Source organism: Lederbergia ruris (assembly GCF_018332955.1).
Classification (GTDB): Bacteria; Bacillota; Bacilli; order Bacillales; family Bacillaceae_C; genus Lederbergia; species Lederbergia ruris.
This window is the reverse complement of record NZ_BORB01000012.1, coordinates 57,672-115,342: the sequence shown is the minus strand read 5'-3', so window position 1 is coordinate 115,342 and position 57,671 is coordinate 57,672. Positions and strand designations below refer to the sequence as shown.

Annotated in this window: 58 protein-coding genes and 1 tRNA gene (2 of these 59 cut by a window edge); 18 read left to right on the top strand and 41 right to left on the bottom strand. The window is 37.2% G+C overall.

The genetic code is table 11. The features are described 5' to 3' along the window. Positions 1-554: the 5' end (the start) of a translational GTPase TypA gene (typA, locus tag KI363_RS09045; RefSeq protein WP_158320489.1), read on the bottom strand. 1,282 nt of this gene lie to the left of the window's left edge; the window shows 554 of its 1,836 coding nt (coding positions 1-554); its start codon is at positions 552-554; its stop codon lies off the left edge, out of view. Positions 555-890: 336 nt separating this feature from the next. Between typA and KI363_RS09040 the strand changes: the two genes are divergently transcribed. Beyond that, positions 891-1,076, top strand: coding sequence for a YlaF family protein (locus KI363_RS09040; protein WP_158320490.1), 186 nt, complete (start codon positions 891-893; stop codon positions 1,074-1,076). 320 nt (positions 1,077-1,396) lie between these two features. On the opposite strand, the gene KI363_RS09035 is transcribed toward KI363_RS09040, so the two are convergent. The 12 genes from KI363_RS09035 to KI363_RS08980 all read right to left on the bottom strand — a co-directional run bounded on the left by KI363_RS09035 (position 1,397) and on the right by KI363_RS08980 (position 12,341). After that, entirely contained in the window at positions 1,397-1,900 is a 504-nt protein-coding gene (locus tag KI363_RS09035) for a hypothetical protein (RefSeq protein ID WP_212966150.1), read from the bottom strand. Positions 1,901-2,068: 168 nt separating this feature from the next. Beyond that, complete coding sequence (locus tag KI363_RS09030; protein WP_212966149.1) at positions 2,069-2,512, bottom strand: hypothetical protein; 444 nt, start codon at positions 2,510-2,512, stop codon at positions 2,069-2,071. A gap of 40 nt (positions 2,513-2,552) precedes the next feature. Then, positions 2,553-2,999 carry a hypothetical protein gene (locus KI363_RS09025; protein ID WP_212966148.1) on the bottom strand — a complete coding sequence of 149 codons (447 nt, stop codon included), beginning with the start codon at positions 2,997-2,999 and terminating at the stop codon, positions 2,553-2,555. Between the two features lie 97 nt (positions 3,000-3,096). After that, on the bottom strand, positions 3,097-3,879 hold the full coding sequence (locus KI363_RS09020) for an inositol monophosphatase family protein (RefSeq protein ID WP_212966147.1): 783 nt from the start codon (positions 3,877-3,879) through the stop codon (positions 3,097-3,099). A 158-nt stretch (positions 3,880-4,037) separates the two neighbouring features. Continuing rightward, positions 4,038-4,232, bottom strand: coding sequence for a YkzI domain-containing protein (locus KI363_RS09015; protein WP_158320494.1), 195 nt, complete (start codon positions 4,230-4,232; stop codon positions 4,038-4,040). A 272-nt stretch (positions 4,233-4,504) separates the two neighbouring features. Then, positions 4,505-4,774: a UPF0223 family protein gene (locus KI363_RS09010; RefSeq protein WP_158320495.1), complete on the bottom strand. Its 270-nt coding sequence runs from the start codon at positions 4,772-4,774 to the stop codon at positions 4,505-4,507. A 171-nt stretch (positions 4,775-4,945) separates the two neighbouring features. Further along, entirely contained in the window at positions 4,946-5,800 is an 855-nt protein-coding gene (locus KI363_RS09005; RefSeq protein WP_212966146.1) for a polysaccharide deacetylase family protein, read from the bottom strand. Positions 5,801-6,320: 520 nt separating this feature from the next. Then, the gene (lpdA, locus tag KI363_RS09000; protein ID WP_158320498.1) at positions 6,321-7,727 is read right to left on the bottom strand and encodes a dihydrolipoyl dehydrogenase; all 1,407 of its coding nucleotides are present in this window, start codon (positions 7,725-7,727) and stop codon (positions 6,321-6,323) included. A gap of 3 nt (positions 7,728-7,730) precedes the next feature. Beyond that, positions 7,731-9,053: a dihydrolipoamide acetyltransferase family protein gene (locus tag KI363_RS08995; RefSeq protein ID WP_212966145.1), complete on the bottom strand. Its 1,323-nt coding sequence runs from the start codon at positions 9,051-9,053 to the stop codon at positions 7,731-7,733. A 128-nt stretch (positions 9,054-9,181) separates the two neighbouring features. Next, the gene (locus tag KI363_RS08990; RefSeq protein WP_158320500.1) at positions 9,182-10,159 is read right to left on the bottom strand and encodes an alpha-ketoacid dehydrogenase subunit beta; all 978 of its coding nucleotides are present in this window, start codon (positions 10,157-10,159) and stop codon (positions 9,182-9,184) included. A 3-nt stretch (positions 10,160-10,162) separates the two neighbouring features. After that, positions 10,163-11,272 carry a pyruvate dehydrogenase (acetyl-transferring) E1 component subunit alpha gene (gene pdhA, locus KI363_RS08985; RefSeq protein ID WP_158320501.1) on the bottom strand — a complete coding sequence of 370 codons (1,110 nt, stop codon included), beginning with the start codon at positions 11,270-11,272 and terminating at the stop codon, positions 10,163-10,165. 412 nt (positions 11,273-11,684) lie between these two features. Beyond that, complete coding sequence (locus tag KI363_RS08980; protein WP_212966144.1) at positions 11,685-12,341, bottom strand: YkyA family protein; 657 nt, start codon at positions 12,339-12,341, stop codon at positions 11,685-11,687. Between the two features lie 196 nt (positions 12,342-12,537). On the opposite strand from KI363_RS08980, the gene def reads away from it, so the two are divergent. Continuing rightward, on the top strand, positions 12,538-13,095 hold the full coding sequence (def, locus tag KI363_RS08975; protein WP_212966143.1) for a peptide deformylase: 558 nt from the start codon (positions 12,538-12,540) through the stop codon (positions 13,093-13,095). 85 nt (positions 13,096-13,180) lie between these two features. Here the strand turns inward: def and KI363_RS08970 are convergent, their stop codons facing one another. Next, positions 13,181-13,948, bottom strand: a complete 768-nt coding sequence (locus KI363_RS08970; RefSeq protein ID WP_212966142.1) for a Cof-type HAD-IIB family hydrolase — start codon at positions 13,946-13,948, stop codon at positions 13,181-13,183. Positions 13,949-14,303: 355 nt separating this feature from the next. On the opposite strand from KI363_RS08970, the gene KI363_RS08965 reads away from it, so the two are divergent. Both KI363_RS08965 and rnjA read left to right on the top strand, forming a co-directional pair. Then, a complete protein-coding gene (locus KI363_RS08965; protein WP_158320505.1) occupies positions 14,304-14,516 on the top strand; it encodes a DNA-dependent RNA polymerase subunit epsilon in 213 nt (70 codons plus the stop codon). Further along, a complete protein-coding gene (rnjA, locus tag KI363_RS08960) occupies positions 14,516-16,183 on the top strand; it encodes a ribonuclease J1 (RefSeq protein WP_158320506.1) in 1,668 nt (555 codons plus the stop codon). The genes KI363_RS08965 and rnjA overlap by 1 nt, the downstream gene beginning before the upstream one ends. 252 nt (positions 16,184-16,435) lie before the next feature. On the opposite strand, the gene KI363_RS08955 is transcribed toward rnjA, so the two are convergent. The 8 genes from KI363_RS08955 to KI363_RS08920 all read right to left on the bottom strand — a co-directional run bounded on the left by KI363_RS08955 (position 16,436) and on the right by KI363_RS08920 (position 25,185). Then, positions 16,436-17,095: a potassium channel family protein gene (locus KI363_RS08955; RefSeq protein WP_158320508.1), complete on the bottom strand. Its 660-nt coding sequence runs from the start codon at positions 17,093-17,095 to the stop codon at positions 16,436-16,438. 30 nt (positions 17,096-17,125) lie between these two features. Next, positions 17,126-17,989: a CvfB family protein gene (locus KI363_RS08950; RefSeq protein ID WP_212966141.1), complete on the bottom strand. Its 864-nt coding sequence runs from the start codon at positions 17,987-17,989 to the stop codon at positions 17,126-17,128. Between the two features lie 75 nt (positions 17,990-18,064). Beyond that, positions 18,065-19,216, bottom strand: a complete 1,152-nt coding sequence (locus tag KI363_RS08945; RefSeq protein WP_212966140.1) for an MFS transporter — start codon at positions 19,214-19,216, stop codon at positions 18,065-18,067. 105 nt (positions 19,217-19,321) lie between these two features. Next, positions 19,322-21,148, bottom strand: a complete 1,827-nt coding sequence (locus tag KI363_RS08940) for an ABC transporter ATP-binding protein (RefSeq protein ID WP_212966139.1) — start codon at positions 21,146-21,148, stop codon at positions 19,322-19,324. 9 nt (positions 21,149-21,157) lie between these two features. Further along, positions 21,158-22,912 carry an ABC transporter ATP-binding protein gene (locus KI363_RS08935; RefSeq protein ID WP_158320512.1) on the bottom strand — a complete coding sequence of 585 codons (1,755 nt, stop codon included), beginning with the start codon at positions 22,910-22,912 and terminating at the stop codon, positions 21,158-21,160. A gap of 421 nt (positions 22,913-23,333) precedes the next feature. Further along, positions 23,334-24,215 carry a transcriptional regulator CcpC gene (gene ccpC, locus KI363_RS08930; protein ID WP_212966138.1) on the bottom strand — a complete coding sequence of 294 codons (882 nt, stop codon included), beginning with the start codon at positions 24,213-24,215 and terminating at the stop codon, positions 23,334-23,336. Positions 24,216-24,375: 160 nt separating this feature from the next. Beyond that, positions 24,376-24,822, bottom strand: a complete 447-nt coding sequence (gene cbpB, locus KI363_RS08925) for a cyclic-di-AMP-binding protein CbpB (RefSeq protein ID WP_158320514.1) — start codon at positions 24,820-24,822, stop codon at positions 24,376-24,378. A gap of 108 nt (positions 24,823-24,930) precedes the next feature. Beyond that, positions 24,931-25,185 (bottom strand): YkuJ family protein, encoded by a 255-nt coding sequence (locus KI363_RS08920; RefSeq protein ID WP_158320515.1) that lies wholly within the window; start codon positions 25,183-25,185, stop codon positions 24,931-24,933. A gap of 202 nt (positions 25,186-25,387) precedes the next feature. On the opposite strand from KI363_RS08920, the gene KI363_RS08915 reads away from it, so the two are divergent. Then, positions 25,388-25,840 (top strand): YkyB family protein, encoded by a 453-nt coding sequence (locus KI363_RS08915; protein ID WP_158320516.1) that lies wholly within the window; start codon positions 25,388-25,390, stop codon positions 25,838-25,840. Positions 25,841-25,920: 80 nt separating this feature from the next. Here the strand turns inward: KI363_RS08915 and KI363_RS08910 are convergent, their stop codons facing one another. From KI363_RS08910 to KI363_RS08890, 5 genes are all read right to left on the bottom strand, one after another. After that, the gene (locus KI363_RS08910; protein WP_212966137.1) at positions 25,921-26,832 is read right to left on the bottom strand and encodes a chemotaxis protein; all 912 of its coding nucleotides are present in this window, start codon (positions 26,830-26,832) and stop codon (positions 25,921-25,923) included. 10 nt (positions 26,833-26,842) lie between these two features. Beyond that, positions 26,843-27,748 carry an NAD(P)-dependent oxidoreductase gene (locus KI363_RS08905; RefSeq protein ID WP_158320518.1) on the bottom strand — a complete coding sequence of 302 codons (906 nt, stop codon included), beginning with the start codon at positions 27,746-27,748 and terminating at the stop codon, positions 26,843-26,845. Between the two features lie 21 nt (positions 27,749-27,769). After that, on the bottom strand, positions 27,770-28,555 hold the full coding sequence (locus KI363_RS08900) for an SDR family oxidoreductase (protein ID WP_158320519.1): 786 nt from the start codon (positions 28,553-28,555) through the stop codon (positions 27,770-27,772). A 325-nt stretch (positions 28,556-28,880) separates the two neighbouring features. Continuing rightward, entirely contained in the window at positions 28,881-29,717 is an 837-nt protein-coding gene (locus KI363_RS08895; RefSeq protein WP_212966136.1) for a phosphoenolpyruvate-utilizing N-terminal domain-containing protein, read from the bottom strand. Next, the gene (locus KI363_RS08890; RefSeq protein ID WP_057982357.1) at positions 29,717-29,983 is read right to left on the bottom strand and encodes a phosphocarrier protein HPr; all 267 of its coding nucleotides are present in this window, start codon (positions 29,981-29,983) and stop codon (positions 29,717-29,719) included. Before KI363_RS08890 ends, KI363_RS08895 begins: the two co-directional genes overlap by 1 nt. 323 nt (positions 29,984-30,306) lie before the next feature. Here KI363_RS08890 and KI363_RS08885 point away from each other — a divergent pair, with 323 nt between their 5' ends. Continuing rightward, positions 30,307-30,498, top strand: a complete 192-nt coding sequence (locus tag KI363_RS08885) for a YkvS family protein (RefSeq protein WP_158320521.1) — start codon at positions 30,307-30,309, stop codon at positions 30,496-30,498. A 183-nt stretch (positions 30,499-30,681) separates the two neighbouring features. Beyond that, positions 30,682-31,314 (top strand): CPBP family intramembrane glutamic endopeptidase, encoded by a 633-nt coding sequence (locus tag KI363_RS08880; RefSeq protein ID WP_246516816.1) that lies wholly within the window; start codon positions 30,682-30,684, stop codon positions 31,312-31,314. A 64-nt stretch (positions 31,315-31,378) separates the two neighbouring features. Here KI363_RS08880 and KI363_RS08875 read toward each other — a convergent pair whose 3' ends face one another. Next, on the bottom strand, positions 31,379-32,416 hold the full coding sequence (locus KI363_RS08875; protein WP_158320522.1) for a YkvI family membrane protein: 1,038 nt from the start codon (positions 32,414-32,416) through the stop codon (positions 31,379-31,381). Positions 32,417-32,667: 251 nt separating this feature from the next. Between KI363_RS08875 and KI363_RS08870 the strand changes: the two genes are divergently transcribed. Beyond that, entirely contained in the window at positions 32,668-34,812 is a 2,145-nt protein-coding gene (locus tag KI363_RS08870; protein WP_158320523.1) for an ATP-dependent Clp protease ATP-binding subunit, read from the top strand. A 124-nt stretch (positions 34,813-34,936) separates the two neighbouring features. On the opposite strand, the gene KI363_RS08865 is transcribed toward KI363_RS08870, so the two are convergent. After that, a complete protein-coding gene (locus KI363_RS08865; RefSeq protein WP_212966135.1) occupies positions 34,937-35,731 on the bottom strand; it encodes an SDR family oxidoreductase in 795 nt (264 codons plus the stop codon). A 282-nt stretch (positions 35,732-36,013) separates the two neighbouring features. Next, positions 36,014-36,268 (bottom strand): aspartyl-phosphate phosphatase Spo0E family protein, encoded by a 255-nt coding sequence (locus KI363_RS08860; protein ID WP_158320525.1) that lies wholly within the window; start codon positions 36,266-36,268, stop codon positions 36,014-36,016. Positions 36,269-36,580: 312 nt separating this feature from the next. Between KI363_RS08860 and KI363_RS08855 the strand changes: the two genes are divergently transcribed. After that, positions 36,581-37,645: an acyltransferase family protein gene (locus KI363_RS08855; RefSeq protein ID WP_246516815.1), complete on the top strand. Its 1,065-nt coding sequence runs from the start codon at positions 36,581-36,583 to the stop codon at positions 37,643-37,645. Positions 37,646-38,071: 426 nt separating this feature from the next. Here KI363_RS08855 and KI363_RS08850 read toward each other — a convergent pair whose 3' ends face one another. Together KI363_RS08850 and KI363_RS08845 are read right to left on the bottom strand one after the other, a co-directional pair. Continuing rightward, complete coding sequence (locus KI363_RS08850; RefSeq protein ID WP_212966134.1) at positions 38,072-39,058, bottom strand: diaminopimelate dehydrogenase; 987 nt, start codon at positions 39,056-39,058, stop codon at positions 38,072-38,074. Between the two features lie 36 nt (positions 39,059-39,094). Beyond that, complete coding sequence (locus tag KI363_RS08845; protein WP_212966133.1) at positions 39,095-40,450, bottom strand: TrkH family potassium uptake protein; 1,356 nt, start codon at positions 40,448-40,450, stop codon at positions 39,095-39,097. Positions 40,451-40,680: 230 nt separating this feature from the next. On the opposite strand from KI363_RS08845, the gene KI363_RS08840 reads away from it, so the two are divergent. Further along, on the top strand, positions 40,681-40,875 hold the full coding sequence (locus tag KI363_RS08840) for an alpha/beta-type small acid-soluble spore protein (RefSeq protein WP_057982340.1): 195 nt from the start codon (positions 40,681-40,683) through the stop codon (positions 40,873-40,875). Positions 40,876-40,981: 106 nt separating this feature from the next. Here the strand turns inward: KI363_RS08840 and KI363_RS08835 are convergent, their stop codons facing one another. The 8 genes from KI363_RS08835 to KI363_RS08800 form a co-directional block, all read right to left on the bottom strand. Beyond that, a complete protein-coding gene (locus KI363_RS08835; RefSeq protein WP_212966132.1) occupies positions 40,982-44,056 on the bottom strand; it encodes an efflux RND transporter permease subunit in 3,075 nt (1,024 codons plus the stop codon). 158 nt (positions 44,057-44,214) lie between these two features. Next, the gene (locus KI363_RS08830; RefSeq protein WP_158320530.1) at positions 44,215-45,798 is read right to left on the bottom strand and encodes a peptide chain release factor 3; all 1,584 of its coding nucleotides are present in this window, start codon (positions 45,796-45,798) and stop codon (positions 44,215-44,217) included. A gap of 181 nt (positions 45,799-45,979) precedes the next feature. Beyond that, positions 45,980-47,038 (bottom strand): M42 family metallopeptidase, encoded by a 1,059-nt coding sequence (locus KI363_RS08825; RefSeq protein ID WP_212966158.1) that lies wholly within the window; start codon positions 47,036-47,038, stop codon positions 45,980-45,982. A 126-nt stretch (positions 47,039-47,164) separates the two neighbouring features. Next, positions 47,165-47,806, bottom strand: a complete 642-nt coding sequence (locus tag KI363_RS08820; protein ID WP_212966131.1) for a hypothetical protein — start codon at positions 47,804-47,806, stop codon at positions 47,165-47,167. Between the two features lie 23 nt (positions 47,807-47,829). After that, on the bottom strand, positions 47,830-48,756 hold the full coding sequence (locus KI363_RS08815; RefSeq protein WP_246516814.1) for an AEC family transporter: 927 nt from the start codon (positions 48,754-48,756) through the stop codon (positions 47,830-47,832). 131 nt (positions 48,757-48,887) lie between these two features. Continuing rightward, the gene (locus KI363_RS08810) at positions 48,888-49,655 is read right to left on the bottom strand and encodes a (S)-benzoin forming benzil reductase (RefSeq protein ID WP_212966130.1); all 768 of its coding nucleotides are present in this window, start codon (positions 49,653-49,655) and stop codon (positions 48,888-48,890) included. 109 nt (positions 49,656-49,764) lie between these two features. Further along, a complete protein-coding gene (locus tag KI363_RS08805) occupies positions 49,765-49,920 on the bottom strand; it encodes a hypothetical protein (RefSeq protein ID WP_191967323.1) in 156 nt (51 codons plus the stop codon). Between the two features lie 242 nt (positions 49,921-50,162). After that, the gene (locus KI363_RS08800; protein ID WP_373306762.1) at positions 50,163-50,828 is read right to left on the bottom strand and encodes an HAD family hydrolase; all 666 of its coding nucleotides are present in this window, start codon (positions 50,826-50,828) and stop codon (positions 50,163-50,165) included. Between the two features lie 338 nt (positions 50,829-51,166). Here KI363_RS08800 and KI363_RS08795 point away from each other — a divergent pair. Together KI363_RS08795 and KI363_RS08790 are read left to right on the top strand one after the other, a co-directional pair. Further along, positions 51,167-51,239 (top strand) — tRNA-Val (locus KI363_RS08795). A gap of 295 nt (positions 51,240-51,534) precedes the next feature. Then, the gene (locus KI363_RS08790; RefSeq protein WP_212966129.1) at positions 51,535-52,752 is read left to right on the top strand and encodes a multidrug effflux MFS transporter; all 1,218 of its coding nucleotides are present in this window, start codon (positions 51,535-51,537) and stop codon (positions 52,750-52,752) included. 142 nt (positions 52,753-52,894) lie between these two features. On the opposite strand, the gene KI363_RS08785 is transcribed toward KI363_RS08790, so the two are convergent. Then, positions 52,895-53,398: an apolipoprotein A1/A4/E family protein gene (locus tag KI363_RS08785; RefSeq protein ID WP_212966128.1), complete on the bottom strand. Its 504-nt coding sequence runs from the start codon at positions 53,396-53,398 to the stop codon at positions 52,895-52,897. Positions 53,399-53,585: 187 nt separating this feature from the next. Between KI363_RS08785 and KI363_RS08780 the strand changes: the two genes are divergently transcribed. From KI363_RS08780 to KI363_RS08755, 6 genes are all read left to right on the top strand, one after another. Beyond that, positions 53,586-54,071, top strand: a complete 486-nt coding sequence (locus tag KI363_RS08780; RefSeq protein WP_212966127.1) for an alpha-helical endospore appendage domain-containing protein — start codon at positions 53,586-53,588, stop codon at positions 54,069-54,071. Next, positions 54,034-54,495: a hypothetical protein gene (locus tag KI363_RS08775; protein WP_212966126.1), complete on the top strand. Its 462-nt coding sequence runs from the start codon at positions 54,034-54,036 to the stop codon at positions 54,493-54,495. Before KI363_RS08780 ends, KI363_RS08775 begins: the two co-directional genes overlap by 38 nt. Before the next feature lie 335 nt (positions 54,496-54,830). Beyond that, entirely contained in the window at positions 54,831-55,559 is a 729-nt protein-coding gene (locus KI363_RS08770) for an amino acid ABC transporter ATP-binding protein (protein ID WP_158320539.1), read from the top strand. 16 nt (positions 55,560-55,575) lie between these two features. Then, positions 55,576-56,397, top strand: a complete 822-nt coding sequence (locus tag KI363_RS08765; RefSeq protein ID WP_158320540.1) for a transporter substrate-binding domain-containing protein — start codon at positions 55,576-55,578, stop codon at positions 56,395-56,397. 70 nt (positions 56,398-56,467) lie between these two features. Continuing rightward, positions 56,468-57,121: an amino acid ABC transporter permease gene (locus tag KI363_RS08760; protein WP_158320541.1), complete on the top strand. Its 654-nt coding sequence runs from the start codon at positions 56,468-56,470 to the stop codon at positions 57,119-57,121. Between the two features lie 12 nt (positions 57,122-57,133). Continuing rightward, positions 57,134-57,671, top strand: the 5' portion of a protein-coding gene (locus KI363_RS08755) for an amino acid ABC transporter permease (protein WP_158320542.1). Its footprint extends 113 nt past the window's final position; only the first 538 of its 651 coding nucleotides appear in the window; the start codon lies at positions 57,134-57,136; its stop codon lies off the right edge, out of view.

Here is a 57,671-nt window from a genome sequence, read left to right as displayed (position 1 = left end):
ATACTTTCATCTTGTTGTTCAGGATCTTTACTTGCAGTACCATTAATGGCCGATGCATAAATCACAGGGAATTCAAGTTGTTCGTCATTTGCATCAAGTTCAATAAAAAGTTCAAGGACCTCATCAATAACCTCAGCAGGTCTTGCAAAATCACGGTCAATCTTATTTACTACAACAATCGGTGTAAGATTTTGTTCTAACGCTTTTTTCAAAACAAATCTAGTTTGCGGCATACATCCTTCATAAGCATCAACAACAAGTAAAACACCATCTACCATTTTTAGAATCCGTTCCACTTCGCCACCAAAATCGGCATGGCCTGGTGTATCTAAAATATTTATTTTCGTATCCTTATATTGGATAGCTGTATTTTTAGCCAAAATGGTTATTCCACGTTCTCTTTCAATATCACCTGAGTCCATTGCTCTTTCTTCAATATGTTCATTTGAACGAAAAGTTCCCGATTGTCTTAATAGCTGGTCGACTAGTGTTGTTTTGCCATGATCAACGTGAGCGATTATGGCAATATTTCTGATATTTTCTCTATGGTTCAAAAGTGGTTCCTCCCTATATATTTAAAGATCGTCTGATTTATGTCACGGATAAACATTTCAGTTTTATCCCGATTGGTTCAACTAACAATCAGTGGGGATGAGGGAGCAGACTAAGATAACCACTTCCACATTGTTTCATATTCGTGACGCACTTCCAGTACGCCTCCATCTGATTGAAGTTTCACTTTATCATTAACCGAATTATTATACCACATACGCTGGAGAATTTGTAATATTTTTTGTACAATATAAAAGGAGCTTGTACAAATTTAATTTTTCCCTAGTTCGAATAGGATCATGTAAGATTGAGCATTTTTTAATAAGGAGGCTACATTCATGGGCGGTATAAAGTGGAATTTTTTAATATTAGCCACTGTTGCGGCTTTTTCAATCATGGGCATGGGAATTTGCTTAGCTGAAAATAGCTGGGTAGGCATTGTTTTGTGCTTTATAATCCTCTGTCTCGCTATGATGTATGGATTTAAACAGAAGAAAAAACTGCAAAAAGAGGGTAATTTATAAGTGATATTTTCATTCAGTGGGAATGGACACCCCACTGAATGAAGACTACTTAATCCGTAGCGATCTAGGTTAGTGGTATAGATTTTATACCAGCGCTTGTTCCGTGTGGGGATAGTGGTATGAATTTTATACCGTGTTCTAATCTGATAAGCATGACACCAGCGATAGCTAAACAAATGATACCGCCGATTCTTGATAATAATTTTCCCGTCCGTACATTCTTATCCTTCATAAGAACTCCACCTTTATTTCTGAGATTACTTTCTCATTGCCGCCGGCTGTACTACATCCTCTTCACTCATCTTCCGGATGATCTGCAATTACTTTCCGTCACTTTCCACATACTTGGAACCCTCATGTTTCTTGAACATACCTGCTTCACGGAAAATTTTCCGGAAATGAATCGTCATCATCACCAGGCTTGCGACAAAGAGAACATATCCCGTCCCAATCAAGTATGGGGCAGTGGTATAAAAAACAGACCAGTGAATATTGCCCGTGACAAGGGCATCGATATAATAATATTGATGGATCTGAAAAAAAGTCAGCGCACCGCCTGCGATATACATCATCAGAATCCAAAAAATATAAGCGGCTTTCGAATGGGTATTTTTCTCAAAATCAATCGCGGCTTTCACCAGAATGTGATCCGTCTCCTGTGCTTTTCTGTTCTTTCCGAATGAAATGATCTTCATGAATAGATTGGGAATGAACACAAGCAACATGATAAAGATGGATATATATCCAATCGGCAAGTTATATAGACTGATTCCATTGATGAAGAGACTTAAAAAGGCTGTGAGTAGCACATATCTTGCTTTCATCCCGCTCCTCCATTTCCGTCTATACGGCGTACCTTGTTTCGATGTACGCCATATCGCTTTGAATGATGTCTATTGTTCTACCGTTTCAAAGTTGAAGTTGTTAGACTCCATAACAAGATTTTCCTGACTGATGGTGTTCATCACGTCGAATGGTTCTCCTAAGCTTCATTATTTATCAATGAAATAATGATATAAAATTTGGTCTAACGTTCCCTTTTGCACTTTTCCTTCCGCGAATGTCTTCACTTTAAAGAATCCAAACAGGCCGACGAAAAAGATGATGGGAATCATAAATATAATGCAGCTGACACGATTCATCACAATCAGTCTCCGCAGTTTTTCATCTGCAATATCTTGCTGCTTCGTTTCCCTTAAAAAAGCCAGACAGGAGAACCAAGTGATCAGGTAGAATACTAGAATAATCAAAAAGCCGATACTTAAGCCAATTTTCATCACTTGGATGGAACCCTCATATGTATCCGGCAGGAAAACTCCCGTTAAAGCAGTAATCACTACTGTTAGTGCAAATATAATCGGAATAATGATGCCTAGACGGGCAGCCTTTCTGGACGATGTGATTAATAGGTTCCGTAGTTTGCTTTCATCTGTCATCTTACCGGCTCCTTCTTATGCTTGTTTCTCGTGTCCTCCATTACTGAATGACCTGAATATCATCAATCCTCCCGGCGAGTTCTGTTGCCTGATACAACCGTTTCTCTTCTGGCATTCTTTCTGCCGGTACTTTTACGTGCATGATGAAACCTTCTTTATGTTTGATTTCCCCTAAAAACTCCGGCGGGAATTGAAAGTCCATTTTTCGAAATGCAGCTTCATTATTTTCTTTAAGTTCGATATGCAAACTTCCTTTCAACGCTTTGATAGGTGTGCCAGAATGATTGACGAACACTCCGGCTACAGTCATCGATTTATCGATAGGTTCATAGTTTCCACGTAAAATCACAAAAAAAACCGCCCCTTCTTTAAAGGGGAAGTCGTTCTCATCAAAGAATTTTTGTACATCCACTACTTCTTGTTGGATGTCAGAATTTTCCATTTGCTCTTCATGCGCTTTTGCAAGTACGATTTTTATTTTCTCCAACCTTCACACCACCTTGATCAGTTAAGGTCAATTCAAGTCCTCGATAATCTGCTCAATTTCCGCAATTTTACCTTGCAATACTCCCTATTCATTCCTTTTATGATTGTAAATAGTCGCATAACTGTTTATGAAGTTCAGGTCTTGCGGCAAGAATGGAACTTTTTTCAAGCATATTTACTGGATTTCCTTGCAAATCCGTTACAACTCCTCCAAGTTCTTCAACAATGATTTTCCCGCCAGCGAAATCCCATGGCGAGAGTCCTAAGCTTATGTACGCATCCAACCTACCCGTAGCAACGTAAGCAAATTCCATAGCAGCGGAACCGTATGATCTAGCTCCCCGTACATCCTTTAATAGCGGAATAAACGTTTGAGCAGCTTGTTCAGAATGGATGGAAGCCGGATTAAATCCAATAATCGCTTCATTTATATTGCCTTCCTCTAGCGGAGAGATCATTTCCTCATTAAAAAATGCCCCCTTACCTTTACTAGCCCAATAAAGCTCATCCAATATGACATCGTACAAATAACCTACTCTGCCAATTCCATCCTCTAAAATACCAATAGAGATATAGAAGTTTCTTTTCTGATGAACAAAATTCATCGTTCCATCGATTGGATCAATAATCCAAACAATTCCCTTTAAATCATCAATTTTATCTCCAAAACCTTCTTCTCCCACAATCTTGTGATGGGGATAATGTTCTTTAATTTGCTTTACGAAAAATTGTTCAGTTTCTTTATCGACATTTGTTACCAAATCATTGGCATTCGATTTTGTATCAATGTCTAATGCAGACTCAAGCGACTCTACTATCGATTTTCTTGCGTCCTTTAACCACTGTTTTACAGCTTTATCTACTTCATGCCATATTGCCATATTTCCACCCTCCATCTAACCCCCATATTTTACTATAGCATAGGGATTTCAAACCGCGTTTTCAAGCAATGTGTTTTACCACACAGGCATTGGCAAAATTCTTGTTGAACATGAAAGAACTTCCTTACTCAAAAAGGAAGTTCGATCTCGCAAATACTTCACAAAGCTTCCAGCTTAATAAGCTCTTCCCGAATGCGTGTAAGCTTCCGTTTTGCTTTTGACTTTTTATCCTCATTTTCTTCTTGCAATGCATCATACAGAACAGCTAATTCATAATTTAACTCTAATCGTAATACGGCGAGTCTTTGTTTATCTAGGTTTTTTCTTCGATAAGCATTCACTACTTGTTTCATGGAAGAAACACCCCTTTAGTTATTCGAAATATTTTTACCATTCCCTGGAATAACTTATTATAATATATGTTGTTGGAAGTGAAGGAGGAACAAAATTGGGTTTTTACCTTAGATAAGAAATTTCCTACTCTGAAGCTCTTTGATTTTGTGTAATTGGCTATTGCTAATTTTGTACCCGGATCAAGATGGAATTAAACAATAAAGACGTATGTACCTCAAAGAGTGCCCGTACTTTCCTTTCTAATGGAGAAAGTTTTGTACTGATTTTCATTTCACATTTTTATTAATTGATTAGATGAAGTACCTTTAGCCTTTTTAATCGTTCTATACAAGGAATAGCCACTTGAATCTTCAAATTCTTTTCCAAACTTTTTTTCATCTGATTTAGCAGGAACAATTTTTTTGAATTTACGATATTCATCTAATAAATCATCCCGATCAACGCCTTTTTCGTACGCCTGCTCAATTTTTTGGAAAAACTGTATGACGGTCACAATTTCATCTTGGGTCCAATCGATAGAAAATGGATAAGAATATTCCAAACGAACTTCCTCCCTGTGCGCTTATTATTTCTTACATTCAGACTTCTATACTTTTTCTTTAAAAAAGTTGATCGAGTGTTTACTTGTGAAAAGCTATATGGTCACTCTAAAAGTGCCTAGATAACCTCACAATGTAAAAATGCCAGTTCTATAAAGCTGACGCCTAGTTCTTTATTCTTTGTAGCGTGGAGTTTTGATTAGACTTGGGTCAACTGTTTCATAGCCTTTGTCTCTTAAACCTTTTACAATGTCCTCTAAGGCCGCATTCGTCCATTCTCGATCATGCATTAACAAATTGGCACCGTTTCCTAATTCCGGTGCGTTAACCATGATATCGGCAATTCCCTCTTTGTTCATATATTCAGCGTTCCAATCGTAACCATATGTCCAATTCATTAATACCATCTTTTCGTCTTTCGCAATTCCTTTACTGATATCTGTATTTTTTCCGAAGGGAGCGCGAAGAAATTTAGGCCTTTCTCCCGTAATTTTTTCAACCTGGTCATTGACAGAGAGAATTTCCTCCTTTTGCTCCTCTGGAGATAGTGTCGTTAAATCTTCATGTGAGTACGTATGATTGCCGATTTCAAAGCCCATATCATAAATTTCCTTTACTATATCTTCTTTTTCAGGGGTGGTCATAAAATGGCCATTCACAAAAAAGATGGCTGGAGCATCGAGCTCTTTTAGCGTTTTCGCCATTTCTAAAGCGTATTGATCTGGTGCATCATCAATCGTAAGCAAGGCAACTTTTGGGTTTGCCTCATCAATTGGTACGATAGAATAAACATCACTTAATTCATATTCTGGGGCTTTTTCTTCTTCTGGTTGAGCTTCCGATTCTTCGTCCTTCTCTGATTGATTATCTTCTGCTGTCTCCCCTTTTTGCTGTTCATCTTGCTCTTTTTTGTCGTTTGCCTCAGTTAAAGGCTTGTCTACCTTCTCTGTCGACTGATTTGGAGAGCTCTGATTGCCACATCCTGCTAATACTCCTGCAACGATGAATATGGTTATTATTTTCTTCATAAGTTTCCCCTTTCCCTTTTTACATGGAAGTAACTTCCATTATAATTTGTCGACATATAGGATTCAAGGGATCGAATTTTGTTGAATTTTGTGGGAATTATCGAAATAAAAGGTGTAACATCCATTGTAACGATGCGTATGTGCATAAACTCATTAATGTAGTGAGGAGGGTCACCCGATTTGAGCCGATAATTTTTTTAGCTACTAAATAAGCCAAATAAAAAAAGACGAGGAATAGAAGAACTTTAGGAAGAAATCGATCTTTTCCTGAAAGCCATTGTGCAAGATGGAAACCACCCCAAATCATGATTTGAATGAGAGCCGCAACGTAATTTTTTAGAAGCATTGAATTCTCCACTCATTTCATTGAAGATTTACGGTATTTTAGATAGAAGCTGAGAAGGGATTATTCCTTATAATAAAAAACCTCCTCTTAGATAATATGCATGTTTATATATAAAATAAACCAAAAAAAGAGCTTTCTCGTTTACTTGAGAAAGCTCTTTAGGAAATTTATTTTTTACATAATATGAATAGGTGTACCTAAAGCTTTTTCTGCTGCTTCCATTGAAATTTCACCTAAAGTAGGATGGGCATGGATCGTCATAGCGATATCTTCAGCAGTCATTCCAGCTTCAATCGCTAGACCTAGTTCTGAAATCACATCAGAAGCATTGGAACCGGCGATTTGAGCACCAATCACTAAACCATCCTCTTTACGAGTAATTAATTTCATAAAGCCATCTGTGCTGTTAAGGGATAATGCTCTACCGTTAGCAGCGAAAGGAAATTTAGCGGCTGTTATGTCAATGCCTTCATCCTTCGCTTGTTGTTCAGTATAACCAACTGTTGCAAGTTCTGGTTCAGAGAATACAACAGCAGGCATGCCAATGTAATCCACTTCAGACGGTTGTCCAGAAATAGCTTCTGCCGCGATTTTACCTTCATAAGAAGCTTTATGAGCCAATGGTAGGCCTGGAACAATATCACCAATTGCATAAATATTATTCACGGAAGTGCGGCATTGTTTATCCACTTCAATTAATCCACGGTCATTCAACTTAACTCCTACTTGCTCAAGACCAAGTTCATCAGTGTTTGGTTTACGGCCGACCGTAACAAGGACATAATCTGCTTCTACCGTTTCTTCTTTGCCCCCGGCCTCATACGTAACTTTCACACCATCTTTCGTTTCTTCAACACCTTTAGCCATAGCTTTTGTTACTACGTTTACTTTTTTCTTTTTCAATCCTTTTGTAACGAGAGAAGTCATTTGCTTTTCAAAGCCACTAAGGATGTCATCCGCACCTTCAAGAATGGTTACTTCTGTTCCAAGATTAGCATATGCAGTACCAAGCTCCGTACCAACATAACCTCCACCAATAACAACTAGTTTTTCAGGTAATTCTTTAAGGTTCAAAGCTCCAGTTGAATCAAGGACACGATCAGAGAACTTAAATGTAGGTAGTTCAATTGGATGTGATCCCGTAGCAATAATAGCATTTTTAAAGGTATACGTTTGTGCTGATTTTTCGTCCATTACACGAATGTTATGGTCATCAACGAAATAAGCTTCCCCTTTAACAATCTCAACTTTATTACCTTTTAGTAAACCTTCTACACCACTCGTAAGTTTATTTACAACGCTACCTTTCCACTCCTGAAGTTTTGAAAAGTCAAGACTGACATTTTCAGCTTTAATTCCAAATTCTTCAGACTCTAGCGCATTCTCATAGCGGTGAGAAGCAGAAATCAAGGCTTTAGAAGGAATACATCCTACGTTTAAACAAACACCGCCAAGATTCCCTTTTTCAACGATGGTCACCTTTTGGCCAAGTTGAGCGGCACGAATTGCCGCTACATACCCACCTGGACCTGCTCCAATGACAAGTGTATCTGTTTCAATCGGAAAATCTCCTACTACCATTTCTTACCCCTCCATTAATAAAAGTTCAGGATCGTTTAGTAACCGTTTGATGTGGTTTAATGCATGTTGCGCTGTTGCTCCATCAATCATTCTATGGTCAAAACTTAATGATAGAGCTAACACAGGGGCAGCAATGATTTCACCATCTTGAACAACTGGTTTTTCCGCAATACGGCCAATTCCAAGAATAGCGACTTCTGGCTGATTAATAACTGGTGTAAACCACTGACCACCAGCAGAACCAATGTTAGTAATTGTGCAAGAAGCACCTTTCATTTCATTAGGAGCTAATTTACCATCTCTTGCTTTCACAGCTAATTCATTAATTTCTTGTGAAATATTAAAGATGGATTTCGCATCTGCACGTTTCACAACCGGTACTAATAATCCTCTGTCTGTATCAGCAGCGATACCGATATTGTAATAGTGCTTATGAATGATTTCTCCCGCTTCATCATCAAGTGAAGTATTAAGTGCTGGATATTCACGAAGCGCACTTACAAGTGCCTTGACGACATATGGCAAGAATGTAAGCTTAATATCTTTCTCAGCAGCTATAGCTTTGAATTTCTTCCGATGTGCAACAAGCTTCGTTACATCTATTTCATCCATCAACGTAACATGTGGAGCTGTATGCTTCGAATTAACCATAGCTTTTGCAATTGCTTTTCGGATACCACTCATTTTTTCACGTGTTTCCGGATATTCACCCTCAGGGATAGCTACAGACGTCGCTTTAGTTCCTTCATCTTTCACTGGAGCTTCTGCTTGTTTCGCTTCTGGAGCTCCTCCTTGCAAGAAGGTATCAATATCTTCTTTTAGTACGCGGTTATTCTTACCAGAGCCATTTACTTGCTGAATATTAACTCCTTTTTCACGCGCATATTTTCTAACCGAAGGCATAGCAATAACACGTCTATTTGGGTCTACTTCGATTTCTGCTTGGGATCCAGCGCCTGTTGCCTCTTCTTTTTGTTCAGCCTGAACTTCTGCTTTTTGCACATCTTGACCAGCTTCAGCCGTAGATTGTACATCTGCTTCCGTTTTTTCTTCCCCATGATCCCCTTTAAATTGAAGATCTTCATAACCTGGAGCATCAAATTTAATTAAAGCCTGTCCAACTGTAGCTGTTTGACCTTCTTCTACATAAATTTCTTCTACCGTACCTGCGACAGGAGAAGGAATTTCTACTACAGCTTTGTCGTTTTGGACTTCACAAAGCGTATCATCTTCCTCAATTTTGTCACCTGGCTTTACGAACCATTTAACAATATCGCCTTCGTGAATTCCTTCACCAATGTCTGGCATTTTAAATTCAAATGACACGGTCTTCACCCTCCTGTTAATTCTTTGTTAAATAAATTTTTTTAGATCTAGAATAGTACCTTGTTGATTTGTGTAAACAACGGGTGGAATCGTTTATATCCAGCGTCTAACGCTTTTCTTCTTTGTTGTTAAAAGTCTAGTACCTTTTTAGCTGTTTCCATAATATCTTTGTGATTTGGCAACCAAACTGCCTCAGCTTGTGAGAACGGATATACAGTATCAGGCGCCGTTACTCTTAAAACGGGAGCTTCAAGACTAAGAATAGCTCTTTCTGTAATCTCTGAAACCACATTCGCAGCAATTCCAGCTTGTTTTTGTGCCTCTTGAACAACAATGGCACGATTAGTTTTTTCAACAGATGCAATAATTGTTTCCACATCAATTGGGCTAATGGTTCTTAAATCGATTACCTCAACTGAGTGACCTTCTTTTTCTAGTTCTTCTGCTGCTTTTAAAGATTCATGGACCATTGCTCCGTATGTCACAATCGTTAAATCGGAACCTTCTCGTTTTACGTCAGCTTTTCCAAGTGGAATTGTGTATTCTTCTTCTGGAACTTCTTGACGGAATGAACGATACAATTTCATATGTTCCAAGAAAATAACTGGATCGTTGTCACGGATAGCAGAGATTAACAATCCTTTTGCTTCATAAGGAGTGGATGGGATCACTACTTTTAGTCCAGGTTGCTGTGCCATTAGACCTTCAAGACTGTCTGCGTGTAATTCCGGGGTATGCACTCCACCACCAAATGGTGAACGAATCGTAATTGGTGCATGTTTCGTATTACCGGAACGGTATCTCCATCTAGCCATTTGACCATTTACAGAATCCATTACTTCATATATAAATCCGAAAAATTGAATTTCAGGTACAGGTCGAAAACCTTGTTCTGCTAAACCAATCGAAAGACCGCCTATCCCCGACTCAGCAAGTGGTGTATCAAATACTCGATCTTCACCAAATTCTTTCTGAAGTCCCTCAGTTGCACGGAATACACCGCCATTCACGCCAACGTCTTCACCGAACACAAGTACATTTTCGTCGTTGCGCAATTCGGTACGAAGCGCATCCGTGATAGCTTGAATCATTGTCATTTGCGCCATGGCTTACTTCGACTCCTTCTCTTTATAAATTTCATATTGCTCCTGCAAATTATTTGGCAATTCCTCAAACATATTTGAAATGAGATCCGTTACCTTTTGCTTAGGAGTTTCATCCGCTTTTTTAATCGCCTCTTTGATTTCTTCCTTCGCTTGTTCGATCACTTTGTTTTCTTTTTCTTCATTCCATATTCCTTTTTCGACAAGGAAATTACGGAATCTTACAAGCGGATCTTTTTTCTCCCATTCGTTATCCGTATCAGAAGTACGATAACGTGTAGGATCATCCCCTGCCATCGTATGCGGTCCATATCTGTAACAAAGTGTCTCGATAAGAGTTGGTCCACCACCGTTTACTGCTCGTTCTCTTGCTTCGTTAACAACTGCATAAACAGCCAATGGATCCATTCCATCTACTAGAACGCCCGGAATCCCAACAGAAACAGCCTTTTGCGCAAGTGTTTTAGCTGCAGTCTGTACTTCACGTGGTGTAGAAATCGCATATTGGTTATTTTGCACAATAAAAATTGCAGGTGCGCCATATGCTCCGGCAAAGTTTATTCCTTCATAGAAATCCCCTTGAGAAGTTCCACCATCCCCTGTGTATGTAACTGCCACAGTCTTTTTATTGCGCTTTTTCATTCCTAATGCTACTCCTGCAGTTTGCACGTATTGAGCCCCAATAATAATTTGTGGTGAAGTCGCGTGAACACCATCTGGAAATTGGTTTCCTATAAAATGTCCTCTGGAAAATAGGAAAGCTTTATATAAAGGTAGCCCATGCCAAATAATTTGTGGTACATCACGATAACCAGGCAAAATATAATCGTCTTTTTCTAATGCAAAATGAGAAGCAATTTGAGATGCTTCTTGACCTGCAGTTGGAGCATAGAACCCAAGTCTTCCTTGTCTATTAAGAGAAATACTTCTTTGATCTAGAATTCTTGTATACACCATACGGCGCATTAATTCTTCTAATTGCTCATCAGACAAATCAGGCATTAAATCTTTATTTACAACCTCGCCTTTTTCATTTAAAACCTGGACCATCTCAAATTGACTTTCAATTTTTTCGAGCGTTTTTTCAGCATCGAATTGTGCCTTCTTTGAAGCCATTGAAGCCACCTATCCTTTCTATATTGATATTTTGGAATGGATCAAAAAGAGATTGTTATCAAATGACACTATTTAACGCCATTTTAAACGTATTTCTTAGTATAAGCTTTCCACATTTTCACAAAGAATAACAAAAAATGATTAATATGCTGGAAAACAAACTGTATTAATCCATTTCACAAAAAAAATTAAAACAACTTTTTCACTTTTTTAGTTTACATGAGAACGGGAATTGCGTCAATAAATCTGCATCAAACAGAAAGTTTAAAATACTAACTTTACAAACTGTATTATATTTATCTAGCTTACTGTTATATAATTGTTTTTCTATAAAAACTGTTATAGATTAGCTTGTTACAACAAAGGTTGATTACTTAAAGAAGATTAACAGGAGCACGGTAATCGTTTCCTGTTAATCTTTGTTGTCATTCGTAATGTTAAAACCAGCTTTATTATAGAATTCTAACTTTTTCTCATTAAACCCTTCTGTCTTTTCATTGAACGTATTATTAGCTTCTTGAACTTTTTCATACGCATTATTAGAAGCCTCAATTTGCTTTTCGAGTTTTTCCATAGACAACTCTTCATCTTTCATTAATTCATAGATTTTTTTATCTTCAGAAAGTCCTGTAAGATAGGCTGAGTAGAGCGTATCGTAAGCACTATAACGCTCATCCATGAGATCCGCCAATTTTTGCGCTTCTTTTTTTAGTTCCCCATCTTTTATTTTGTCTAATTCTGTTTTGGCTTTTTGAAATTCTTCTTTGGATTTTTCAAGCGCCTCTTTTTCTTTGTCTATCAGCTTTCGTCGTTCATCTAAATTCACCAAAGCTTCATCAGCCAATTTTTGAATTTGATCGAACTCTTTCATTCCAAGTTCCATAATTTCATCAAACAAAGCTTTCTCATCCGATTCTAATTTGTTCATTGGCTTTTGCTGTTTTTCAAAAGCGTTTTCTTGTGATGCAGCATCTTCCATAACTTGAAAGACAGTTTCTTCCGGAGATGAGCATGCCGCAACCGTTACGGCTAATATACCAATGACCAGAAAAGTAATCAGTTTCTTCATTAAAACCCTCCTAACATCTTCCATTAAAACTATACCCTTATAGCTAGAATTTGACAACATTCTTGAGAATAAATAAGATAAATTTATACTTTTTATTAAGCCAACAGAATGTTGGTCAGAAGACGTTGTGCTGGGACAGCGTGAATTTAGCTGTTCAACATATATTTTTGGACTAGACTGGGGGGAAATGGATTTTATGATTCGAATGAAAGATATTGTGAGAGAGGGCCATCCTGTTTTAAGAGAAACTGCACAAGAAGTCAAAATGCCGCCATCGCAAGAAGATATCCGCATTTTAAAAGAAATGCAACAATTTTTGGCTAATAGTCAGGATCCTGAATTAAGCGAAAAATATAATTTGCGTGCTGGAGTTGGCCTTGCTGCTCCACAAATTAATATATCTAAAAGAATGATCGCGGTTCGACTTGAGGAAGAGGATGGTAAAGAATATTGCTATTCCTTAATAAACCCTAAAATTATCAGCCACTCTGTTGAAAAGTCGTATTTGACTGCGGGAGAGGGCTGTTTATCTGTGGATCGGGATGTTCCCGGATATGTACTTCGCCATGCACGTATTACGCTAAAAGGCTATGATATTGATCGGGAGCGAGAAGTGAAGCTACGATTAAAAGGAATGCCTGCTATTGTTTTCCAACATGAACTGGACCATTTAAATGGCATTATGTTCTATGATCATATTGATAAGGACAATCCGTTTAAAGCTCCTGAGGGCGCCATTCCGATCGACCGCTAATGTTCTCCTTTCATCAAACTATCTTTGATGAAAGGAGATCTTTTTATATACAAGAAACCGTTGCTCATCCAAAAGTCTCTTGTTACTATAGCAAGCCAACCCTTTTTAATCCTTTTGCAATCCCATCCTGATCCACCTTGGTTGTCACGACATCTGCAACTTCCTTCACCTGGCGTAAAGCATTCCCCATTGCTACTCCAGTACCAACTGTTTTCAACATTTCGATATCATTTAAGCCATCTCCAAATGCATAAACGTCTTCCATTTCAAAGCCAAGTTTCTCGATAAGTTTCTGTATCCCTTTTGCCTTTGATCCGCCTTTTGGGATAACATCAACTGAATTTTCATGCCATCTAATAAAATCAAATTCACTAAACTGGTCTGTATAAGCCTCTTCTTGTTTATTAACAAAAAGGAGAGCTTGATAAATAGTGGTTTGCCAATAAAAATCTGTATGAAATTGTGGGTGGGCTAATTGTAACGTCTCTAAACTCTCTTCAATACGTTGATCATAATCTACATTTGCTTTAAGTGTTGAACGATTCATATAGACAATCGGATGTCCTTTCTCTCTTGCCACTTTTTCCAATTCGCTAAGATTTTCGGGCTGTAGTGGGTTTTCGAAAATGACATTTCCATTAAATACAACAAATTGCCCATTAAAACTTACATATGATTCCATACCTAATTCTTTTAAGAGTGGTTCTACCATAAACGGGGCCCTTCCTGTTGCTAGGGCTGTGTACACGCCACTCTTCTGTAATTTTATGATGGCCTCTCTAGTAGACTGAGGTAATTCCTTATGATCATCCAGTAAAGTCCCATCGATATCAAAAAAGACAATTTTGCTCATTTCTTAGTAGCCTCCAATTTTTTCCTTCTCGTGGTGATGATAGTTTTTATCCAAAAGCATATAATAAATTTACATAAATTGCACAAAAAGGGACTTCTCCCGGATAAGTTACTTTTACTTTCAGCTTTAATCGGTTAAAATAGAATTAAGGAGTGAACCACAATGTTGAAAAAGCTCAAGAAAAAGCTTTTAAAACAGTGGAAAGACTTACTAAAAAAGAAAACGATCGCTTGACCTGCTATTCACCTTTTAATCAAGCCCCTCTGAAATTAGGAGGGCTTATTCTTTATTTTTAATAATGCATGCCATTAAATTGATATAAAAAAACAAAGAAATGCAATAAGGAGAGGTAAACATGATTTTTAAAGTTTATTATCAAGAAGAACTCAAAGAAATGCCCGTTCGTGAAAAAACAAAAACCTTATATTTAGAATCTACTAGCGAGCGAGAGGTAAGAAAGTCTTTAAAAAACCGCCCAATTAATATTGAATTTGTTCAAGCTTTGGAAGGGGCTTATTTGGAGTATGAAAAAAATAGCCCACACTTTACATTACAGGAGAACTCATAATGAAATTTGTAAAAAATGATCAAACAGCAGTATTTGCTCTTGGAGGATTAGGCGAGATTGGGAAAAACACTTATGGTGTCCAATTTCAAGATGAAATTATCGTCATTGATGCGGGAATTAAATTTCCCGAAGATGAGTTGCTTGGGATTGATTATGTGATTCCAGATTATACTTATTTGCTGAAAAATAGTGATAAAATTAAAGGTCTCTTTATCACTCATGGACACGAGGACCATATTGGTGGCATCCCATACTTACTTCGCCAAGTGAATATTCCGATATATGCAGGTAAGCTTGCCATGGGACTGATACGTAACAAGCTCGAGGAACATGGATTATTACGTCAGGCCCAACTGCATGAAATTCACGAGGAAGAGATCATTAAATTCCGAAAAACGTCCGTATCTTTCTTCCGTACGACTCATAGTATCCCGGATTCGTATGGGATCGTTGTGAAAACTCCACCAGGTAATATTGTTCATACCGGTGATTTCAAATTTGACTTCACACCTGTTGGAGAGCCTGCCAACCTTACTAAGATGGCCCAGATTGGACAAGAAGGCGTACTTTGTCTTTTATCTGATAGTACAAACGCTGAAGTCCCTAACTTCACAATGTCAGAAAGACGTGTAGGAGACAGTATCGATGAAATTTTTCGTAAGGTGGAAGGCAGGGTTATTTTTGCGACCTTCGCTTCCAATATTCACAGATTACAACAAGTTACAGATGCGGCTGTTGCAAACGGTAGAAAAATTGCTGTCTTTGGACGCAGTATGGATGCCGCCATTGAGATCGGACAAGATTTAGGCTATATTCGCGCACCGAAAGATACATTTGTTAGTCCGCAACAATTAAATCGACTTCCCGCCAATAAAGTTACGATTCTTTGTACTGGTAGTCAAGGTGAGCCTATGGCTGCTCTTTCAAGAATTGCCAATGGTACACATCGGCAAATCCAAATACAGCCTGGTGATACGGTCGTATTCTCTTCATCTCCGATCCCAGGAAACACGATTAGTGTTAACCGAACCATTAATCTGCTATATAGAGCAGGGGCAGACGTGATCGCCGGATCGTTAAATAATATCCATACTTCTGGTCACGGAGGTCAACAGGAACAAAAATTAATGCTTCGTCTTATGAAACCAAAGTTTTTCATGCCCATTCATGGTGAATTCCGGATGCAAAGAATGCACGCAAAATCTGCCGTAGAATGTGGCGTTTTAGAAGAAAATTGTTTTGTAATGGATAATGGCGAAGTCCTCGCACTTAGTAGTGAGGCAGGAAGCATAGCAGGGAAAATTCCATCTGGCTCCGTCTATATTGATGGTAGTGGAATCGGGGATATCGGGAATATCGTTTTACGTGACAGAAAAATTCTATCTGAAGAAGGCTTAGTGATTGTTGTCGTTTCCATCAACATGGAAACTCACCAAATTGTTGCTGGTCCTGATATTATTTCAAGAGGATTTGTCTATATGAGAGAATCTGGGGATCTTATTAATGAGGCACAGAAAAACATTACAAATCACTTAAATAAAGTAATGGACCGAAAAACGACGCAATGGGCTGAAATAAAAACAGAAATTATTGATACTCTTACACCATTTCTTTATGAAAAGACAAAAAGACGCCCAATGATCTTACCTATTATTATGGAAGTCTAATAAGAAAAGCGTAAGCGCCCGTTTAGCGACGTACAAACTTTTTAGGAGCCTGACGAGATAAAGGAAACACGATGAACCCGAAGGGTGAATCGATGTTGACTTATCGTAGGAAGGCACCGAAAGTTTGCTAGTCGCTGGGCGCTGGAGCTAGATCAAGCATTAGCCATTTTTTATACTTTCTTACCATATATAAAAAAGCGGAGGATAATCCTCCGCTTTTTTATATGACCGCCCAGGCGTCTTGCGTCTTTCCTAGCCTAACACCTTTTTTTCAAAGCGATTAATATCTGTATCTGCCCCGATCACAATTAAAATATCGCCTGACTGTAAGGGCGCTTCTGCTGGTGGAGTGACAATAATTTCCCTTCCTCGTTTTATAGCTACAATGTTAATTCCATATCGAGCTCGTACATCTAAATCAATCAAAGAATGTCCAGCTAATAATTCATTCACCTTTATTTCTACAATACTATATTCATCAGAAAGTTCCAGATAATCGAGAATATTTTTCGAAACAATATAATGGGCAATTCGTCGCCCCATATCCCTTTCAGGATGTACAACATGGTCGGCACCAATTTTCTGAAGAACTTTTGCGTGATGATCATTTTGGGCTTTTACTGTTATATAATGGACACCTACTTCTTTCAAAATAAGCGTCGTTAGGATACTGGATTGAATATCATCGCCGATCGCGACGATGACGTGATCAATATTTCTTATCCCTAAATTCTTCAGAACCGCTTCATCTGTCGTATCAGCAATGGCTGCGTGAGTGGCAATCGCCGCATATTCGTTTACCCTTTCCTCATCCTTATCAATAGCTAGAACTTCCATTCCCTGTTCTAATAATTCCGTACAAATACTTCCTCCAAAGCGACCAAGACCAATAACCGCGAATTGTTTCTTCATACTCATTCCCCCAGCCTACAAAATAATACATTACTTTCCACTTTCTAGCTCTTTAGCAAATGTCCAACCATCTTCTTGATAAATTTTTCCTTCTTTTAATAGTTTTCCTAAAGCACGTTTAAATGACCCTTTACTCATATCAAATCGTTTCTTAATATCTTCCGGTTGGCTTTTATCTGTATAAGGCATCGATCCACCACGTCCTAATAAATAATCGAAAATCAGAATTGCATCCTGATCAATCCTTTCGTGCGTCCGTGGCATTAAAGAAATATTGATTGTACCATCCTTTTTTACATCAATAACCCGGCCAACGATTTCTTCACCTAACCGTGGTTCTTTTGTTCTTTCAGATTCATGAAGAAACCCTACAATCCCTTCATCCGTTATAATCGAAGAACCAACAAGAAGAACCCGGAACACAGTCCCATGAACAGATCGGTTTAAATAACCTTTATCCGCCTCTTTTGCTTGTGCTCTCATCACTTCATCCGTTGCTGGCATTGCAAATAATCGATCTTTATTATTCTTAACCAATGTACAGAAGAGCTTATCCCCTTCTTTAGGCCAAAGTTGCATTGAATCTGGTAGATCATCTAGTGATACAAGAATATCCTTTTTTAATCCTATATCAACGAAAACACCAAGTCCTTCTTTTATTCCGACTACTTCAACCCAATCATATTTCCCCACTTGGATAGAAGGAATCGTCTGTGAAGCAGACAACCGTCCTTGATGATCTTGATATAAAAACACCTCTATTTTTTGATCAAGCTCAATTGAATCATTTATTTCAAGATGATGTAAAAGGACATCCTCTTCACCATCTGACAAAAAATACCCGAAAAGTGCTTCACGCACCACTGTTAAACATGCTGTTGTTCCAGCTTCCATAATTGATCCTCCGATCTGAATATTCATTCCTGAATAATGTCCATTATATCATGTCGCCATGACAAAAAAAGGATATTAGGTTTTCTGTACTCGTTTTTCCACTCCCTTGTCTTTTGCATATAAAATTATAAATAAAAGTGTACCAATCAATGCGGAAATAGATCCCATTTTGTATATAAAGCCCCCACCAAACTGTTCCATCAAATATCCTCCTGCCGCACTGCCTATGATTGTGGCTAAACCATTAAAAGTAGCATAATAAGCGGTTTGACCTGTTGCAAGCATCTCTTCGGGGATGATCGTGGCGATATATTGTAGAGCAGAAACCATAAAGATTGCGAATGTAACACTATGTAATGCTTGTGAATAAATGATCATCATGGGGTCGGTGAGTAAGCCATATAAAAACCATCTACAAGTATAAAAGAAACTTGCTATTCCCAATAGTAGAAGCAACGGAATTCTTTTCATTAATATGTACATAATCGCTACAACAGGAGCTTCACTTAATGCTGAAAAGGTCCAGGCTAGACCAATCCTCCCTTCAGAAGCACCTAATGATTTTAGATAAATAGCCAACATACTATCGTTCATTCGGTGGGGGATCGCAATAAATAAAATGGCGATTAAAAAACCAAGAAATCGGGCATTACGAAAAGCTTGTTGAAACCCTTTCGTTGTCAAAGGCTTTTTTTCTACGATCGGATCCGTAAGTCGAATAGCAATAAATAAAACCCTAATAATAATGATCGAATAGATAATCCATAAATATTGAATGCCAATTATACCAATGATCGTTCCAAGAACAAATGAAGCAATTGCGAAACCGATGGATCCCCATACCCGGATGGAACCGTAGCTAACTCTCTTTTCTTTCGCAAAAACCGTTGACAGACTATCAAGTAAAGGTTGAATAGGTGACATAAAAAAGTGAAAAATCATCATCATTAAGATTAACAATGACATAGTTGGACTGAAGAAAACAGCTAACCCTGTTATAAGTGTTGCCATAAGTAAAAATATGATTACATTTTTAACAGACTGTTTTTTATCTGATACCACTCCCCAAAAAGGTTGGGAAAAGATAGCAACGATGGGACCGACAGATAGAACAATCCCAATTTGGGCAGGGCTTAAGCCTTTAAATCGAAATAACAACGGTAAAAACGCATTGATCATTGAAACAATCCAATAATAGAAGAAATTAAATAAAGATATTCTTAACATGGTCTAACTCCTTAGAGAATGACATAAAAAGGAGGATGAGCCGCAATCGGTCAACCTCCTTTTTGAAGTGCAATGAGCTACTTGAACTGAAACGGAGTTTTATCCTTAAATAGCTTTCATTACTTTAAATTGGGCCTCTATTAAGCGATAATATTCGCCTTGGTGCTCCATTAACTCGTCATGATTCCCCTCTTCAATAATCTCGCCTTGTTGAAGGACGAAAATTTTATCAGAATCTCTAATGGTTGAAAGTCTATGGGCAATTATGATTGATGTTCTACCTTTAAGTAAGGTCTGTAAAGCCGCTTGGATTTGAACTTCTGTCTCCGTATCTATACTGGCAGTCGCTTCATCAAGAATAATAATCCGTGGATCGGCCAAAAGCGCCCTAGCGAAAGATAATAATTGTCGTTCTCCAACAGACAATATATTCCCTCTTTCCTCAACTTCTGTTTCATAACCCATTGGTAATTTTTTAATGAACTTGTCAGCTCCTATCGCTTCTGCCGCTGCCTTTACTTGTTCATCGGTTGCAGCCGGATTACCAAAGCGAATATTCTCCATTATGGTACCTGAAAAAATAAAAGTGTCTTGTAAAACCACACTGATTTGCCGACGAAGTTCAGTTAAAGAAACATCTCGCAAATCTTTCCCATCAATCCGAACAGATCCAGCTGTCGGGTCATAAAAACGAGTGATGAGATTCGCAATCGTTGATTTTCCTGAGCCTGTGTGACCAACAAGAGCAATCGTCTGACCGGGCAACATTTCTAAAGAAATTCCGTCTAATGCTTTTCTCTTATCATCGTAAGAGAATTCCACTTTGTCAAACTGGATATGTCCTTTAATATCGCCTAATGGGAGCGGCTTTTCCTTCTCATGAACGATCGGAAGTTCATCCAAATATTCAAAGATTCGCTCAGAAGAAGCCATTGCCATTAGCAATTGATTATAAAGTTGACCGAGCCGAGAAATTGGCTCCCAAAACATCCCAATATAGAAAGCAAAGGAAACAAATTGTCCAAGCGACAAGGAACCACTTTGAATTAAATGGGCACCATACCATAAAAGTACCCCAGTACCCACGGCGTTCGTTATATCAACCAACGGGCGAAACATCGCACTCTTTTTCGTTGCTAATCGCCATGCTTCAAAGTTCTCGGTATTAACTCCATCAAAAAAAGCCATATTCTCGTGTTCCTGTGTAAAACTTTGGGTAACTCTAATCCCTTGTATACTTTCATTTAAATGAGAATTTAGTTTCGATTGTTTTAATCTCATATATTGCCAGGATCTACGTATGCTTTTTCTAAGTGTTGTTGAGATAAAAAACATTAATGGGAGTACAACTAATACCGCTAAGGTCAACTGTGGACTTAATGTAAATAGAATGACAATGACACCAAAGAGCATCAGTATATCCATAAATACATTAATAACTCCGTTCGTAAACAAGTCCTGTAACGAATTCGTGTCATTCATGATTCTGACAAGAATAGAACCTGCTGAACGTTGATCAAAAAATCGGTGCGATAACCCTTGTACATGGGTAAAAAGATGTTTACGCAAATCATAAATTACTTTTTGTCCTAATTCATTACTCCATTTAATTCGATATATATTTGCTACATAATTTATGACATATAAGACCGCAATACCTCCCACAATCCACATTAAATAAGATATGCTTTTCTCTTCTTTAATGGCCTTCTCTAAGGCATAGACACCGATCATAATCGGAATGATTAGGCGGATTGCCGTCGTAATCAGTACGGTGATAATAGATGCTGGCAGTAAATTTTTCACATATGGACCTAAATAATTTAATAAACGATACAGCTGTTTCCAGTTAAATGGTTTATCAATCAATTGTTCCGTCGAATAATGAAAACGCTCCATGACAAGCGGATTTAGTTTTTTATCTTTTTTCATCTATTACTCTCACCCTCTCTGTCCTTGCAAAATGGCCTTTTGATCTTGAAACTGAATTTTATATACGCGTTCATATAGACCATTTCCATGAATGAGTTCTTCATGTGTGCCTCTTTCAACGATTCTTCCATTCTCTAATACAAGTATTTTATCTGCATGTTTTAAAGACGAAATTCTATGGGCAATGATAAATGTCGTTCTTCCACGCATGACTTCTCTCATCGCCCCTTGAATTTTAAATTCAGTTTCCATATCAACAGCACTTGTTGCATCATCAAGAATTAAAATACTCGGATCGAGACAAATAGCGCGCGCAATAGCGATTCGTTGTTTTTGCCCACCGGATAATCCTAGTCCTCTTTCACCTAATACCGTATCATACCCATCAGGCATTTGCGTGATGAACTCATGAGCATCAGCTCTTTTTGCTGCGTCAATGATATCCTCCATACTTGCATCTGGTCGCCCATAAGCGATATTGGCTTTAATCGTGGAGGAAAATAGAAAGCTTTCCTGCAATACAAAGCCGATATTCCCTCTTAAGGCTTTTAATGAATAATCTTTTACATTTCTTCCATCGACAAGCACTTCGCCAGATTCTGCTTCATAAAATCTAGTGATCAGCTGAGTAATACTGGTTTTTCCTGATCCTGTCGCTCCAACAAGTCCAATGATCTCGCCAGGTTCAGCTTCAAAACTTATATCTGTTAAGGATAAATTATCTTCACCTGCATAGCGCAACGAAACATGTTTGAATTCGACTCTTCCTTCAAGACGTTCAGGCGAATAAGCATGCTCTTTATCCGTAATATCCTCTTTTGCCTCGAGAATTTCTAATAAACGCTCACCAGATGCTTTGGATTGGGAAAACTGGTTAATGGTAAATCCTAGATTCATAATCGGCCATAAAATATAACCAACCAAACTATAAAAAGCAACCAATTCACCAGGTTTTAAAGAACCTTGGATCACAAAATATCCTCCAAGGGACAGCAATGCGATTACACAAAAGTTTCCTAAGAATTCCATTAAAGGAAAATATTTCGCCCAAATATTCGAGGTGAAGATATTACGATCCTTATAGTCTTCATTGGAGATATTGAATTTTTGATTTTGAAATTCTTCTCGTGATAAGGATTTCACCGTATTGATCCCAGAAATACTTTCCTGAACATTTGTATTCAGTCTGCCAAAGGAACGACGAATATTCCGAAAAGCTGGATGAACAGCCCTATCAAACTTATAAACAACGAAAAATAAAAATGGCAATGAAATCATCGTCGCAAATGTTAATGGGACCGAATAATAAAACATAACACCAAATGTAACGGTCAATAACAATATAAGTCTAATAATTTCTGCGAAACCAAAAGATAAAAAGAATCGAAAAGTTTCCACATCCGCTGTTAACCGCGACATTAAATCTCCGGTTTTGGCATTATCATAATAACGAAATGGCAAAAATTGCAGCTTGCCATATAACACTTTTCTCATTTTATATACAGAGTTAATCCCAAATAAATCCCCCATATATTGCTGAAAAAAGGTTGCAACCGCCTTTACAAGCATAATCCCAAAAAAGGCCAGTGTTAAAGGAACGATCCAATCGTATTGTTGGTTTAACACAACATTATCAATTGTCAATTGAAGTATGATTGGATAAATAACTGTTATGGCCGTAACAAGGAACAAAAAAACAGTTGAAATGATAAAGAATTTTTTATATGGCCAATAATACTGCTTTAATTTTTTAAACGTTTGCATAAAGCACCCTCCTCTATGGCTTTCGGCCATGATACTTAATATATCGGTTTCCGAAATGAATTTCCACTGTTTTTTTATAAATTATTCATATTCATTCGAATATCCGACTCTCCCTACATCTAAAGTCTGAATAGCACTTTTATTAGAAGAAATCTTCCACACTCCAAATGATGATGTATTTTTTCCTTGACTATTATAATGGTTTTTATTTCGTCTTGCGAGGGAATTGTTTAAAAAAATAAAAAAAGATACCCTTGAAATCATATGGGCATCTCAAAAACATATGAATAAATTTTTTACTCAACGAACGAAATTTCTTCTTCGTCTTGTGGTTAGCAAGAATGCTCAACTAGTTTCATTGTCTTCAGTATGTAGCAATACAATTGCGAGAGCATTCCTCTCGCCTATTCAAAGGTTGAAATTATGAATGTTTATTCGAGATAAATGATCGAACTACATCTACAAACGCTTTGACTTGCCGCAGTTCGAAAACCGATTCATACCCTAACAACCAAGTTCCACGCTTTATCGCCTGTTGTTTATCATCTAATAATGGAATTTTATATACATCCGTTTCTGAACCGGAGAGAGTAATGGCTGGTAATATGGCGTACCCGATGCCATTATACGTCATTTGCTTACATGTTTCTATCTGGTCTACCACGATCGTTCTTCTTGGAAAGGTCTGAAATTGCCGATGCCACCAATCTTGAATTTCCTGATAATACGTGGAATCACTTTTGAATTGGATAAACGGGCGTTCAGTTTCCAACACCTCTTCCACTTTTTGAATTTCGCGATCGACTAAATAGAGCTGATCCTCAAAAAGATGATGTTTTATTCCTTTCCAATCTGTCGTCCCCCTAATAATTCCAAGATGGACTTCCCCTTCATATAAACTTTTTAATATTTCACTACTCCAGCCTGTGATTAAAGAAACCTTCGCATATGGGTATATACGAAGAAACTCTTTTAACACTTTGGGCAACCAATTTTGCCCAACGATTGAAGCACAAGCAATTTTTAATGTCCCATGAACATGGGCATGAAGGGCCTGAAGCTCTTCAAATACTTGATCTTGCTTTTCTAATATACTTTTCGCGAAGTTCACTACGATTTCTCCAGAGGGAGTGAGGATCAATCCCTTTTGCGTTCGCAGAAATAAAGCTACACCCCAATATTTTTCAATATTTTGCAGGCGTTGTGATAAGGCCGGTTGTGATACAAATAATTTTTCTGCCGCCTTACGCATATTCGCTTCCTTCGCAAGCACGACAAGCAACTGATAGTCAGATAAAGACATTTGTATCTCCCTTTCACCATTTTAAGAAAAACGCAAGCGCCTGTTCAGCGGTGTTCAAATTTTGGAACCAGGGCTAAGGGCGCCACGTCCCCATGTCTTCGCCGTTCTGACCAACTTCCTGTTGGCCTAAAAATATTAGCTCCCTTCACGGGAGCCATATTTATACATGATCTAATTTAACTAAATGATTTTTTAATTCCTTTAATAGGACCCTTCTTGTAAAGATTCCTTCGAAAAAACCTTCGCGATCTTCAACACATAAAAAAGGATAGTCAATTAACAAATCAAGGGCTTTTTCAAACTCTTCATCCACTCGTATTTTTGGAATTTGAACTTGCATGACATCTTCCACTTTTTTATCACTTAATTTCTCAAATTCAATTCGTTCTAATCCGAGTATTGATTCCGTAATAAGAGGAGAACTAATCAATCCATGCAGTTTAAACTGTGCATCTAAAACAGGAATAGCGGAATAACCACTTTTTGTTAAGACTAACAAAGCATGTTCCAAGTTATTCCCGATTTGTACATGAGCAACTTTTTCGGATGGGATTATATAATCACTTATTTGTGGGTTCATGTTTTGATGACTTTGTAAGGAAATCATGTCAATCCCTCATCTCTTTATAATCTTAACTCTCCCCCATTTTAACATAAACCCGGTTAGAAAGCGCTTTATTTGATGTATTTTTAACGAATTTTTAAAAATGCTTGATTAGGATCGCTCTTTTTCTTCTTGAATCATTTCAAAGATCTCAATTGCAGCCATATCAATATCATCAAATTGGTATTTCTGTTTGTCATGATCTTTGCTATATTCCTCCACCTCATATGTATGAGAAGCAGGGAAGTATTTCACCTGGCATAAAACTTTTTGATTCACTTCAAATAATCGTTGAGGAATTTCCTCTTGCTCTCCATTATTCTGCATGGTTTCAAGCCTTTGTATAATGCTTACTAATTGTGACATTGTTAAACTCCTTTCTTGAAAGACAATGTAATTATAAAAGACTTAAGAACCCGAATGCAAACCTCACGACTAAAAAGTTATTGAGAAATAATAAATAAAGGAAGAATTCCTTATACGGAATGGCGCTTTTTTTCCTTATCTTTCTTTTTAGGTTGATAAATGCTATAATATTTACAAATAAAAATGGAAAGGTGTACACTAAATGGATGAACAAGCCAATAAAGCAATGGAACTGTCTGTTACCAATCTTTCGCAGGCTATTTTCACGGTCAACCGCCATGCCAAAACGGCAATAAATCCTAAATACTTATACATCTTGAAAAAGAATGCTCTAAATAAAATGATCGAAGAACAGAAAGCCACGAAAATCGGCCTCCACTTTTCGAGAAATCCTAAGTTTAGCCAACAACAATCAGATGTCTTAGTTCAATGTGGAGATTACTTATTCCATATACCACCGACTAAAGATGATTTTGGAAAACTTCCTCATCTCGGACATTTGAATCAGCATTCCCGCAACCCAAAAACCCGCATGTCCCTTAATACAGCCAAACGACTTCTTCAGAAATATACCGGTATAAGAGAAAATAAAGACCAAAGACCAAGTAATACACAAAAACCTGTATTCAAGAAACTAGGAGATAGCTTTTTCTAACGATATAAGCAATGGTCCCCTTTAATAATGAATAAAACAAAACGGATACTTCTTAAATCGGTATCCGTTTTGCTCTCTTACTATAGGATGTATTGATCAATTTTTGAAACGAGATGGTCTATGTCTGGTTTAGAGACTTGGTCTACAGCTCCTAACGCTTGTCCCCGATGAAATAGATCCTCTGTAATAAGAGAAGAAAAGATGATAACAGGTAATCCTGAGAGATGCGGATTTTCTTTCATTCTCCTTGTTAAATGGTGGCCATCCATTTGCGGCATTTCTATATCTGTGATCACTAATTGAACTTCTTTAAGTATGTCCTTTCCTTGTTCAACCATCGTTTCTAAATGATTTAGAGCGTCTCTTCCATTTTCAAAAAATTCAACATGCTCATAACCAGCAGCAACTAAAGTGTCTGCAAGAAGTTGTCTTAATAATGGTGAATCTTCAGCAACAATCAATCTTTTTTTCGATCGCTCTCTATTTTCCACTTTTTTTAATTTAGAAGGATGAATTCCCGCTTCAGGATTAATATCTACCATAATTTTCTCAAAATCTAACATCAGAATCATATCATCCTTCTCTTTAATTACGCCGATTACATTTGAAGAGTCTAAAGCATATAAATTGGAAGGCTTCTCGATTTTATCCCATGATATTCGTAAAATACGATCTACATTATGAACATGGAAAACAACTTGCTTGCTATTAAACTCTGTAACTATGAACTTATCCTGTGAAGAATCATGTTCAGCTTCTCTCTCCATTCCCAAAGCACGCTCTAGACTCACAACCGGTAGCACTTCTCCGCGTAATTGAATAATTCCTAACAAATGTGGATGTGAATGTGGTATGGGAGTTGCAGGGCTTGGAAGAATAATTTCTTTCACCTTTAATACATTGATACCAAATACATGTTGATTGATCTTGAATTGGATTATTTCTAACTCATTTGTACCACTCTCTAATAATATTTCTGACTGATTCTTCACGATTGTTTTCCTACCTTTCTTTGATCCCACCATCTTCCATGGGCAGATCCCAATATTTCATTAAGGCTTGTGTACCACTGTTTTCTTCCCCTTGCTCAGCAAGAGAATCATATAATCTTTTTGCAAGCTCTAAGCCAGGCAAACGAAGGGACATCTTCTCAGCCTCTTCAAGCGCAATTCCCATATCTTTAATAAAATGTTTAATAAAAAATCCAGGCGAGTAATCACGCTTTATGACCCTTGGAATTAAATTTGACATCGACCAGCTTCCTGCCGCACCATTACTAATTGATTTTAATACGGTTTCTGGATCTAGTCCTGCATGTTTAGCATAAACAAAAGCTTCTGTCACACCAACCATATTGGAAGCAATGGCAATTTGATTACACATTTTCGTATGTTGTCCCGATCCCTCTGGACCTTGATAGACAATATTTTCACCAAGAGTGGATAAGACAGGTTTACAATCTTGAAAAGTTTGTTGATCACCACCGACCATGATCGATAACGTGCCCCTTTTAGCCCCAATATCCCCACCAGACACTGGAGCATCTAACGCGCTAACTCCCCTCTTTTTCCCTTCTTTATAAATCTTTTTAGCTAAAGATGGTGTAGATGTCGTCATATCGATCACAATAGAGCCTGTTTTTATCCCAGCGAAAATCCCCTCATCACCAAAATATACATTTTCCACATCTTGCGGATAACCAACCATTGTAATTATTATTTCGGTATTTGCAGCCATTTCTTTAGGATTTTCTGCCCATATGGCTCCTTCGGCAATTAATTCCTTAGCCTTCTCTTTCGTTCTTGTAAACACACAAACTGAATATCCGTTGGCTATTAAGTTTCTAGCCATACTTTCCCCCATTACACCTAAACCAATAAATCCAATCGTTTCTTTTTCTTGATTCATATTTTTCAGCCTCCCCATTTGTTAAACAGATCTTAATTTTCCCCCATCCACAAAGAAGCTACTACCCGTCATATATGTATTGGCTTCTGAAGAGAGAAAGACCACTACCTTAGCAAATTCCTCTGGCGTTCCTGACCTTCCTAATGGAATACTATCTTCAGCAACTTTTTTAATTTCCTCTATAGAAACACCCTTTTTATTCGCGTTTACTTCATCTAATTGAGATATCCTGTCTGTTAATATCCTTCCCGGTGCAACCGTGTTAACTAAAATATTATAGGGAGCTAATTCATCAGCAAGTGTTTTCGCTAACCCCATTACTCCCATTCTGAATGTATTAGATAAAATAAGGCCTGGAATCGGTTCACGGATTGAGGATGAAGCAATATTAATGATGCGTCCTCCTTGTTCTTTTAAATAAGGTAACGCGGTTCGGATGATACGTATATAAGATAATAAATTTAGTTCAAATGCTGATTGCCAGTCCTCATCTTGCATATCCTCAAATCCACCAGCAGGAGGCCCTCCAGCATTATTAACTAATATATCGAGTCCACCAAATTCCTTAATGGTTTCATCCATCATATCTTGAATTTGACTCGGTTGTGTAATATCACAAGTTGTAACCTTTACTTTCCCTAATTGTAACTTTTCAAATTCCGATTGAACCTTCCTGAGACGATCGATATTCCTACTGGCTAACATCACATTGGCCTCTTCTTTTACAAATAATTCTGCAATGGCCTTTCCTAAGCCTTGACTAGAAGCGATCACCAATACTCTTTTCCCTTTTAAGCCCAACTCCATTCTGCTCACCCTTTTCTAGTTCTTAGTTATATTTCATCTGCAGATCCCTTTTTTAAATAAAAAAAACGCTGGATATTTGTCCAGCGTAAAAAAAAAGGGGGAAAAATGAGAATGAATGAATCTTATCATTCAATCATAGTTTATTGTATACCACTTAGTGCCAATATATACACATGACTTATGGTTACAATTAGGTTACATTTCTGTTTCTGTTTTTACAAGCCCTAAAATTTCCTCAGCTGTTTACGCGGACAGAGTCTTCGCTGCAGAATCTCCATATTTTTTATCTGGCTTCTGAACAAAGCACTTATTGAAAACTCATCAATTATTCCATATCCATAGCGGCTAATTCTACACGTCTACCATCATTGGTTTGCGTGTTTGAATTTTTTAATAAAACCCTTTCCGTTTTCTTTTTATCAGAGGATTGTTGAGCGTCTTCATATTGTTGAACAATTTCAGGTGTTGGATTAATATGTACATCACCATTAAAACCGTCTACGATAATGAAGTCCCCTTGCTTTATTGAAGTTGATGCTTCTTTTGTTCCCACAACAGCAGGTATCTCAATTGACCTCGCCATCATAGTCGAATATGAGGTACGACTACCAATGTTTGTTACGAAGCCTTTTACAAATTCCTTGTTTAATTGTGCAGTATCTGCAGGAGTTAAATCCTCTGCTACAATCACCACATCCTCAGCTACTAAACCAGGATTGGGGATCTTCACTCCTAATAAATGACTTAAAATCCGCTTTGAGACATCCGTAATATCTGCAGCTCTTTCTTTCATATATTGATTTTCAAGCTGCTCAAAAACACGAACAAAATGATTGGTTGTTTCTGTTAGAGCCCTTTCAGCACTCACTTTGTCATTAGAAATCTTTTCTGTAATCGCTGTCAATAATTCAGGATCACTTACAACTAAGAGATGCGCGTCAAAAATAGCCGCCTCATCCTCCCCTATTAATTTTATAGTCTGTTGACGTATGAATTCTAGGTCAGATTTAGCGGCATTTAATGCTGAGTGAAGACGATGAATCTCTTCCTCAGCATCCGAGATAGCAATTTTCTTAAAAGAAAGATCTGGCTGAACGAGTAGATATGCTTTTCCGATGGCAATCCCACTAGATGCTGCTATCCCTTTTAAAATAGTTGACATTATTTTGCAAGGCCTTCTTTTTCAAGCAATTCTTCAATACCAGCCATTGCTTCTTTTTCATCACTGCCATCTACACTAATTGTGATAACAGTATCTTTACCAATTCCAAGTGACATGACTCCCATGATTGATTTAAGGTTTACCTTCTTGTCCTTAAATCCTAGTTGAATGTCTGAGGAATATCTGCTTGCTGTTTGGACTAATACAGTTGCTGGTCTTGCGTGAATTCCCGTATCCGCCGTTACAGTAAATTGTTTTTCAATCATTTACATCGTCTCCTTTTTGACTAAGTTAAAAGTACCCTCAGTACAAAATTAGCTAATTTTGCTTGTTTCGTCAATCTTTGAGCAACAAAAATCAAAGAAATTTTCTCTTTTATTACCTTTTCCCTATTTTCTTTAAAATATTGAAAAAAACGGCCGCTTTTACAAAAGGCAAATCATCTAGGTTATGTCCTCATTTTTCTTCTTGCACTTTTTTGGAAAGTAGTGCAAAATATGAAGAAATAATTAAAAAAGGGATTTTAGAAACATCATCCAGACACCTTGAAAATCACCAAAGCGAATGAATGAACGAGGGAGAGATTGGATTGAAAATTGCTGAAATCGGGAACATTGTTGAATTTAAAGACGGCCTTCAAGGAGTTGTAGAAAAGGTAAACGAGAACTCTGTTATTGTTAATTTAACGTACATGGAAAATTACCGCGATTTTGATTTAGAAGAAAAAACAGTCGTCAACCATAAAAACTATAAAATTATTAAAAGTTCTCTCAGTGTATAAAATACTGTCTAACTAAAAAGATGGATAAATACAACAAGAACAGCTTGCGTACTCTCACGTACCAAAAAGTCTTAGAGTGTGGGTTGCATTGTTTGTTCGAGAAAATGCAAGCAGCCGCGCTTGCATTTTTTCTGCTATTCCAATTTCTCCTTTATAATGGTAGAGTTGAAGGGATTTATAACTGTGAGAAAGGATTTCGTCATGCCAAGATATTTGAAAGATTGGAAACTTATTGGTGGTCTTCTTTTAGCATATAGTCTTATTTTTATTACTTTTGATTATAAACATCAAGTCTTCTGGTATTTATATACAGCTACGATGTTATTTCTCATCAGTGTTACAATTATAAGTGAGAAAATCGATAAGCAGATTTCAACAAAGCAGGCTATTCTGTTTGGGTTACCTTCTGGGATCCTTCTATATTTCATATTTGTATTTGGTCATTATCTTTTATCGTTTCTTCCAATGAATACTTTGAAACAAGTTCGTGCTTTATATGATTATTTTTCTTTGGATTGGTTGTGGCAATATCTTGTACTTATTTTGATTATCATTCCTGGAGAAGAGTTTTTCTGGAGAGGCTTTGTGCTTAAAAGATTAATGAACTATGCAAAGCCTATATTGGCAGTTATCATGGCAGCTATACTGAACGCTTTAGCTTTTAGTTTTACTGGCTATTTCCTCCTAATTTTAGCCGCTTTCTTTAGTGGTTTAATATGGGGCATGCTTTATGTCTGGAAGCGAAGCTTACCTCTTCTAATCATTTCTCATCTCATCTTTGATTTGCTTTTATTTATTCTTTTCCCACTCGCATAAAAAATTTGTAACGCGGCTATGGTCTTAGCGCCATAGCCGTTATAGCATGCGCAATTCTTAGACCTTATTTATTTTTCACAGGTTTCATCCACAATAATAATAAAAAAATTAAACTAATATAACCGAATAAAGGATATAAAAACCCAAGGAGCTGTCCATATTCAATCCTACCGATTATATAAACGACTGCAATTACAGCGATGTGAATCCAAATGCTTCTAACTGGGATAAATTGGCTAATTTGTCTTTCAATACCATACATATTTCCAATTAAAGAAGTAAAGATCTCTCCATAAATAATAAAAAGATAAACAAAATAAATCCCACTCAAAACATTTTTTACAATTGTCGCCATTGGAATATCATAGACTAAAAGATCTGGAAGAGTAGATAATGTTATATGACTAGAAATCAAGATGATTGTTAACAGCACTCCTCCTATGAATCCACCTAGCTTAACAATTGTTTTATCGTTAATTTCAGTTGCTACAGGAACCAGTACAGCTTGGGCTAGTGCCAAATTAAAAGCTGCATATGAAAATGCTGATCCAACTGCTTTCCAACTGTGATCAATACTTGCAAACTGCAATAAATTCGACCATAGCAAAGGATAGGAAAGTGAGCTATACATTAATAGTAAGTTAAATATGATGAGTGTAGGAACAACAAATGTGTTTACAGCAAATAACCCTTTCACTCCCGCCCATAAAACGATCAGGCATAGGAAGATGGTCATCACAGACCCGACTGTCCGACTCCACCCTAATTGCTCTACAAATAAAGCCTCTGCTCCTGAGAGCATAACTCCACATACACCTACTAACATCGTGGTCATGAAAACATTCATAACTCTTCCGAATGTTTGTCCAAATAAATCATTGTTTAACTCCATAAAGGAAGTCGCCTGAATATCAATCGCTTTTATCATCACCTTCATTCCAAAAAAGATGAATAAATATCCTGCCACCAATATGGACATCAGACCAAATAATCCATATTGAGTAAAAAACTCTACAATCTCTTTACCTGTTGCAAAGCCTGCGCCAATAACTGTTCCAACATATACGGCTGCTATCTGAAAAGCCCCTGTCCACTTATTCAATTTACTGCCTCACTTCATCGTTTTCTTTTTTTACTTCGAAGTTTATGAACCATTTTTATATCTATATGAGTCTTTTAGAAAAAAATCATAAAAAGTATCTTTTTACTTGAAAGTCAAAAAAGGTCAGTGTATAATGAAGCCATAAGGTCGAAGTTGGTCAAAGTTTTCTTGTTGACTCTCACCTTTTTTATAACTAATTGGTCAAAGTTAGTTAAAATCAAATTATGTAAAATATGGAGGATTGATGATGTATGCTATGTGTTAAATGTCAAGAAAACCAGGCAAAGATTCATCTTCACCTAAATGTAAATGGACAAAAACAAACATTAGCTTTATGTCACGATTGTTATATAGAGGAAAAAGAAAAATTAGGAGCTTCTATGGGGAATCCCATGCTAGGTTCGGGCTTTAATGGTTTCGGTGGTTGGGAAGATTTATTTGGAGGCTTTTCTCAAAATGGTCAAGGCCACCCACAACAAATCGTGAAAACTCCAACAAAACAAGGTGGTTTTCTAGATCAATATGGCCGTAATTTAAACCAAGCAGCAAAAGCAGGTTTAATTGATCCAGTCATTGGGCGAGATGAAGAAATCAAAAGAACGATTGAAATACTTAATCGTCGGAATAAAAATAATCCAGTATTAATCGGTGAACCAGGTGTTGGTAAAACCGCCATTGCTGAAGGATTAGCTTTAAAAATCATCCAACAAGATGTACCTGCCAAATTAAAGAATAAAGAAATTTACCTACTTGATGTAGCTTCATTGGTCGCCAATACCGGGATCCGTGGTCAATTTGAAGAACGTATGAAACAATTAATAACAGAATTACAAGAACGTAAAAACGTTCTAGTCTTTATAGATGAAATTCATTTATTAGTTGGGGCCGGATCAGCTGAAGGATCCATGGATGCCGGGAATATTCTAAAACCAGTTCTTGCCCGAGGTGAATTGCAAGTAATTGGAGCAACAACCTTGAAAGAGTATCGACAAATCGAAAAAGATGCCGCACTCGAAAGACGTTTTCAACCAGTGCAAATACTAGAGCCTTCTCTAGAAAAGTCTTTTGAAATTTTGCTGGGTTTAAAAGAACGATATGAAAAATATCATCAAGTTCAATATAGCGATGAAGCTTTGAGGGCGTGCGTTGATCTATCTGCTAGATATATACAAGATCGATACCTACCTGACAAGGCGATTGATTTAATGGATGAAGCCGGTTCTAAACTTAATTTAACCATTAAGGAAGAATCTCATGAGGCCATTCATAAACGACTTGCCGAAATTGAAAAAGAAAAACAAAACACATTAAAGCAAGAAAACTATGAACTTGCCGCAAAATTAAGAGACGAGGAAGCGGAACTTGAACGAAAACTAAGTACCCTTTCTTCTAAATCACAGCTAACTGTTCATCCAGAAGATATTCAAAGCATTATTGAAAGTAAAACAGGCATTCCGGTAGGTAAATTACAAAGTGATGAACAACAAAAAATGAAAGAACTTGAAAAGAATTTAGCAGCAAAAGTGATCGGACAAGCCGAAGCCGTTAAAAAAGTGGCCAAAGCCATCCGTCGTAGTCGTGCTGGTCTAAAAGATGAGTATCGTCCAATTGGTTCGTTTCTTTTTGTCGGACCTACAGGGGTCGGAAAAACAGAATTAGCGAAAACTTTAACAGAAGAACTATTCGGTACAAAAGATGCCTTCATTCGCCTAGATATGAGCGAATATATGGAAAAACATAGTGTGTCAAAATTAATTGGTTCACCTCCGGGCTATGTTGGTCATGACGAAGCAGGTCAATTAACTGAAAGGGTGCGCCGAAATCCTTATAGCATTATTCTGTTAGATGAAATTGAAAAAGCTCATCCTGATGTTCAGCATATGTTTTTGCAAATTCTTGAAGACGGTCGGCTCACGGATAGTCAAGGTAGAACCGTCAGCTTTAAAGATACTGTCATTATTATGACTAGTAACGCTGGAGTTAATGAAAAAACCATTCATGTTGGTTTTAATCAAAGTGAGGCAATGAAGGAGACAAACATCCTTCAATCTCTCGGTTCATTTTTCAAACCAGAGTTTTTGAACAGATTTGATAGCATTATCGAATTTAATTCATTAGAAAAAAGCGATTTGCTACAAATTATTCAATTACTATTAGATGAACTCCAACGTAAATTACTTGCACAAGATATGCATTTGGAAATAACCGAAGAAGTGAAAGAAAAATTGCTTGAGGTTGGATACCATCCTAACTTTGGAGCACGACCACTTCGTAGAGCGATCCAAGAACAGCTTGAAGATCAAATTGCAGACTATATTCTAGATCACAATGATGAAAAATATTTAAAAGCAATTGTGAAGGATCATGAAATCACGATTATTTCACAGTCTGCCTAATGGATAAAGTTGTTAAAAGCAAGAGTAGTTTTCTAAGAAAAAAGAGATGACCGTTTTTCTTGTCCAAAAACGGTCATCTCTTTTTTTATGGGCTCTAATTATTCGTAGTAAAGCAATGAGCGACTTATAGTAATGTTTCTGCCCCATCGATATAAATTTCCGAGCCAGTAATATGACTTGAAGCATCCGATGCCAGAAAATGGATGAGATCAGCCACTTGTTCCGGTTGCCCGGGTGCACCTTCAAGTGGATGGCTTCCTTCCGGATATTGAACAGGGATTTTAACCTTTTGCAATTTATCTTGCTGTGGGTGGGTATTTGCGCCAATATTCGTTTCGATTGCGCCTGGGCAAATGATATTCACCCGAATCTTGTAAGAAGCTAGTTCTAGAGCAGCCATTTTACCAAAGGCCATTTGTCCTGCCTTTGAGCTACTGTATGCAGACATCCCTGTCCCAGAAAATTTTCGATTGCCATTGATCGAACTTGTAATGATGATACTTCCTCCCTTTTCTTTTAGGTGAGGGATAGAATATTTAACCGTTAAAAAAGTGCTTTTTAGATTAGTTGTTAACGTATGGTCCCATTCTTCTGGGTCAAAATCTTCGATTGGTGTAACAACACCATTAATTCCTGCATTCGCGAAAACAATATCAAGTCTACCAAATTCTGCTATCACTTGATTAATCCCAGATTCTACTCTCTTTGGGTCTGATAAATCAACATCTACAATCATCGCTTTAGACCCTAGAGCCTCGATCTCCCGCTTTATCTTCTCTGCCTTTTCCTCTTTTAAATCTAATAACGCGACAGATGCTCCCGCTTTCGCTAACTGCATGGCGCTGGCAGCCCCAATTCCTGAAGATGCACCGGTAACAACCGCAACTTTACCAGCTAAGGATATTTTTTTACTCTCCATTTAAAGCCCCTCCTCAGCAGTAAGTTTACCCAGACTGCAAAATTTTACTCTATACGCAAAACATACTAAAGCTCCGCGATCCATTTTAGTGGATGCGGAGCTTTACATTTCCTCAAAAACTAATTGTCTGTATGCACTTGAAGTATAGACATCTTTATTTCAAAGAGGAGCAATCCTTTATCACGCATTTCTGACAAGAACCTCAATAAATGCAGATTCATTTTATTTTCGATTCATTGATCGTTCTATGATCGCTTCTATATCTCTTATATGTAAAACTGTCTATTTTGCTGTTTGAAATTTTTGTTGTTTAACAAATTGGTTATTCACGCTTTTTCTTGGAATTCTACTTTGATTGGAGTTTCTTGTCACTTGATACGCTTGATAGTATTGATTCATCATTGAGTCTAATTCTTGACTGCAAATTATTGTTTTTTCTGCGTTCAAACCATATAACTCACCAAATAAATACATTTCTTTCCGCTTTTCTTGAATTTGCGCTAACAACATTTTTTGATCTTTTGCGCTATAATACATACCCCGTTCTCCTCCAATTAATTTCCTCAAAACTCAACTATGCCATTATCTCAACATTATTATTAAAAGTAAATAGATTCGCAAAAGTAGACATTTTTTTTAACCTTTATCATCATTTGTTCACAATTTCCTTTAAAAATGCTAAACTTTCTCTGTTAACCAAGCAAAAACATCCTATTTTTTGATTTGGAACAAAAAAAGAATCGGTTTTTGTCGTTTTTTAGTTGTTCGATAAAAGATAAATATTTGTTATCTAAACTTTACTGAACCGTAATGTTATTCCTTTATAATGAAGGGTAGAATGATGACAACATGAAAAAAGCGGTGAATGATATGGCAAATAGAGATTCTTATTTTGATAATGCAAGATTTATTTTGATTTTTTTAGTCGTCTTTGGCCATTTGATTCAATCTTATATCGATGCAAATACATTCGTTGCTACACTTTATAAATTCATCTACTCCTTTCACATGCCGGCCTTTATCCTGATCTCGGGTTATTTTGCAAAAGGAATTTATCAAAAAGGCTATATAAAGAAAATAACAAAAAAACTCATTATACCTTATTTGATTTTCCAAGCGATTTACTCTATTTTTTATTATTTTCAATTTGGAAAATCTTCATTAGAGTTAGATCTACTAAACCCACATTGGTCACTTTGGTTCCTACTAAGCTTATTCTGCTGGCATTTGATGCTATTAGCTTTCAATAAGATGAAACCAGCATATTCAATCGGAATTGCGCTTACTATAGGCTTGGCTGTCGGCTATATTGATTGGATTTCAAGTTTTTTAAGCTTATCAAGAACTTTTGTGTTTTTCCCATTCTTTCTTGTAGGCTATTATTTAAAGAAGGAACATTTTCAAAAGCTCACTTCTACTCAGGCAAGATTAATGACTGCTATTCCAATTATGGCGGTTATCATTTTACTCGTTATTTTCCCTGACATGAATGAAAAGTGGCTGCTCGGTTCCAAACCTTATAGTCAGCTGCAAAACATCACCATTCTCGGTATTTTTACGAGAACAGGGATTTATGCCTTGAATTTTATTATGGCGAGTTGCTTTTTCGCATTTGTGCCTCGTAAAAGATTGTTTTTTACAAAATGGGGCCGCAATACACTCTATGTTTACTTGTTACACGGATTCATCGTTCGCACATTTAGAGGAAGCAATGTTGAAAATTATTTGGAGCCGATGCAAAGCTTACTCATATTGGTAATCGTTTCCTTTATATTAACGCTTATTCTCTCAAGTAAGTTAGTAACGGCCATTGTTCAACCTTTTATTGAATTAAAATGGTCAAGATGGAAACAACTACTCCAAAATCTAAAAGAACCTAAAAACAATGCATATAAAAACACAACAACTGACTAAATCAGTTGTTGTGTTTTTATTATGCTATTTTTTTAAAAGAAAATTATAAAATTTTCCTTGGGATTGCTTTTAGCTTGAGTTTTGATGTTGTCTGGCTCCAGCACCCAGCGACTAGCAAACTTTCGGTGCCTTCCTACGATAAGTCAACATCGATTCACCCCTGGTGTCTAGCTACAGGCGGCAGGGGCTCGAGGTCAAATAACCCTGAACCTATGAAGGGAAAACCGCCCTTCCTAGGTTCAGGAACATTTGCTTGTCGCCCCTAAGCAGCCGCCTTCCGCTTTTCGTGGTTCAGCGTGTTTCCTTTATCTCAGGCCAACAGGATGTTGGTCAGAACGGCGTTGCGCCAGGACGGCGCGTCTTTAGCCGTTCAACCTTATTACCTTAAGTTTGTACGTCGCTAAACGGGCGCTTGCGCTTTTCTTATTATAATAATTCTTTTCGTAAGGTTGCTGGCGATTTGGCGGATAGAAGTCCAATCGGAACATCTAATACCGTTTTAGCACCGCTATCTCCAGCTTTGTTCATTTTGTATGCTGCACGTGCATAGGCGACCAATACGCTGGCTGTGTATTCAGGGTTACTATCTAGTTTCAAAGAGAACTCCATGATTTGTGTATGAGCGTCTCCTGTTTTTCCACTTCTAATCACAAAACCACCATGAGGCATCTTTGAATGATTAGCGTGAAATTCTTCTTCTGTAATAAAATGAACTTTTGTATGATAGTCAGCAAAATAATGAGGCATGGTTTTAATAGCTTTCTCAATCTCCGCTGTATTGGCATCATCTTCTGGCACTACGTAACATTCGCGCAAATGCTTTTCACTTGTAGCTAATTCTGGATGTTCGCCATTTCTAACACGGTTCACTGCTTCCTCAATCGGGATTGTGTATTGAACCGCAAATTTTACTCCATCTACACGGCGGACAGCGTCGGAATGACCCTGGCTTAAACCTTTTCCCCAGAATGTATATGTATCCCCAACTGGTAAAATGGCTTCCCCTAACAATCTGTTCATAGAAAACATGCCAGGATCCCAACCAACGGAAATAATACTCACTTTTTCTGACTTTTTCGCTACTTCATCCATCTTTGCAAAGTATTCAGGGATTTTTGCGTGTGTATCAAAACTGTCAATCGTATTAAATAAAGCAGATAGCTGAGGACCTTGTTCAGGCAGATCGGTTGCAGAACCACCACATAAGATCATCACATCAATTTTGTCTTGATATTGCTCTACATTTGTCACAGATTCTACTTTCACATTCGTTCCAAGGGTTTTAACACTTGAAGGATCTCGTCTTGAAAAAACAGCAACAAGTTCTAAATCATCATTTACTTGAATGGATGATTCGACACCTTTTCCCAAATTACCATAACCTACAATTCCAATTTTAATTTTATTTTCCATAAAACCATAACCTCCTTAATTTACGTTCTCAAAAAACTAGCCAATAATCACCCGTTCTTTTGGATAATGAAAATCTGGTTCTTTTTCGTTATTGGCCATAGTTAGCAAAAACGATAGAATGCCAATCCTCCCAATAAACATGAGCAAAATTAGCAATGATTTACCTAAAACTGATAAATCAGCTGTGATTCCCATAGAAGCACCACAAGTACCAAACGCAGAAGCTACCTCAAAAATAATCGCAGTTAAACTTGCATCTTCTGACAGAGATAAAATAAAAACAGATAATCCTGCCAAAATAACAGCTAACATTAATACAACTAAAGATTTTATCACATCTTCATGGTGAATTTCTCGATTAAAGACTTTTATATCGGATCTTCCCCGTGCAAAATGAAACAAAAACAATATGTTTACAGCAAATGTCGTTGTCCGAATACCTCCTCCAACTGAACTAGGCGAAGCACCAATAAACATGAGACTGGACAAAAATAGGGCTGTCGAAGGTGTTAGTTGGTTGACATCCAATGTTAAAAGACCTGCACTCCTCATGGAAGTTGATTGGAATAAAGAATAAAAGAAAGCTTCATGCCAAGACTTCCCGACAAAAAAATGACTAAATTCGATTAACAGGATCACGATTGTGCCAATACCCAATAACAAGAAATAGGTAGTTGTTGTAATTTTAGTAAATAAAGTAAAACGGAAGCGAATGTTCTCCTCCTTATGCATAAGGAAATTCTTCACTTCGATCCATACAGGGAACCCAATCGCACCTAATATAATTAAAATCATCGTCACAAATTGAACAAAATAATCATTGGCAAAAGGAAGCAAAGAATTCCCTGTAATATCAAAACCAGCATTTGTTGTCGCACTTATCGAAGCAAATAAACCATGCAAGTATGCATCTTGCCAGGAGGGATATACTCTTAGAAAATATGTCCCCAGTATAAGCGCACCAAGAAGTTCGATCATCAAGATGATGTACACAATTTGTTTTAATAAAGCAACTAGTCCAGATAAATTTAATTGGTTCTGGTCTGTTCTAATTAATTGCCTTTGTTTTAACCCTACTTTTTTTCCAATTAACAACCAGAAAAAGGTACTGATGGACATAATACCAATCCCACCAATTTGTAGAACGATCATTAAAAGAAAAATTCCCGGGGTTGTAAAAGTATCAACAATACTAACTGTTGTTAAACCGGTAACACTGACTGCACTTGCAGCTGTAAAGATGGCATCCATAAAGGACCAATCCGCTCCAGGCTTACGGGCAAATGGCAAACTTAACGCAATAGCTGATAAAGCTACTGTTATAAAATAATACGTAACCAACATTCGAAACGGAGTAACTTTCGTTATTTTTTGTTTTTTTAATTGTTTCATTCCATAGGATCCTCCAAATAAGCAAAGCATTCCTCTATCATAGAGGAAAAAATTATTCGTGAAAAGATGTTATTTTCTAATGCGTGATCAAAAAGATCGGACTTTTTGAACATCCCCTTCAAGTATCTTCCTAATCATACATATATAACAAATTCAATTGCAAATTTCCATGAATCCTTTTAATACTTCTAACCATACTAAAGATAAATCAGCGTAAAGGAGGAGTCATAGTGGCTAATCAAAGTAATAAGTTATTAGTTCCTGGAATTGAACAATACATGGATCAAATTAAATATGAAATTGCTCAAGAATTCGGTGTTTCCCTTGGCTCGGATACTGTTTCAAGAGCAAATGGCTCAGTTGGTGGAGAAATCACCAAGAGATTAGTAAAACAAGCTCAAGCACAATTAAATGGCAAACAGTAAAAAGATAAATGTTAAATCTTTAAAATGAAGCAAGTGAAGAAACTCAGTCGTTTTTCTTCACTTGCTTTTTATTCTTTCATTAGCTACGCTTGCGCAAAAGTTGCCATTACTTTTCTGCAACTTTTTTATTCATCTTTCTTGTCTCAGGATCAAACAGACTATAGACAATAGGGATCACAAATAAGGTTAATAAGGTACTGCTTAAGAGACCACCAATAACCGTAACTCCCATAGGTCGATTCATTTCCGCTCCTTCTCCAATACCAAGCGCGATGGGGACAAGCCCAAGAATCGTTGTTAAAGCTGTCATGAAAATCGGTCTAGCCCTATCTTTTACAGATTCCACTATTGCTTCTAAACCTGACATTCCTTGTTCCTTCTTTTGGTTAATGTAATCGACAATCACGATCGCATTATTTACAACAATTCCGGCCAGAATGATCACGCCGATAAAAGCTGGTATACTCATGGGCAAGCGGGTAATGAGCAAGGAAATGGCAACCCCCACCACCATTAGGGGAACAGTAAACATAATAACAAAAGGATATTTAAATGATTCAAACTGAGCGGCCATTACAAAATAAATTAAGATGATCGCTAAAATCAAAGCCATGATCATATCTGCTTTTGAATCCTGCAAAAGCTCTTGCTCTCCACTGTAACTAATTTGCGTTTCATTTGAAATGTTTAAATTGGAAATCGACTTGTTTACTTCTTTTGTCACTGCTCCTAAGTTTGTTTCTGCGCTATATTTCAGTGTGAACTGCACGGCATCTTGTTGGTTCATTCTTTGAATTTCAACAGGACCTTCACCTTTGTCTATCCTTGCCAAGTCTTCGAGTTTTACAAAGGATCCATCCGGCTTTCTAATTTGTAATTTTTTTAACTCTTCGAGATCCCTAGTGACACTTTCGTCGAGAGAAACAAAGACTTCATATACATCTGAGTTCTCAGATATAATTTGTGAGGCTTGAACACCTCTCGTCATATCATGAATGATCGTGGCAATTTGAGCTGGTGCGAGTCCAAGATCAAAGGCTTTATTTTGGTCGATCTGAATTTGGATTTCTTCCACACTCTCTGCTGTGCTTAACGCCAATTCCGTCACATTGTCTAATTTCTTTAATGCATCGTGAATTTTTTCAGTATTTTTTTCCAGTCTTTCCTTATTTGTATCATACACATTAAATGTCAATGTCTGCGGTGCTAATCCAGACGCAGCTTCCACATTAAATTGAAGGGTGGCAGCAGGATTGATTTGCTGAACTTCTTTTTCTATCTTCGGTTTTATATTATCTACAAATTCAAATAATGATTGGGCTCGTTCTTCAAGTGGTTTTAATTTTACATACATTTCTGCTGTATTCGCTTTTCCTCCATCTTGAAAAGATGACTCCTGGGTCGCACCAATTAAACTGACATATACTTCTACATCTTCTTCCCTCTTCAACTCATCTTCCACTTTACTCACGATTTCTTCTGTTTTCTTTAAAGCCGCTCCATTCTCCAGCTGGATATTGATACGAAAGAAACCTTCATCTGTAGGAGGTAAAAACTGTGTACCTAAAGTACTAATACCAACAATTCCACCCATGAAGAGAAAGAATGCGATCAGTAATACGACGATTCGATGTTTTAATGCCCAACGGATAGAACGATCCAACATATTTAGTGACTTGGAGCGTCTCCTCTTTGCTTCATAATCCCCTTTCGGAGTTTTTAACCATCTACTCGCAAGCATCGGGATCACGGTTAAAGCAACAAATAGTGAGGCAATTAAGCTGAATGATATTGTAAAAGCAAATTCTTTAAATAGCTCCCCAAGAATTCCGCTTATAAATACAACGGGTAGAAATACTGCTATTGTTGTTAAAGTGGAGGCTGTAATCGCACCAGCTACTTCTTTCGCACCGTCGCGGGCTGCTTGTTTCGGATCTTTTCCCATTGATAAGTGGCGATAGATATTTTCAATTACGACGATCGCATTATCCACTAACATTCCTACACCTAAAGCAAGTCCACCTAATGTCATAATATTGAAGGCAAAATCGGCAAAATACATGAATACAAAAGTGACGATCACAGAATAAGGGATGGCCAGACCAACAATAATAGGACTTTTTACATTACGTAAAAACAAAAATAAAACGATCATGGCCAACAATCCACCAATAATAAGAGAAGAAGCAATATTGCTAATCGCCATTTTGATGTAATCGCCTTGATCAAATAGTACATCTGATTGGATCTGCTTGAATTGTTCTCTTTGTAATTGCTCGTTTAATTTTTGTTGAAATGCCTTCGATACACTGGCTGTATTCGCATCACTTTCTTGTAAAACACTTAATAGTACTGATGGTTGTTGATTGGCTCTCGTAATACTTGTAGACCTTTGTGGCTGCTTTTTCACTTCAGCAAGATCTTTTATAAGAATCTTATCGCCCGTTCGTGGATTCTGTGTAACGGGGATATCAGCAATTTCCTCCGCCGAATGCAACATACTTAAGACTCTAGTTGTTAATTCTTGTCCTTCCGTAAGGACCGTATCACCTGGCATGGAAATTTGATTTGCTTGAATAGCTTGTACAATATCAGATTGAGCTAAGCGATATTTTTTTAATTTATTTTGGTCCAAAATGACCCGTACTTCATCAACCATAGACCCTGATACGTTGACATTTGCGACCCCTTCAACTTTTTTCAACTCATCAACCAAATCATCGGTTAACGTTTGAATCCTATCATTTTGTTCCGTCTTCAATGATAATTGAATAACAGGAAATTGCGTTGGATCAAATTTCATGAATTTAGGTCTATCTGCATCTGCAGGTACTGGAGTCATATCGATCCTTTGCAATACATCATTTTGAATGTCATCCATAGAAGTAGACCAAGAAAATTCAAGTAACACAAGACTTGATCCTTCTTCTGAGAAGGACCTGACATTTTTAATCCCTGGTAAGGTTGATAAATTCGCTTCAAGGGGTTTTGTTACTTTTTCAACCACTTCATCCGGACTCGCTCCTTGATAAGAAGTAACAACGACCGCGATGGGGGGATTGATGTCAGGTATTAAGGTTAATGGAATCTTCAATAGAGAAACAATTCCAAGGATGATGACAAGTAACATTGTTACAATGGTAAAAACGGGCCTTCTAATTGAAAATTGGCTTAAATTCACTACAAAACCCCTTTCATTCTTTGTCAATGCCTACATTATAGCAATATTCTTTCTCAATTGAACAATAATTTGAAGTATGCTATTCACTTGGTATTCCCTTTTCAAAAAATCCCCATTCATCGCCTTTTAAGGCTTGAACAGGGATTTTGGTTTACTGTTTATTCATGGTCATCCATAGGATTACTTAATGTTACATCTGGATTCTTATCTTGGAACCATCGAAGCGCGAATTCATTTTCAAACAAAAATAATGGATTGTCATAACGATCCTTCACTAACATACTCCTACTACTTGATAAGGATTCGTCAATTTTATCATTTTCAATCCATCTAGCAATTTTCGACCCCATCGATTCCATAATCACATCAGAATTATATTCATTCTTCATCCGATGTTCAAATACTTCAAACTGTAACTGACCGACCGCTCCAAGGATGTAATCTTCCGTCCGGAATGTCCGGTACAATTGAATAGCTCCCTCTTGTACCAGTTGCTGAATTCCTTTATGGTAACTTTTCTGCTTCATGACATTTTTTGGTGTTACCCGAACAAAAAGTTCTGGTGTAAATTGAGGTAGTTTCTCATATTGGATCTTTTGCTTCCCTGCAAAAAGAGTGTCCCCAATTTGATAAGTACCTGTATCATACAAGCCAATAATATCACCACTTACAGCCGTATTCACTGTACTGCGATCATCTGCTAAAAATTGTGTTGACTGCGATAACTTAATCGGTTTATCCGTCCTCGCTAAGGTCACATTCATTCCTCGTTCAAATTGCCCCGAGCAAATTCGCAAAAAAGCAATACGGTCGCGATGAGCCGGATTCATATTGGCTTGGATTTTGAAAATAAACCCAGAAAACTGTTCTGCTGCTGGGTCAACAGGTCCGTCTATACTTTGACGTGGCTGAGGGGCAGGCGCAAAATCTAGATAGCTTTCGAGGAAAGTCTGAACGCCAAAATTCGTTAAGGCACTTCCAAAAAATACAGGGGTTAACTTACCTGTTTGAATTTTTTCCTCTGAAAATTCATTCCCTGCTTCATCTAAAAGAAGGACTTCTTCTAAAACTTGTTGGTATAAAGAGGTCTCTTTAATTGGATGATCACCGCTGATATCGCCTGTTTCGTCTAATTTAAGAAATCGCTCTTGATCTTCCACACGAAATTGTTCTACCCGTTTATGATAACGATCATAAATTCCGTAAAATTCTTTGCCCATTCCAATTGGCCAATTCATAGGGTAGGATTCAATCCCTAAAACCTCTTCCAATTCTGCCAATAATTCTAAAGGTGTCCGTCCTTGCCGATCCAACTTATTAATAAAAGTAAAAATGGGGATTCCACGCATCCGACAAACTTTAAATAGCTTTAAGGTTTGTTCCTCAATTCCCTTCGCAGAGTCAATAATCATAACGGCGCTGTCCACAGCCATTAATGTACGATACGTGTCTTCACTAAAATCTTGGTGTCCTGGTGTATCAAGGATATTAATCCGGACATTATTATAGTCAAACTGCATAACAGAAGAGGTAACGGAAATCCCCCGTTGTTTCTCAATCGCCATCCAGTCTGATGTCGCGTATTTTCCTGTTTTCTTCCCCTTTACAGTTCCAGCGTCACGGATCGCTCCACCAAAATACAAAAGCTTTTCTGTCATCGTCGTTTTCCCGGCATCTGGGTGGGAAATGATGGCAAAAGTTCTTCTTGATTCTATTTCTTCCTTTAAAGAATATTTATTCATTATGATTTTCCTTCCAAAATTAAGTCTTGTATTATCATATTCCCTCAAGTCAAGAATTTCAAGAACCAAATGCGCAAGCGCCTGTTCAGTGACGTATAAACTTGGATAATAGAGTTGAACGGAAACAAAAAAAGCCGTCCAAATGGCAGTGAACCTACCTTTTGGACGGTTTCATATCCCTTCACTCGATTGTTGTGATTGAGGACAACACATAAGCATAAAGCAGTTTTTCCGTATTAATCAAAGAGGTCTCATGCGTCCGTTCAAAAGCATGCGAAGCTTCAATACCAGGACCAACTAAACCATGCACAATATCATATCCTGAGCGAATTGCCGCCGAGGCATCTGATCCATAATAAGGATAAATATCTACTTTGTAATCAATATTGTTTTCACGGGCCAACTGGATTAGATGCTTTCTTAATCCGTAATGATAAGGACCACTTGAATCTTTTGCACAGATCGAAACGGTGTATTCATCTGAGGCCTGTCCTTCACCCAATGCTCCCATATCAACAGCTAAATATTCAACCGTTTCCGGGGAAATACTTGCATTTCCTCCGTAACCAATTTCCTCATTATTCGAAATCAAAAAATGAGTTGTATAAGGAAGGGTTACTTCGTTTTCCTTAAGGTATCGAATCAATCGTAATAATATTGCAGTACTTGCTTTATCATCCAAATGGCGTGACTTAATATAACCACCTTCCGTCACTTGTACTCGCGGATCAAAGGAGACAAAATCTCCCACTTGAATCCCAAGCTTCCTTGTTTCATCAGCAGATTCGGTTCTTTCATCAATTCGAACTTCAATATTATCTTCATTCCTTTTCGCATCACCAGCATCTTTATATACATGCACGGAAGTCTGCTTCATTAAAATCGTACCTGAATAGTTTTTTCCAGTTTCTGTTTCAATTTGACAATATTCCCCTTCTACAGAATTCCAGCGAAAACCACCGATCATCGATAATTTTAGTCTTCCATTTGGTTTAATTTCCTTCACCATTGCCCCTAAAGTATCAACATGGGCCGTTAACATCCGATGCTGATCCGTTCTTCGACCAGGAAGAGTAACCAATAATCCACCTTTCCGATTACGTTTCATATCTAACCCAAGACCTTGTAAATACTGTTCGCAAAAATCAATCACCTGTTTTGTATTTCCAGACGGACTAGGAATAGAAACAAGTTCTTTGATAAGCATAAAAGTTTCTTTACTATTTGGTTGAAAATTCATATTCACAATTCCCTTCATAACAAAAATCTACCTTTATTAAATAGTAGCACATCTATTAATTTTATAGTATTTCTAGAAAGAAAAAGCTACCTCCTTTGTAAAGTAGCTTTTCCATAATCTGACCTATTACTGTTCACTTTCAATGAAATACTGAACAAACCGCGCAATCATTTCTTTATTTTTAACATTGATAGGGGTAAAAAGAATTTTTTCCTCATCTTCTTGGATAAGTCCCTGGAAAATAGATTCTGAAGTGATTTTTATTCCTTTTATTTCATGATCATCCCCATAAACTAATTGATCCTCTGGAAGAGTCAACTCTGATATGCCTTCAAGCTCGTCAAATGATAATAATTGCCCTTCCTGATTCATCTGATCAAAATAATCTTGATCTGCAATAAAAAAGTCAATATCACCAGCCGACAGTTGGGCAGCTAATTTTTGCATTTCCATCCCTGCCTGCATATCGTCGCTTTTCAGCCTCAACGTTTGGAGAATAATATTTGAAGATTCTCTTTCTTCCTTAGTTAAAAGATTTTTTTGGATTTCATCCTTTACCAGTTCCACTTGTTCGGGACTTGCGTAGTCGGTAATCAATACAAAATTCAATATATCTTCCTTTTTATTTGCAATACTATAAACGGTATAAACGATGAAGATAACCAATACAATAAATCCGATAATATAATATTTATAATACTCCCATATGTATTTTATTTTTTCATTGGTTGACATTTCCGATAAAATTTCTCTTAAAGGTCTTTTCATCCAGATCCCTTCTCTCTCTATGTTCAAAAAATCCTTAATGCAGTATAAATAACAAGTGTAAGTGTAATTGAACTTAGTAATGTTGAGCCAATAACAGTTTGTGCAGCAAACTCAGGCTCGTTATTATATTCTTGTGCGACTATGGAACTATTAACAGATGTTGGCATAGCCGTTGAAATCAGTAATGCCTGTGCTACCACTCCATCAATCCCCACCAACCATAGTCCCGCTAGTGCAATGGCTGGTCCGATTAGCAGTCTGAAGAACATACTTAAATATAAAGGTAAATAAGCAAATGAAACACGTATATGAGCAATTTGCGCGCCTAGAGTCAATAAGGCTATTGCGATTAACGCATCTGATATGTATGAAATAGGAGTCAATAAAAACTCAGGTAAAGATACATGGAATATATTCAACAATATACCTAAAGTCATCGCATAGAACAAAGGCATTTTAAAATAATCTAAAATGGCTCTCCACTTCCCGATCGACACGGACTTCAACGACACAACTCCATACGAAAAAAGGAAAGTGTTTTGAAAGGCGGCGACAATAACTTGAATAGACATAGCAAAAGGATCGTGCTTAAAAACTAAATCATTCACAGGAATACCGTAGTTTGCTGAATTATAGAAAACAACACTATTCGCAAATGTTAGTTTCTTTGGTTTTTCCATCTTCGAGAATTGGGCCACTAACGAACTTAAAACATATAACAGAAAGACAAAAAGTAAACAAAAAAGGATTACGCCAAAGAATACGGCCGGAGAAAACACACTTTCATAAAGCTTTATAAAGATAAGAGCCGGACTCAGGTAGTAAATATTGATTTTAGCAAGCGTATACAAATCTAACTTAAATTTTCTCTGTAAAATAACCCCTATCATAATTAAGATAAAAACAGGCAAAATAATTTCTGTAAAAATAATTGACAGATTTGATAGCAAATAACCCTTCCCCCATTTTACATTGTATTACAATAAATTTCGACAAAAATCAAAAATTTCCTGCTTAAAATAAGGATAATTATATTCATTAAAAAAGTTATTACATACTCATCTGCTATTTCATTAAGATGCTATTCTAATTCAATCCCTATGTTTCGTATGTCAGATATTGGGTCCAATTGAAGAAACCTTGGACTTTGAATTAATTTGATTAAGGCTTCTGCTGTTTGATCAGCCGTTTGCAGTTGGTTATTTTCTTTATATCCAATAAATTGATCAACTAATTCAAAGTCCTCCATCTTAACAGATCGTATTTTCTCCTGCATTCCTGTATCAATGATCCCCGGGGCAATCGAGATGATCTTTGTTCCATTTTCTTTATTTGCTTGTTCCTCTGATACGACCCTTGTAAAATGATCTAACCCCGCTTTCCCAGCACAATAACAACCCCAGCCACTATATGGATGACGGCCAGCCCCTGAGGAAATATTAATAATCTTCTTCACTGCTGGTTTATTTTCTAATTTATTCATAAATAGCGATGTAAGTATCATCGGAGCTGTTAAATTAACTGCAATGCTCTTAGCGATTGCTTCAGGTGAATGACTTTCCACTTTTCCAATCGGTTCAACAATCCCTGCATTATTGATCAAGGTAATCGATTCAAAGTCATCAGGAATAGCTTGAAAGATTTGATCCATTAAGTTAGGGAGTTCATCTGTTTGAGCTAAATCTTGTTCTATGTAGAGTAATGGACATTTTTCTTCTTTCGCCAGTTTTTCTAAAGCCACATTTTTTGTCCGGGCGACGCAAATAAGCTGATGATTATTCTGAAGCAATTGCTTACCTAAAGCTAAGCCAATTCCCTTTGAAGCACCTGTTATGATATAAATATCCACCCTAATCACTCCCCATCTATTATAATATGCCCCATCCTTCGTAAAAAAAAGAACCCAACATTTTGGGCTCTTAACCATCTTTTATCTGTTCTAGTTGCAAATAAACGTCTTAGCTGAGTTCTTTATTTATTTTGGAAAGAGGGAGTGTAATAATCTTCCCGCCTATTTGGACATGAACAGTATCTTTGAAAATAGCTTTGACAATGCCTTTCAACGAGATGGTTGAGTTTACCGTATATTTCCCAGGATCTGCGCTTGTCGTCATAATGCGAAACCTCCACAATATATTTTACATAATCTATAAATCTTATAATTTTATCAAAAATCATTTCATTTAGGGTAGTTTGATCAATGGCTTCCCCCACTAAATAATAAGATTTTACTTTATTATGACATGTAAAATTCATTAGTGTCAATGAATAAGATTACTTTTCGTGAAACATATTCATACACAATGCGACAGGGATTCTCCTCATTATTTAATTAATATTATGATGGCATTTATAGTCATTTCACTAAATCAACTACTTGCATCGGCTTTTGCAATTTTGGAAATCCGAAAATTTCCTCACTTATAAATGATGGCTGAAACCATGTAGCTTGGTACGCTTTCATTCCTACTGCTACAGCCCCTTGTAATTCATTTGAACCTCCATCCCCGACAAAAATGCTATTTTTTGGAGAAACCTTTAAATGATCACATGCGGTTAAATATATTTCGGAATGGGGTTTAGCCCGTTTTATCTTGTATGAAAAAACAACATCATCAAACAAATCGGCAAATATTGATTCTTTCCACCCTTCGACTTCTTCTGCTGTACAATTACTGATTAAACCTATCTTTATTTTCTGATCCTTAAGTGTTTGAAGCATATTCATTATTTCACTGTCTTGATTTTTAAAAGGGACTGATTTTGCCTTTATTCTTTCTTGGTGAATACTTTCAATAACACTTTCGTTGATTGGTTTTCCACATGTTTTTACAATATCCCTTAACACACTTTGATGGTCTGGAAATGAACCATCCATTCGCCTGCCTCTCCTGGCCGCCCACTCTTTTTTATATAATTTTTCATCTATCCCTAAATCTTTTATGGAATATGTTGCTTTTCTTTGGTTATTTTCGAACTCCGTAATCAGTGTTTCAAACAAGTCAAAAAATACGGCATGAATGATAGCAAATTCCTCCTAATATTTCTTGTTTTTAGTGATTCTTATAGGTCATGAATTCGTTAACCCCTCCCCCTATCAAGGGATTTCTCAATGTCAGTATCCTCAAATAAATTGAAAAATCCCTTATGGTGATGTTCAACACTTTCAAATGTTTTTCCTACAGATGAATCATTTCCTCCTATGCGAAAGGATTTACCGTTCTTTTGCCAGTTGTCTTATTAATGAGCAATTAATATCCTCCTTTCGATTTCGCCGGTTATTTTCAAGCAAAATAAAGAAAATTATTGACTTCATTTCTAAAACCATATATAATAAAAATTGTCTTTCATTACATATTTGATTCTGTAGCTCAGCTGGGAGAGCGCCACCTTGACAGGGTGGAGGTCGCTGGTTCGAGACCAGTCAGAATCACTAACTGCACGCTTGGATTTCTTGTTTGGGATCCAAGTTTTTTTATATGCTTTGGTCAAGTTTGTATTAAATTATTCGACAATGACCTTCGAACTTCCTTCCGTTTCTTAGAATCATTTTTAAAATTCAGATGTTTGAAAGTAAAGCATTTCCTTTCCCCTATAACTATCGTATAATGTGTAGAGGTCGGATTGAGGTTTTATATCGGAATAGTAAATTTATTTTTGAGAGATAAAGGTTATCTCCTTTTTTGTTGTTATAGAATCGTATTTTAAAAGAAAGGAGTTTATAAAATTTGAAACGTTTCGATAAAAATTCAAGGGTTAAATTGGCTTTATTACTTGGATCGTTGGCAGCCTTAGGGCCCCTCACCATTGATATGTATCTCCCTTCATTCCCAACTATAACCCAAGATTTCCATACAAACGCCTCTCTTGTGCAGGTGAGTTTAACAGCTTGCTTACTAGGACTTGGAATTGGCCAGGTAATTATTGGACCAATGAGTGATGTACAGGGAAGAAGAAAGCCATTATTAATCTTTCTATTCCTATATTTTGTCGCATCCATTTTTTGTGCTTTTGCACCTAATATCTCCGTGTTTATCGCTGCTCGATTTACACAAGGGTTTGCTGCTGCAGGCGGTATTGTGATTTCACGTGCAGTTGTGCGTGATATGTATCAAGGTCGGGAATTAACGAAGTTTTTCGCATTGCTTATGCTCATCAATAATCTTGCACCTATTCTCGCACCCGTTGCTGGTAGTAGTATTTTGATGTTTACGAATTGGCATGGTGTATTTATTGTATTAGGTTTTATCGGGATCCTTTTAGTTACATTCGTTTCTTTGAAACTTAATGAATCTCTTCCTGTAGAGAACAGAATACCCAGTAATATTGCACAAACCTTTAGAAACTTCCTGTCTCTAATCATGGACCGCCAATTTTTAGGATTTGCGCTTACACAAGGTTTTATTTCAGCAGGTATTTTCGCCTATGTTTCTGGAACACCTTTTGTTTATCAAAATATCTACGGAACCTCTCCACAATTATTCAGTGTTTTATTTGCGATGAATGGTATTGGGATTATGATTGGCACACAAGTTGTCGGTCGATTTGCGGATAGGGTTTCGGAAACACGCTTCTTAAAAATTGGTTTATCGATGGCGTTAATCGCCAGTAGCGCTTTACTCTTAGCTGTATTTTTCAAAGGGCCTCTTTTCACTGTCGTTATTCCGATTTTCTTTTTTGTCTCATCCATGGGGGTTATTTCAACATCCTCATTTTCATTGGCGATGGAAACACAAGGGCATATTGCCGGAAGTGCAGCGGCTTTATTGGGATTACTTCCATTTATACTTGGTTCGATTTCTGCTCCCCTTGTCGGAATCGCCGGAGAATATTCAGCTGTGCCAATGGGCGTCCTTATTTTTTGCGCAGCATTGCTTGCCTCTCTGTCCTTTTACGGATTAGCAAGCAAAGCTCCAGCCCGCGTTAAGAGTAAATACGCATCTTAGAAAACAAAAGACGACCTTGCGGGGTCGCCTTTTATTTTGACCCGCATCCTGTGGGCCATAAACTTATTGGAAAAATCCTTGTTTGATCTTCTAAATTATGAGGACTTATTTAGGGGCATCTTCGTGGAGTACTATTTTAGAGTTACATACCCACTCTTTTCTGCAACCGATAGATTTCTTTGTCATGTTCTATAAATTTCGATTGTAGATAATCATTGTTTTCTTCAATTTTCTTAAGTGAAACAACCACTTCCTTAAATCGTTGATCCATATTGTTATCTAGTACATCTATACGCTGATGAATTTCTCCTTTAAATTCCTTCATATCAGAACGTAACTCTTCTTTAAATTCTTGCATATCAGAACGCATTTCTTCTTTAAATTCTTGCATGTCAGAACGCATTTCTTCTTTAAATTCCTGCATGTCGGAACGCATCTCTTCTTTAAATTCTTGCATGTCGGAACGCATCTCTTCTTTAAATTCCTGCATGTCGGAACGCATCTCTTCCCTAAATTCTTGCATGTCCGATCGCATAGCTTTCATTAAGGTGTCATTATTTTCCTCCAAAGCAAGTTTCATTGCATCAATAAACGGTTGATAGTCTATCTTCCTCACCTCCTTGACATTAATTCTATTATAACTCATTTTAGACATTTTAGGTCAAATTTTTACAAATTCACCTTTGGCTCTGGACGAAGCGACGAATTACTCGGTTTATCCATTTTGCCATAACGTATTTAATACCTTCCATATAATGGGCTTGCCATCTGCTCACGTATTCAGAAACATCCAATAAAATAATGTTGAGATCATGCGTAAGGGAGGTTTATGAATGAACATGCCCGACGGGCCTAATCATACATCGCGCCAAGAAGTCATTGATCATTTGTTAGAGTCGATCATCCATGAAGAAATGGCATTAGCTAATCTTTTGAATGCTGGCGCTTCTAAAATCCATGCCTTTATAGGGAATGAATACAATTTTCCAACTCATCCCTCCAATCAAGAAATTATTACGATGAATAAATCTGCCCTCCATTTATTAAGAACGGCTGTGATGAAGGATTGGTATTTATTAAACAAGCTAGAAGAAATTTTTGCATTTGATGAAAGACAAATGTCCTCCCACTCTCACAATCTGTTCAATAATGAATTGGATGAAAATTCAAACGGGGATTTAAATGAACTTCAGGAGACTCAATCCAATGAGGAAGGCAATACATTGCAGGGTGACAAAGAACTTTCTGATGAATCGACTCCTGAGAACTTAGGTGGTCAAGATGAACCCCAAGAACTGTCGGATGATCGATCCGAATGATTCATTATTTGGTTTATGGATTTCCATTATCACTCTCCATAAAAGTTTACTCATTCTCTGGAAAACGATGCATTCAACCGGAATCGATGAGAAAATCATCATCCAGTCCATCGTACATTCGTACGAAAATATACAATTATTTATGAAACTTTTAATCAACCGATATGAGTTAACGGAGCATGCACAAATTCCTTTGAAGAGTGAAGACTTGATTAGAGAAACAGGAGAAACGATGAAAGACACCTATTATTTTTCCCATGGATGTTTGGCTTCTTTATATAATATAAGGAGAATTTCCAGTTTACACACTAGTATTTTAGAGGATTTATTGTGGCTAGAATATATTAGTCAGCAGAAAAACATTGATAACAATCCAGAAACAAAATGGCTAACATCCCATGTATTCAATCCGATTTCCTCCTGACCTATAGGGAGATGTTGAATACGCAACAAACAGAGCAGGTGGAGAAAATGAATGGTTTCTCTCCACCTGCTCTAAACGTTTTGATAAAAACAAATTCATACCCAATTTGCATCATTGTTCCCCTTGTATTCTGTTTTTTAATTTAGTAATATAATATAAAGTTAAAGGTAAGATACATAATAATGGGAAAATTTTTTCTCTAATGTCCAAGGGGAGGAACTAGTACTTATGCCTAAGAATTAAAGTCTTCGGGGAATCTTTTAATGTATCAAAAAGGGAAAGCGGTTTCGCATCCTGGAAAGTTTATATCTGTGTCAATGGAAAGGGGGAAAGATATGATTTCCTTTAAAAATGTGAATAAATACTTTGGGGATTTTCATGTTTTAAAAAACATTAACCTAACAATTAACAGAGGAGAAGTAGTGGTCATTATTGGTCCATCGGGGTCTGGAAAAAGTACTTTACTGAGATGCATCAATAAACTTGAAACAATCTCCGACGGTTCTCTAACGGTTGGAGATAAAGAAATCCATGATAAAAAGACGGACATTAATAAAGTAAGGCAGCATATAGGTATGGTATTTCAACATTTTAATTTATACCCACATAAAACAGTCCTTGAAAATATTACCCTTGCTCCTATCAATGTCTTACGGAAATCAAAAGAAGAAGCCAAAAAGACAGCTGAGTTCTATCTAGAAAAAGTTGGGATTCCAAATAAAGCTTCCTCCTACCCTTCTCAGCTCTCAGGCGGACAGCAACAACGTGTCGCGATTGCAAGAGCACTTGCTATGAAACCTGAAATTTTACTCTTTGATGAGCCCACTTCTGCACTCGATCCGGAAATGGTTGGTGAAGTCTTAGATGTTATGAAGGCGCTTGCCAAAGAAGGCATGACAATGGTCGTAGTGACCCATGAAATGGGATTTGCCAAGGAAGTGGGAGACCGAATTATCTTTATTGATGAAGGGCGAATTCTTGAAGAGGCCGATCCTGTGGAATTTTTCCAAAATCCCCAAGACGAACGGGCTAAATTATTTCTTAGTCGTATACTAAATCATTAAAAAAAGGAGAGAGAATATGCAGAAACTAAAAAGATTATCAGTTTTGGTGCTAGTGGCTTTACTGTCTATTATTCTTTTAGGTGCATGCGGTACCAAAAGTGGCACAAAAAGCGGGAGTGGTGATAAGAACCAAAACGTGCTTGAAGCCATTAAGGAACGTGACAAAATTATCTTTGGTGTGAAAAACGACACAAAACTCTTTGGTTTAAAGAATCCTGCTTCAGGAGAGGTGGAAGGATTCGATATTGATATTGCCAAGCAAATAGCAAATGAAATACTTGGTGATGAAAACAAAGTGGAATTTGTTGAAGTGACATCAAAGACAAGAATTCCGCTATTGAACAAAGGGGATATTGATGCGATCATCGCAACGATGACAATCTCGGACGAACGTAAAAAAGAAGTTGATTTTTCTGATGTCTATTTTGAAGCAGGCCAGTCCCTATTAGTCAAAAAAGGCAGCCCGATCAAAAGTGTTGATGACCTATCAAAGGATACTACTGTCCTTGCAGTAAAAGGCTCCACCTCGGCGGTTAACATTCGTGAAGTAGCCCCAGATGCTAAAGTACTGGAATACGAAAATTATCAAGAAGCATTTACTGCACTGAAATCAGGCCAAGGTGATACATTAACGACGGATGATTCCATTCTTTTAGGTATGGCTTCGGAAGATGATTCTTACGAATTGGTAGGAGGTAAATTCACTGAAGAGCCTTATGGAATCGGAGTGAAAAAAGGGGAAAAAGAGCTAGTAGAAGCAATCAATGATGCCCTGAAAGCAATAAAAGATAATGGAAAATATGATGAGATTTATAGCAAATGGATTGATTTGGACTGATCGTTTAAATAGATTCATTGATAGGATGAGCAGTTGATGCTCATCCTAATTAAATGAAATGGGGGGAGATATGTTGGACTTCTCAATCTTGGTAGATTACTCTGATATGTTTTGGGATGGCTTTAAAGTTACAATAGTCGCAAGTTTAACAGCATTAGTAGCTAGTTTCATAGTTGGAACCATTATCGCCGTAATGCGAATTACACCGATTGCTCCATTACGTTGGGTTGGGACCGCCTATGTAGAATTTTTTAGAAATATCCCTTTGGTCGTCATCGCCTTTTTCTTTTTTATCGGAACACCTGTGATTGGAATAAGGTTTAGTGGTATTACTGCAGGGACCATTGCCCTTTCTATTTATACTTCAGCGTTTATTGCGGAAGCCATTCGATCTGGCATACTATCTATTCCAAAAGGGCAAACAGAAGCTGCAAGATCATCGGGGCTAACGTATACGCAAACAATGAGAATGATTATTCTACCCCAAGCAATTAAAATTGTTATACCACCAATCGGCAATCAATTTATAAATTTAGTGAAAAACTCATCGATTTTGGCGCTGATTTCCGGTGCAGATTTGATGTACCAAGCAGATCTTATTTCAGCTAAAACCTTTATTGTTTTTGATGTATACATATTAGTCGCCTTACTTTATTTAATAATCACCATTCCATTAAGTGTAGGCGTCAGATATATAGAAAAACGACTCGCAAATACCTATTAAGGAGGGGGCAAAATGGATTTTTCAGGTGCATTTTCGCCAGAAAATTTAGCTTTCCTAATGCAAGGATTTTATGTGACATTACAAGTAGCGGTTATTGCCATACTATTTAGTTTTATTATTGGCGGCATACTTGGAACGATTCGCTTCACCAGAATACCTGTCATTTCACAAATTGTTGTCGTAATTGTTGAAACAATCCGAAACTTGCCACTTCTATTAATTATATTGTTTACATATTTAGCATTGCCTGAAATCGGTATTAACTTAAGTATTACCTTCTCAGCTATTGTAGCCTTAGTTGTTTTTGAATCATCGATGATTGCGGAAATTGTCAGAGGTGGATTGAATTCAATTGAAAAGGGACAAATGGAGGCGGCACGCTCCTCTGGTCTCACCTATTTGCAAGCTTTGCGGAAGGTCATTCTCCCCCAAGCATTGAAGAGAATGGTACCGAATCTTGTCAGCCAATTTATCTCGCTTTTAAAGGATACGTCCCTTGCGGTAATCATCTCACTACCAGAATTGCTTCATAATGCAAAAATTATTCAAG

Bases quoted from the DNA above. Each gene is read 5' to 3' on its own strand.
- KI363_RS09040 (WP_158320490.1), top strand. From the start codon at position 891: ATGGGCGGTATAAAGTGGAATTTTTTAATATTAGCCACTGTTGCGGCT.
- KI363_RS09035 (WP_212966150.1), bottom strand. From the start codon at position 1,900: ATGAAAGCAAGATATGTGCTACTCACAGCCTTTTTAAGTCTCTTCATC.
- KI363_RS09030 (WP_212966149.1), bottom strand. From the start codon at position 2,512: ATGACAGATGAAAGCAAACTACGGAACCTATTAATCACATCGTCCAGA.
- KI363_RS09020 (WP_212966147.1), bottom strand. From the start codon at position 3,879: ATGGCAATATGGCATGAAGTAGATAAAGCTGTAAAACAGTGGTTAAAG.
- KI363_RS09015 (WP_158320494.1), bottom strand. From the start codon at position 4,232: ATGAAACAAGTAGTGAATGCTTATCGAAGAAAAAACCTAGATAAACAA.
- KI363_RS09005 (WP_212966146.1), bottom strand. From the start codon at position 5,800: ATGAAGAAAATAATAACCATATTCATCGTTGCAGGAGTATTAGCAGGA.
- lpdA (WP_158320498.1), bottom strand. From the start codon at position 7,727: ATGGTAGTAGGAGATTTTCCGATTGAAACAGATACACTTGTCATTGGA.
- KI363_RS08990 (WP_158320500.1), bottom strand. From the start codon at position 10,159: ATGGCGCAAATGACAATGATTCAAGCTATCACGGATGCGCTTCGTACC.
- pdhA (WP_158320501.1), bottom strand. From the start codon at position 11,272: ATGGCTTCAAAGAAGGCACAATTCGATGCTGAAAAAACGCTCGAAAAA.
- KI363_RS08980 (WP_212966144.1), bottom strand. From the start codon at position 12,341: ATGAAGAAACTGATTACTTTTCTGGTCATTGGTATATTAGCCGTAACG.
- def (WP_212966143.1), top strand. From the start codon at position 12,538: ATGATTCGAATGAAAGATATTGTGAGAGAGGGCCATCCTGTTTTAAGA.
- KI363_RS08970 (WP_212966142.1), bottom strand. From the start codon at position 13,948: ATGAGCAAAATTGTCTTTTTTGATATCGATGGGACTTTACTGGATGAT.
- KI363_RS08965 (WP_158320505.1), top strand. From the start codon at position 14,304: ATGATTTTTAAAGTTTATTATCAAGAAGAACTCAAAGAAATGCCCGTT.
- rnjA (WP_158320506.1), top strand. From the start codon at position 14,516: ATGAAATTTGTAAAAAATGATCAAACAGCAGTATTTGCTCTTGGAGGA.
- KI363_RS08955 (WP_158320508.1), bottom strand. From the start codon at position 17,095: ATGAAGAAACAATTCGCGGTTATTGGTCTTGGTCGCTTTGGAGGAAGT.
- KI363_RS08950 (WP_212966141.1), bottom strand. From the start codon at position 17,989: ATGGAAGCTGGAACAACAGCATGTTTAACAGTGGTGCGTGAAGCACTT.
- KI363_RS08945 (WP_212966140.1), bottom strand. From the start codon at position 19,216: ATGTTAAGAATATCTTTATTTAATTTCTTCTATTATTGGATTGTTTCA.
- KI363_RS08940 (WP_212966139.1), bottom strand. From the start codon at position 21,148: ATGAAAAAAGATAAAAAACTAAATCCGCTTGTCATGGAGCGTTTTCAT.
- KI363_RS08935 (WP_158320512.1), bottom strand. From the start codon at position 22,912: ATGCAAACGTTTAAAAAATTAAAGCAGTATTATTGGCCATATAAAAAA.
- ccpC (WP_212966138.1), bottom strand. From the start codon at position 24,215: ATGTCTTTATCTGACTATCAGTTGCTTGTCGTGCTTGCGAAGGAAGCG.
- cbpB (WP_158320514.1), bottom strand. From the start codon at position 24,822: ATGATTTCCTTACAAAGTCATCAAAACATGAACCCACAAATAAGTGAT.
- KI363_RS08920 (WP_158320515.1), bottom strand. From the start codon at position 25,185: ATGTCACAATTAGTAAGCATTATACAAAGGCTTGAAACCATGCAGAAT.
- KI363_RS08915 (WP_158320516.1), top strand. From the start codon at position 25,388: ATGGATGAACAAGCCAATAAAGCAATGGAACTGTCTGTTACCAATCTT.
- KI363_RS08905 (WP_158320518.1), bottom strand. From the start codon at position 27,748: ATGAATCAAGAAAAAGAAACGATTGGATTTATTGGTTTAGGTGTAATG.
- KI363_RS08900 (WP_158320519.1), bottom strand. From the start codon at position 28,555: ATGGAGTTGGGCTTAAAAGGGAAAAGAGTATTGGTGATCGCTTCTAGT.
- KI363_RS08895 (WP_212966136.1), bottom strand. From the start codon at position 29,717: ATGTCAACTATTTTAAAAGGGATAGCAGCATCTAGTGGGATTGCCATC.
- KI363_RS08890 (WP_057982357.1), bottom strand. From the start codon at position 29,983: ATGATTGAAAAACAATTTACTGTAACGGCGGATACGGGAATTCACGCA.
- KI363_RS08870 (WP_158320523.1), top strand. From the start codon at position 32,668: ATGCTATGTGTTAAATGTCAAGAAAACCAGGCAAAGATTCATCTTCAC.
- KI363_RS08865 (WP_212966135.1), bottom strand. From the start codon at position 35,731: ATGGAGAGTAAAAAAATATCCTTAGCTGGTAAAGTTGCGGTTGTTACC.
- KI363_RS08860 (WP_158320525.1), bottom strand. From the start codon at position 36,268: ATGTATTATAGCGCAAAAGATCAAAAAATGTTGTTAGCGCAAATTCAA.
- KI363_RS08855 (WP_246516815.1), top strand. From the start codon at position 36,581: ATGAAAAAAGCGGTGAATGATATGGCAAATAGAGATTCTTATTTTGAT.
- KI363_RS08850 (WP_212966134.1), bottom strand. From the start codon at position 39,058: ATGGAAAATAAAATTAAAATTGGAATTGTAGGTTATGGTAATTTGGGA.
- KI363_RS08845 (WP_212966133.1), bottom strand. From the start codon at position 40,450: ATGAAACAATTAAAAAAACAAAAAATAACGAAAGTTACTCCGTTTCGA.
- KI363_RS08830 (WP_158320530.1), bottom strand. From the start codon at position 45,798: ATGAATAAATATTCTTTAAAGGAAGAAATAGAATCAAGAAGAACTTTT.
- KI363_RS08825 (WP_212966158.1), bottom strand. From the start codon at position 47,038: ATGAATTTTCAACCAAATAGTAAAGAAACTTTTATGCTTATCAAAGAA.
- KI363_RS08820 (WP_212966131.1), bottom strand. From the start codon at position 47,806: ATGAAAAGACCTTTAAGAGAAATTTTATCGGAAATGTCAACCAATGAA.
- KI363_RS08805 (WP_191967323.1), bottom strand. From the start codon at position 49,920: ATGACGACAAGCGCAGATCCTGGGAAATATACGGTAAACTCAACCATC.
- KI363_RS08785 (WP_212966128.1), bottom strand. From the start codon at position 53,398: ATGAGTTATAATAGAATTAATGTCAAGGAGGTGAGGAAGATAGACTAT.
- KI363_RS08780 (WP_212966127.1), top strand. From the start codon at position 53,586: ATGAACATGCCCGACGGGCCTAATCATACATCGCGCCAAGAAGTCATT.
- KI363_RS08775 (WP_212966126.1), top strand. From the start codon at position 54,034: ATGAACCCCAAGAACTGTCGGATGATCGATCCGAATGATTCATTATTT.
- KI363_RS08770 (WP_158320539.1), top strand. From the start codon at position 54,831: ATGATTTCCTTTAAAAATGTGAATAAATACTTTGGGGATTTTCATGTT.
- KI363_RS08765 (WP_158320540.1), top strand. From the start codon at position 55,576: ATGCAGAAACTAAAAAGATTATCAGTTTTGGTGCTAGTGGCTTTACTG.
- KI363_RS08760 (WP_158320541.1), top strand. From the start codon at position 56,468: ATGTTGGACTTCTCAATCTTGGTAGATTACTCTGATATGTTTTGGGAT.